The sequence below is a fragment of the Photorhabdus sp. RM323S genome (assembly GCF_042879375.1).
GTDB lineage: Bacteria > Pseudomonadota > Gammaproteobacteria > Enterobacterales > Enterobacteriaceae > Photorhabdus > Photorhabdus tasmaniensis.
Genome location: NZ_JBHFKZ010000027.1, coordinates 1 through 57,671, shown reverse-complemented (window position 1 = coordinate 57,671; position 57,671 = coordinate 1). Strand labels below are relative to the sequence as shown.

Below are 57,671 nucleotides of genomic sequence, written 5' to 3'. Positions count from 1 at the left end.
GGGAACTCTATCGGCTCAGGCATTTAGTTGAAAATGCTTTTCTGCATCTTAAACGCTGGCGTGGTATAGCGACCCGTTATGCCAAAAATAGTGGCTCATTTCTTACTAGTGTTCAGATCCGCTGTCTTGCTCTTTGGTTAAGCATTTTATGACGATATTATCTAGGCACTAACACAAAGTTGAATTAAAATCTATAGCCATAAATTCAATGAATTACATAACCAATTCAGACTCCGCCAGCCCGACAGTCACCGTTAAACCCACAGGTGCCAATCTTCCACAAATGGGATACCAGCCAGACTAACCCAGCAACGTAAAAAAACTACACCGTTTTTTGTATAGCCTGATTATAGGACACACTAGTCAGTATCACTCTCCGTGTCAGCGTTACAGGTAAATGCAGGATGACAAATGCTCCCCCTTCCTCGACAATAATGACAATATGATTGGAGTATCCTCCGACCATCCCCCATGTCTCTCGTTCCGAAATCATTATCCTCATAACAAACATGATATCCTCTGTCTTTTGAACATTTAGGACATGATTTATAGCCATTTATCCGTTTAGATCTTTTCAGTGAGTCATCGCATTCAGAACAGTTACACATAGATATTCCCCTTAGTTAATTGGAGAATGATCAATAACACGTATATTTTTAATCCACTTTGATAGCAATCTCATTTTTTATATAAATAAAGTCATGACACTCATTTTCCCAATAATTCCAGTCAATGATGTTTGCATATAAAAATAATTCCATACGAAAAATATCACCTAACAAATACCAGAAGATTTTGTTGAATAGAGATTATATTTGCCGATTTTATATTTACCTTATTATTTCTACGTCACTGATAGATTTCAATATTTAGCTGTTAGGATTAAATGTTAAGTTAAACCTACACTATATGATGTAGTCAAGTAACTATAATAAGGAAAAAATAATATACTCACAGGAGCTATAAATCCTCATTAAGTCGTGACAAATGCAACTAATGACTGGTTTCAATGTTAATAATTAAGCCAGAGTTGATTCCGGCTTACTCATGACTTATTCCATTGTTTTTATTAACCAATCGCAATTCAATATATTACTATTAGATTGCCGTCGTAACCCCATCGTCTTAAACGAATCATTTGGTTTTACCTAAATATAACAATATGATTGAATTCTGAATTCGGTAGAGTGCAGTCTTTAATTACCTCATTGATGTTAATAATATTAACCCGTTTTTGTGTTTCAAATGCGGTTAATGCAAGAGAAAACAAAGCTTTTCCTGCGTCTTTATTTACAGTGACTAAATCATCAGATACAAAATTTGTTGTCTTACTTGGATAAGTTTCTGGAGCCACTTGAATACCCCAGCTTCCTGTTGCACCTGTTACATAGATTTGAGAAATGTAACCTTGCGCACATGAGTTAGACTGTAATGCAGCAACTTCACCTTTATTAGGAAGCTTCTCTGCTATAACTGGCGTGGCAATCAATCCAGCCATTAAGGCAATATAGGATAAGCTTTTTTTCATTTTTATCTCCTATCTTGGGTTTATTAGAGTGATATTTTTATCATGGATGTAATGATATAAATGACAAATTTTAATTATTATTTTAGTGGTTATAAGTGGAGGCCGATATATCATTATACAATCAAAGCCATATAAAACATGACGTTATTAAATATAATATTGCAGTAGCCAATCTGCACTTATTCCTTATTCTTAATTATTAACAACCATTCCTATAAGTGAGTAAAAATGTCAGATTGATTTTTATGTGAATTATCCTTTCACTCACTCAAATAATGTAGATTTGTAGATTGTATAGACCAGTAATTTGAGTGAATAGAGATATCTCTGGCTCAACAATATATGTTTGATTTAGTTAAACAAATAAATTGAAAGCTTGGTAACTTCAACAGATTTTCAACAAGACAGCAAAAATAATAGCGTAAAATTAACTCAATATTAATTATTGAACGATAATTAGTAACTAAGATAAATTATATGACTCCAATCAACACCTGATGAGGTACCAACCATGAAAAAGTTATCAGCCTGTCTTTTAGTATTGAGTATTACTTCTTTCACACCTAACTTTGCGTCTGCAAATATATGTTTTCAAGCCGAACATTCCCTGAGTAAATGTGCTAAAGTATGTGCACCGGTAATTCTCCTTAGTCCTTTTCTAGCAACAATTTGTCTTTAATGCAATTAATAATACGATATTTAATAAACAAAGTGATAAGGATAATCTTTTTCTTGTCACTTTACTGTAACACAGAAAGATATATGTCAATCTGACCAGAAACAACAGAAAATATTATCAAAAATGCCAGAAAAAATACAGTGGGATTTAGTTAGTTTAACTAGCCTCTCATTCTAAATAAAATTAATTCAACTTAAGTTGGAGAATTAATCGCCAAACCTGTCGGGCTAAATTATATTAATAACAGCACAAATAAATAACCCATAACGAGTTATCTTAGATGAAAAAATCTATTTATAAAACCTATTCTTTGATACTTAATATAAGTGCACAATTAAAACTATTTTTCTGCCTATAAATAACAAAATGTCAGAAAATTATTGACTATTATATAATTTCCATTTTGTGTAATTCAATAAATACAATTTCTGAAAATTTTCATTAATGGCCGATAATTATATTGATAAGCAGAAATATTAGCCTCAATCCATTTTTTAGCATCCACAGACTCAAAGGAAATGTTATATTCACAATTTATAACTATATATTCAAATAACAGGCGTTGTGTTCGCCCATTTCCTTCTCTGAAAGGATGAATCACATTTAATTCTGCATAATATTCAGCAAGTTTTTTGATAAATTCTGAATAATTCAACCCTACGAGATAATTTTCACTCTCTAACATATTGAATATTCTATTTCCTTCTATTTCAATACGTTCAGTATGACAGAAACGGGTATTACCTTTTGATATATCAATGGTTCTCAGTTGACCAGCCCAATTATACAAGTCAGAAAATATTTGTTTATGAAGTTGACACCAAAAAGCCAAATTGTAAGGCGGCTCCCAAAATGAAATATTCAATATAGCAAGCTCAGTCAGTTCCTTCTCTGCCTGTTCCAAAATGGCTGAGTCGCGAATGCCTAATTTATTGATGAGAGTATCTGTGCCTAAGTATGTGTAGGGATCTTGTCCCGTTCCATATTTATCTACCATAATCTCCTCACTGTTCACTGTATTTTCTAATTAATTTATTTCTTAGATTTTCTTGCTCTTCTTTAGTTGCAGGCAGGTTGCTCATAACAACACTCATTCCTTCAAGGCGCATACTATCTCTGTAGTTTTTTAGTTTTACCCGATCGAAATAATGTTTTTTTTCATTATAAGTTGTCATTATTGTTTTTTTATTCTTTTGGTTTCTGATATCTTTCTCTTGCTGACGGGAATATTTAAACTTATCCAGATCTAAATCGCTCAGTTTATAGTTAATCGCTTTACCGCTTTCAAATATTCCCCAAGAAATAACTTCAAAATAACTGACTTTGCCGTTTCTAATGCGGTTAATCTTTACTTCTAAGTCTTGTTGTAATATTTGCAAAACCTGTTGCACTTTACGCTCAGATATCCCTGTCGCTTCCACAATTGAACGTGTGTTGGGATGTTCTAATTTAGCCAGAGCCGCCATAACAGCTAATTCATATTTCATTTGAATTCCAAAAATACATATATATGCAACAGTAGTATAAAACACCAAGGTCACTAAAACCAGAAAAGAGAATATAGAATTATGACTGGCGAATTCTGTAAAGCACATGCTCATGAAGCGGGTGCCCATCCGGTAATAAAGGGTGCAAGAAAGTATTTTCATCTTTCACCATTCCAAGTTTCTCCATGACTTTTTGAGAACGCAGATTAGCAACAGTGGTAAATGCAACTACTTCCTCAAGTTTTAATTCAGTGAAAGCAAAATCCAATGCCTTGTATGCAGCTTCACTGGCATAACCTTTACCCCAAAATGGTTTATCAAGACGCCACCCAATTTCAGTACAAGGTGAAAATGGCAATTCTGCTACAGGAATATTTAAACCGACAAAACCAATAAAATCCCCCGTTTCTTTCAGCTCCACAGCCCATAATCCCCAACCACCCTGCTGTTCAAATCTCTGGGTAATTCTATCCACCATTGTATTGCTTTGTTCAACCGTCAAAGCGGCAGGAAAGTATTCCATAACTTCTGCGTTACTATTTAAATGAAAGAACGGCCCTCTATCTTCCTCTTTCCAGGCGCGCATTATTAATCTCTTTGTTTCTAGTGTCACCATCATATTTTCCTTAATATCAGCTACATAGCAGCCAAGCAAAGTGCCTATATGTGCGAAAAGCACATACTCTAACCAGGAGAATTAAAACAATTAAACAGATAAATTGCTATAGTGAATAAAACTAAAGAGGAATAAAACAACGTAATTTAAAAATCAAAAAAGGGTGGCCCGTGCCGAAAACCATCGGAATCACATATCACACGGGCCTGGTTTATCAGGCACTTGTTTTTACCGTAGCCTTATCTTTGGATTTATCATTATTGGTATCTTTTATTGGTACAACACGTTCAGATGTTAATTTTGCTTTATTTTCAATCTGTTCTGATTGCCCGAAGAATAAACCACCACGCTTGATAGACATACTGCCACAGCGACTGATACCACGTAGTTCACCATGTTCAAGAATATCCAATGTTGCTGCACAACAAGTCCCTTCAACATCACCGTCAATTATGATTTCTGGAGCATTAAGTTCACCTTCAACCCGCCCGTCATGCATAATGCGGATTGCGCCTTCCTTCACTCGGATATTCCCAATCACTTTACCCCAGATCTGTATATCACCTTCTACATCAATATCGCCCTTAAAGACTGAGCTTTTAGCAACAATAGTGCAACGGCGGGCTTCTGCGCTGGCATTCTTTTTATCATCACCCGCCAGAGACTCCGGTTCTACAGCCACTGTTTCTGTTTTTTTTCCAAACATAGTTTTTGATCTCGATCTCATGTTAATAAAGCAAAATATTAAAGCCAGAAAAGATAGAATCGCTGTCACTGTACAGCTAAACAGATTACCAGCCAGATAGAGCCCCAGAGCAATGCTCCACATGACCCATATACAGCTTAGAAAAATATTGTTCGAAAAACGATGTTTTGCCATGTTCTTTCACATTCTTATTGTTTTTCATACTTTTTTCATTAGAAAATACAAATCAAATCACTATCTTAACAGAACAAATAGCAATCAATGCTGAAGGTAAGCCGATATTTGTAACGCTATTAAACGGTTAAAACCATCATTCATTCTTACTGCCTATCCGATGAGATCCTAAGATAACGATCAGTAAAAAAAATTAATATTAAAATATAAATCTTAGCTTCATATTTAATAACATTATTTAATAATAGAGTCACGTTATTAATGTTTAATTTTATTTACAAATAATCTGATAATGAAAAACTAAGAATCTCCCTTAAAAGGAAAATACGATGTTTTCATTGGCTTTATATTAATCTGAAAGTTTTATAAGACTGATATGACAATAACTAAAAATGGAACATGAAGAATCTATAGGAAGGATAATTTAAACACCAGGTTATTCTTAACAATCACCAATTTTTTCTATTTTGTGATCAGAGCCCATGATTAAAAGATAACGACTAAAAAATAAAACTTACCATTAATCTGAACATGTGTAGTTTCTCCCGCTGGCATGGCTTCGGTGGTTTATCTGGCTTATTGGTAATCCGAGGTAGAGCCAGTAACACTTTTAACGTTACCCGAGACAATAACCGTTGAACCACCGGTTCCAAACTGCAATTTTCCAAACGAATTTTGGTATTTTTCAGGATTTGTTTTCCCTCACCTTTTAACGCCAAGTTGGAGGTTTTCCCAAGATTCACCGTTTGATCGAAAGTGTTAAAATTGATGAAATACGGTATATCAATGATAGAACCGCTGACAATGACAGATATTAATATGGTTGCCATTATAATTTTATTTAGTTTCATTTCTAACCCTTAATATTTTGATAAAAATAAAACACAGAAATACTTAATAGAATCACATAATACAAATCAACCTTAATTTCAGATTGAATTTCTAAATGAATTATATTGTGATTATTAGTATCTTCTGATTTTTATGAATGGAATACATTAACTAAAATAGTTGAGATGCCAAAATACATTGACATAGATATGGCTGTTAAAAAAACCATAGACAATTCACGATATATAAAAAATCCATTAAGCTCAGAGAAATAAAAACGATATCATTGATGGCTCTCCACTGGATTTATCATGATTAGAAAATAAGTTAATGAAAACATGGCTCATCCATAAACATTTATACGTAAGCAATATCCTTACTGACACTCAAAGTATTACAGAATAATTCAACAAATAAAAACAAAAAATACAAATTCAAGTAACTTCACAACAAAATACTTAGATAACATTTCAATACTATCATTTGCGATCTATAGTGTCGCAAATTACATCTATATAAGAATAAAATTCTTTATTGTGTTTGTTTATCAAATTAAAAGATCTAAAATTTTAATTTTTCGATATAATCAATCTGCATCGTATAAAAACCAACCTTTGGAAAACAGAATATACACAGCAATTCTTTATGAACAGACATTTAGATAGTTCGCCTATGTTGAAATTAACCGTTGGATTACCCCAGATAACTCAAGGTATCTAACTGGATTCAATAAAGCCTGGAGTTAATATGGAAAACCGGAAAGATTCGACTCAATTTTCCCAAATAGATCAAATACTTAATGTCATGTCCAAATTATGCACCGTCCGGGAAATGCAAATGGCTCCACCACCAGAATCGTGGCCCAGCACACGTGATGTCGCAGAGCAATGTAATTTTACTATCTATAAGGCTCGTTATCTGCTATTGAAACTGGCTGATAAAGGATTAGTTATGGTAACGCCATCTCCCGTTAAGAATTCTCTTCGATGGTATATATTGGAAGATAAAATTAAATCCATCTAACGACTTATCTTTCAAACAAATCTGAAAAAATAGGTTCCTGCTCTACACAGCAGGAACGTAAATTCAAATGCAGAGACGCAATAGCCAATTAATATTATTTAATCTCAGAGGAGGCCAAGATAGAAAAATTGCATTGTTGGGAAAAGTATGAATATACCATTAGTACAGATAAAAATAGGCCAGATATTTATGAATGCTCCAAAATGTAAGGTTTTAATGTTAATTTATTGATAATGACAAATTGTCAGAAAATGCCCGATCTCATTTTATCGGGCATTATCACTTAATTTTTTAACCACTCACGATTAGAAACTTGCATTCACACCCAAACTGAAAGTATAGGTGTGATTCTGAACATCACCATCATTGCGTGATATTGATGCAAAAGTGCCCCAATCCTTTGTAATAACAGCATTCGTACCGATGGTGTATTCACGCCAATGGGTATCCTGCTTTTGACTTTTGCTAACGAAAGAGGTCTGGGTTGAATTGATAGCACCACTAATCTGATAACGTTTATCACCAAACTGGTGGTTAAACCGAACCTCAGCATAGGGGTTAAAACGACCAAAATTTGTGTCAACACGCCAGCCTAGCGTACCAACCTGAGAGTCGTAGCGCTGATCACCAAAATGCATGGCAGTGCTGTGATTACCCGATTCACGATAACCTTTTACATAGCTCTTATCCCAGGCGTATTGGATAACTGGGCTGGTCGTAACGGTAGATGCCAATGGAATATCCCAACCCGCAGTAATGCGTCCTCCCCACTGATGACCGGAAGTCGAGGCCTTTTCACGGCGCAGCCATTCATTGAGGACGACACCACGAGTAATGTCTTCATATTTCATATCCAAATAGTGGAGATCACCGCTAATCCAACCTTTATCGTAGTAACGCCACAAGCCGTAAGCGGTGAGCACATTGCCGCGGCCATCATAGCGGAATTGATCAATTGAGCGATTATCTTGATAACGTGAGATCATACCACCCAACAGAATATTATCCGTAATCTGATAGTCACTACCCAATGTCAGCGTGTGGTTGTGATTACCACTATAACCACCGAATACACCTAGTTTACCCTGCGCGTTACCCACATTACGTGATTGCTGTAAACGGCTATCAAGAGAAGCAAGTGCCCCTTTCACGGGCACATTGTTGGCGTTCGTCAGTAACATAACCTGATACGGAGCATTGATGACTGAAACAGTGTATTCACCAACCATATGCTGCGCGGCTGGCGTTGGATGAAAATCATCAGCGAATAAAAAGGACTTGCTGGCGTCAAAACCGGTATCTTTAGAGCGACAGGAACTCGCATTAACACCCTGAGCACAGGCATAACCTATGGTATTGAGAAAACCATAATGTAGAGGATTAGCAATGACTTCATGTAAGAGGGCATTAACATCAACGCGAACAATATTGCCATTTTCTTGGCTAAGGGCGATATCTTCTAATTGATTATAGCTGTCAACCAATTTTGAAGCGTTACTACTTAATTCTTTATAACCATCAATCAATCGTTTAGTGGTCTCTTCAGCTTTTTTGGCGTCACCTCCTGAAACATCGGATCCGATCTTTTTGAAAACACCATGGATAACTTGAAGACGGGTGTCTTTATCAATTGTGGGATACGTGTTGACTGCTACATGAATTTTAGCCAGATCCTCAGAAGTAGCTCCCCCTTTAGAGATAACAAACTCCATAATCTTCGGAGTCATACCCACATCAGGAACCGTAGGCACGATCACCAACCCGGCACCCGCTTTGAGAAGCGCATGTACTTGTGATGAAGCAGCAATCGCACTCTCAGTAATAATCTTTTGCGCATCAGCCGGGTTTCGTAATGCAGCGTCAACATCATTGCCACCAATCCAATGAACATACATGCCATTAGGAGCAGCATATCCGCCGTGACTTGCCAAATAACGAGTTACCTGATCATGAGTGTTGTCTTGATTATTCAAACTGGCAACAGCAGTCGCGCCACCGGCAGCGTAATTAGTGCCCCCTTTCTTGGAGTTGGTCAGATCAATCCCTAATTGTTGAGCGATAAAATCGTTATATAATTTACTTTCAGTACCATTAATATCATCTACTGTGTATCGACCATTATTTCCGCCATCACTTAAGCTATCGCCAAAAACATATAGGTTGTCATAAGCATGTGCGTTCGAAATTGCACTTATTGAAAGTGCTAACATACCTGGTGCAAATATAAATGACCTTTTCATGAACTATCCTCAAGAAATAATTTTATATTTATCATTGAACTAGCTGTTCAACTGAAATGATCAATCCAAATAGAAACTGCGCTCATGAGATATGACGCAATCCTACTCTTGGTTAACCAATACCTCATTATAGTTAGTAAGAGAGGATACTCTGTATTGTTTTTTTTACATCTTTAAAGTTTCGTGCTATTTGACAGTTTAACTAGCCAATTTGGTTAAAATTCAACTAGCTATAAAAAGTAATATTAGACCAAATAAACTCAACGTACTTTCTCGTTTCATGAAATAGATCACGAAACAGACAGAAGAAAACTCTGGAGAAGATAATTAGCTAGATCTGGGTAATATCTGAAGCGATTCATCACAATAAACGTGATAGAGTGAGTCCATTATTGGTTTAGAAAAATAGTTAAAATAGAATATTAAAAAAAATGAATATAAAAATTCAGCAAGCAACAAAGACTGATTTCAGTAAATTGACCGAAATATGGGAAGCTTCTGTACGGGCAACACACGATTTTTTATCTGACGAAAATATTAATGAATTACGCCCACTGATTCTGCATACCTATCTGCCAACACTGATTGTTTATAAAGCGACAAATGACCAAAACGAAATTAAAGGTTTTATGGGGGTTGATCAGAATCGGATTGAGATGCTGTTTATCTCCCCAGATTCCCGTGGTAAAGGTATCGGCAAGGCACTCCTGAATTTTGGTATTACTGAATCAGGTATCAATGAACTGGATGTTAATGAACAAAATGTTCAGGGAGTGGGTTTCTACCAGCATCAGGGGTTTAAGGTTTTCAGCCGCTCAGAAATTGACGGCCAGGGTAATCCTTTTCCGTTATTACATATGAGAAAACAAGCATGAGGAGTCACCTCCTCAATGCAAATTAAACTCTATCGCTAAGGTATGATCCCTCGGCAGGCCAGCTGGTTTTACCCCAACAGACCGGGCTTGCTGGATAGCCGCAAGTGCAGCCCGATCCAATTCATCGGTGCCAGAACTCCGCACTAATTGAGGGTTCGTCAGATCGCCGCTGTCCAGTAAACTAAAGCTTACCTGAACAATACCCTGTTGTTTCATCTTCTTTGCCCGACGTGGATAGCGTTTGTGTTTTTCAATTTCACGACGTAAAGCAGACTGATAACCTTGTAAATCATCAGAACCCAAACCCGTCATCGGTTGACTGGTCGTCACCTGACGTGCACCTGCTTGTGAATCCACAGCATCGCTTCCTGCCACCTGAGAACTGTCCGCTGCTTGCTCTGTTTCCGGTTTACGCCCACGTTCCGCCAGTTTTGGCTGGAGATCTTCTACTGGCTCTTTCTGTGGTTGAGGCTTGTTCCTCGGTTTAGCATCCGCATGTTCTTCCGGCGGTTTCCGCTGCTCTCGTTTCCGTGGCCTGTCCGCTGGCTTATTGAGCGCTATTTTTGCCTCAAGCGGCGATTCCGCTACCACCACTTCGGGTGGTAACGGAGGCGGGAGTGGTTCCTGCTCCGTCGGTTGCTCCTGCCCAGCAGGTGCCGCTGAAGCAACCATTTCTATTGACATACTGATTATTGGCGAATTCACTGATTGATTATTTGCGCTGTCATCACGTAATAAATGAGATGCCATAAACACAATGACACTTGCATGTAACAGCAAAGAAGCAAACAAGCCAATATAAATACGATTCTTCATCATAGTTCAAGCCACCTTTCTGCTCGTTATCTGCGGAGATTAACCTTATTACAGGCAGGTTAATCTCCCGTCAAGAGTCAGAACTGACTGGTGACACTAAGCTTAAACGTCCGTCCGGGTGCCGGCATCATGGAGCGGGTTAACGGGTCCAGATAATAGCGATCGGTTAAGTTAGTGCCGGATAATTCAACGACAACATTTGGCGCAACCTTATAATTAATATAAGCATCTACGGTCATTACCGAATTCCAGCGCATCGGGTTATTATTTATCCCTTTATAAGTGCCCGGCATTTTTTTCATCAACCATTTTTCATCCTTATTCTCTACACTGCTGTGATATAACACCCGGCTCCCTATTTCTAAGTTTTCATCTAATAACCGGCCACCAATATTCAGATTAAGAGAATAACGAGGAGGAATAGTCGTTCTTAAAAAACCACCGGGAAAACCGCCATCAATACATTCTGGAACACCAAATCGATTGGTCGAATCTAACATACCTGCTGAGGTTTTATCACAAACTTTATTTTTAAGATTATAAGACAGGCCAAAATGGGTAAAGAATCCCCCGTTGTCATAACGCCCTTGTACTTCTAAACCCGATAATTTCTGTTTATCTAATTGAGTAAATTTAAAGTTACTATCACGGTCAAAAACATTCTCTATGACTGTATTGTAATAAGCGAATTTGATATCCGCATTATGCTCTGCCCCTAACAACTGACTTAAATCATGAACATAACCCACTTCAACCGTTTTGCTACGTTCAGGTTTAAAAGCGCGGGCCGGTTTATCAGTAAAACCAGAGGAAAAACCGACGGTATCTTCAAAAATACTCGGCATACGTACCGCTTCCGCATAACGTGCATAAAGACGTGCGTTATCACTTACATAAGCCGTCGCGGAAAATACCGGTGCCCAAGCATAGCTCTTACGTTTCGGCTGTTTAGACCAACGCTCTTGTTTACTTTTTTCTTTATAAACCAAACCACCATCACCTACATTCAGAATTTCGCCTGAGCTATCAACATAATGGCTATTCTGTTGAGCATTACTGTATTCATATTTATATACTTTTTGGTTAGTTACAGGATCAATAACACGCTCATCCATATCAAGCTCGCCATTGAAATAAGGGTTATCTTGTTTATATAACTTACCATCGTCACGATATTGCCAAAGCACATCTACTGGTGTCATAGGACGAGAAATTGAATCTCGCTCTTTTGATTCAGAAAAAATTTTTTCGCTATATTCGTTAAATTCATCATCAGTTAAACACTCAAAGCATTCATTAAATTTTTTCAACAATTCAGCTTCGCGTTCGGTAAGTGTTCTCATATATTGCAAACCCATACCAATCTGTTTCTTATCCTTACTATACCGAAGATCACGGGCAGCTAAACGCTCATTTAAAAAATCATCCTTAGACCAATAGCTTACTCGTTTAGCGCCAGCACTTAACGCCAACCACGAGGTAGGGCGCCAGTCGAAATTAAAGGCAATATTGTTTTCCTGACGGCGCCCTTTTCTTGGTAATGAACGAAAATTAGAGAAACTTTTTGCTTCATAATCATCATGAGAACCCAAACGTTCCCGTTGCAGATTGGCCGACAATGTTAAATCCAGATTTGCAGTCAGCGCAAAAGCATTGGAAAGATCAACGCCCCAGCGATTATTATGCGCATTGGTAGCAGCGGTATCAACCAAACGGCCATCTTTACTCGGATCTCTTTTCTGTTGATTCTTATCCCAGACTTCATCCCGATCCCGCGGTTCACGTGGATATCCCCCGGCAGTATTAGTATTGCTAATAGTACGGGTAATCCAGAATTTCATATCAAAATCAACCCATTTGTTCTCATCCGGCTTCCATTTATAATCCACATTAAATGCCTGCTGATGTACATTAGCTAAAGGCCATTGTGGTACAACATTATCCTCAGCCCGAACCCAACCAAGACGCGAAGGCATAATCTCACCGTAAATTGTTTTAGTATCGCGAATACCAAACTCAATCGTCTGCTGATTAGCCAAGCGCCAGGTATTTTTAAGTAACCAAGATTCCATTTCACTGGAAGTATTCGGCACCTCATTACCAGGACGATATATACGTGCCACAAAAGGCAGATAAGGATCATACGCCCTGGTACCGCTCTCAAGGATATCTTTATCCTTATCACTGATCGGCGCATCATAGCGATGAGCACCTCCTTTGCCGGCAAAATAGTTGCCTTTACTGCGATAACTATAGGCAGCCATTAAATCAAAATATTCCTGCCGGGTACCTATCGCCATACGTATTGCATTATCTTTCAGACCAAGCAATTTATTATCTTTTGAGGTTTTTGGGGTAATTTCTAACGCGGGATCAACATAATTAAACCCCTTAGTAAAACCAGGAATGTCACGATAATCTTGTCCCAATTGCAGATTAGGTGCACGCTCCTTTACCGCATTACTACTGGTTTCTAATTTCAGGTTAATCCCGAAGCGCTCATCTGCTGGCACCACATCATCAATGCCCAACGTTTTTATTATTACTGCTCCACCTATCGAGCCTTTTACTCCGCGAGTCAGTGACGGGCCTTTTTCTATTTCAATGCTGCTAATCAAGTTAGGATCAATATAATTACGGTTATTAGCACCGTTATAACCACGCCAGGTCGTAATTGCCTGTTCAGTACCATCAATGGTAACAGGAACCCGCCCCTGCCCCTGAATGCCGCGAATATTAGGATCTAATGCGCCACTGTTTCTGGAATCACCACTGAATACTCCAACTGCACTTTTTAAAACATCCGCAGGTGAAGCACCCTTATAGCGTTCTACCAGATCCTTACCTAGGTAAATATTGGTAATATCTTTATCGTAAACTGCATCATAGCCTGCCTGATCTTTTTCGCTGTTAGCTGAAACGTTAATTTTGCCCAAATCGGACTTATCTTCAGCAGGCTGTTTCGCTGATTGAACAGGGGGTATTGGTGTATCTGCATCAACACGGTAAGGTATCATGCTGTAAGTTAATACCATCACCAATGTTATTTTACTGTATTTATTACTTAATTTATGCATAGTGATTATCTGCCATAGTACGGATTTAAATAACCTATTACTTCAATCAATATCAAAAATATTTTTCAAACTTAATTAACACTTCGTTTTTGTTATATGAGTATAGCCAATCAACATTACTATTGTTTTTTCTGTACCGATAAGTGATTACCGGAGTTAAGCCAAAAACATCAAATTTAGGCATACTGAGAATTGCCGAATAGAGTTGTTCATTGTCTTTACGGCGTGCACTTAATGGCACACTGTAATCACCAAACTGCCTCTGTCGTAATGCGGTAAATACCACCGCATTAATTCCCGGATATAACTGGGTGGAAATACCTGCTCGTATGCCTTTCTGTTGATAATCATCCGCTTTCTCAACGCTGGTTTTATTAACCCAGTCACCACCAGTAAAGGTAATTGTCTGATCAGTTAAATAATAAGATAAGGTGGCATAAACAGAGGTCATGTTACCGTCATTATTATTATAAAGTTTATGATAACGAAACTGTTTATATTCACCTTCAAGATTCAATGCCAAATTTTTTGATAGAATATTCATCCATTCAGTTTTCACTCCGGTGGTGCGATAACGGGAATGGTTACCAACATGATTAAACTCAATAATTGGACCTATCAGGAAATCATTTTTCTGTGCTTTATAGTTATACCCCAAATAAGCGGAAGTGGTATTTTCGTTTTCCTCACTATGATTACGATAACTTTCACCATAAGTCATTGAGCGCAGAGATATACCGTGGTGGCCACTTAGCTGGTATATCTTACGTAACGTAGCATCATAACTGATACCATTTGCCTTCTTTGCCAAAGGCAATTTTCGTTCAGTCTTACAATCACCATTCTCATGATAGCTAATGCAAGCAGGAGGCTTATCCGGTGACATATTAGTGTTGTCGTTAAAAATATATCCTACGGCAAAAGATCCACGCCAGGCATTGCGCAGATTAATAGCATCCTGATAACTGGTTATATTCTTAATAACTGCCGGTGGTAACTTACTTGCATTATCGTGGTTTGCCGCAGAAATCTCATTAAACAGTAAACTGGCTTCTCTATTTTTTTGATTCTCATAATAGACCCTGGCTAACTCCAATTTAGCACGGGTAAAATCAGGTTGCTGGTGCAAAATAGCCTGATAATGCTGTTCTGCCACAACTAAATCACCCTGTGAACGAGCCAGGTTTGCCCGAGCAAAATGCACCAATTGGGCATCATGCCCAGGTAATTTCTGATACATCAACAAAAAGCGCTCTACATCCTTCACTTGTTGATGATTAATAGATAAATACAGCGCTTGACCAACCTCATTCACATTATTCTCAACACTGAAAGTCTGACCATTAAGGACTATCGATAAATGATCACTATTCTCATTCGCAGTTTCATCAGTGACGAGCTCTTTTTCTTGCTCCTGCAAATTTCGCTGTACGTTATGCCACAATCTTCTACCAGCATCTTCATCTGCCAGAACCAAAGAGGGATAAATAAACAAGTAACTGATCAGTATGGTAAAACGGATAATGGAAATATTTAACATCGGAATATCACTGCTTAATAATCGGACCAGTAAATAAACAAAATAAGACAAAGCCCATATGAACTTTGCCTTATTCAATCAATACGAACTCATATCATGGATTTTTAGTCCCACCAAAGGCGGTATCTTTACTATGATCCGAATTAAATTTAGCTACACCAGCTAAACTCGACGCATTATCACCAAAGAAGTGGCCATTGTTTGTACCTGCAACATTTCCGGCTGTCGCAGTCCCAACAAATGAGCCATCTGCTCTAATTCTGGAATTAATACCAACAGTCAATACACTATTCGCTATTGAACCAGAAAGTCTTTTCTGACCGAAATCCGCAGTGAATGTGCCTTGCAGAGCATTACTACCACTATATTGGTTAATTCCTTTAACCGTATAGGTCGCTATACCACCAGTCGGTAAATTGGTTGTAATATCTTTACCGGAATAATAGGCAGTATGAGTCTTATCGTTTACCTGACCTGTTTGTGACCATTCACCAAAATAGACATCAGCATTAGCCACTTTACTAAAGTTAAACACCCCCATTCCCTTATGACTGCTCGATCCAGGCACAGAAATCTTGTGAATGCCATTCGTATCCGCCTCGACATAACGAGCAAGACTTGCAAAGCTGGTAATTTGACCTCTAGCAACAGATTGCACCCCAATTCCAGGATCTCCACCTGGGGTCGGATGACCACCACCACGCGGTTCAGTTACACCGACTGTAATACTTTGATTCTCAGGATTAAAATTTTGAGTTTGCCCAAAACCAGCGGTAGCTATTGCTTGTGTTACTAATCCACATGTACCTAATACTGCAATTAACACTTTAACTTTGTTCATAGCATACTTCCTTATGTGACTAATTAAATGTTAGAGATTGCTTATTACATAGTTTTAGTACCGTCCAAAGACTGACGCGCATATTAACGTACTTTTAATAAAAAATGAAATGATAATCATTATCATAAAATGATTATGTGAACTTGTATAAAATGGCAATAAATACACCTAACTATTTAATTATTAAATCAATATTTACCATAACCTTAGTATAATAATGGAAATAATCTTAGAGATAAAACCAATAATAAGTGTAAAAAAATCAATACACATAAATATATACATAAGTTACTATTACATTATTAAATTAATACATAAGTTATTATATGGCTAATATGTTATTCATCGCCACCGCATATTAGTTAAATAACACTTAACAATGAAAACAAAAATAAATAAAAAAATAATTTATATTGTTGATTTTAAAATAATAAAATTATTATGCAAATTAAATTAGTGTTGTCTTTAATGATTGACCTAATGAATCACTTAATAGAACCACTAAAGTAGATATATTATGAGAACAATATAAAACCCAATAAAATACAATCCCCTAGTGTGAGGTAGGTTAAATAACCATGGATTTAAAAAGTAAATTTTTATTCACAGTAAAAATTTTCATAAAATCCCCTACCTTTTGGCAGGGAATTTACGCAAGCGCAATAGTTTTCAGGCGGATATAAACATCATTCAGGTTCTTTATATCCTTGCTGTATCAGAATAATTTCCCAAGGCTCTACAATAAACTGAGATTCTTTATCCCCCATATCAGCCATTTTTTGGAAATATATTTTTGCTTTCTCCAAAATAATATATTTCATAATATTTCCCTAAATTATTTCCCAAGATATTTCGTAACTAAATTAATAAGTTAACTGAGAAACTATCGTTTTTGTCCTCACCTTTAATATAATAGACAGTAAAATAGAGTTGACAAAAAGACCTAAAACCAAACCATACCAAAATCCTACAATCCCCATGCTATCGGTTACCCAGTTTGTTAAAGCCAAAACAAACCCTAATGGTAAACCAACTAACCAATAGCCAAATAAAGGTGCGTAGAATACCGAGCGGGTATCATGAAAACCACGCAGAATACCTGCTAAAGAGGCCTGAAAGGAGTCGAAGAATTGGAAAAAACAGAATAGAAACGCCAGGCTAAGTGCAATTATTATAACTGAATCATCGTTAGTGTAGAGTGCAATCAATGGCGCGGCGAAAAAATATATTATAAAACCAAAAATTGCAGAGACAGATAATATCAAATAAATCGAAACTCTGATAACACCCATTAATGATGTTCTATCTTTTAGCCCAATATAGGAGCCCACTCTCACCGTCGTCGCGGTCGAAAATCCTGTGATGACGGTATAAATGATAGTCACGATATTAAGCATAATATTATGTGCGGCAACAGTTTGAGTGCCTAAAGGCGCAACGGATACAGCAACCACATCGAGAAAAACCATTTCAACAAAAAAAGCCAATCCACTAGGAATACTAATATAAAAAGTCCTCAGTAGATCTTGATATTTTGGGAATTTTAAACGAAACCGATATCGCCGGTATTCATCTTTCAGTAAAAAATAGATAACTAAACATACAGCACTTAGGTTATTAATAATTGCTGTTGTAATACCCGCACCAACGCCACCCATTTCTGGCAAACCAAATTTCCCGTAAATAAGCATGTAATTTAATGGTATATTCAGTAATAAGGCACCAGAAGATAGGTACATCGCGATTTTCGTATCTTCTAAGCCTTGCAGAAATGAACGAAAAACATTAAATATCATCACCCCAGGAACACTAAATGCCATAGCAAGAACATAGCCCCGTGTGATATCTAAAATATCATCATCTAAGCCTATAAACGAAAATAGTTTGCTAATTAACATTAACAATAAAATTATTGGTATTGAAAGTATCATCGATAGAAATAAATAATTTCTAAGACTCTCTTTGACCCCTTCTTCATTACCTTGCGCTTTGTGCTTTGCGACATCTGCCGCAAGCATGATAATAGTCCCGTATCCCAACACAAATATAGGGAACCAAATACTACTTCCTAATGTTACTGCCGCTAAATCAGCGGTAGAATAGTGACCAGACATCACTATATCAACAACACCCATTGCGGTACGTGCTATCTGCGCAATAATGATGGGAAAAGAAAGTAAGAATAGTTGTCTTAATTCCTGCCAGTTTGAAAATTTAGACATAAAAATACCGTTAATTTATTGATTAGCTCCAATGTCGATCATACTAACAATAAATTATAACCAAAATCATGCAGAAAAATTTTTAAAAATTTAAAATTATGGACATACCCTCCATTTTTGTTCAGGAAATAGAGAGAAATAAATCAGGCAACCTAACGAAAACTAACTACTTCACAAGAAATTTTGTGATCTTTCTAAAAGATTAGATATTTATTTAAGTCTTTTGTTCTCATTTTCCATTTTAATAGTTAATGTTACTCGACTTAAGTAGCTTCTGCTTTTTGTGATAATGTCCACATAATTAAAAAATAGCGACACCCGATATATCACTGAATTAGTAACATTTTTAAATTATTTATTTGATTAATAAATAATTAGCGGAAATATAATGTCTAATAATAAAATCTTTATTGTTTTAGCGATATTGGCGATAGAGCTTTACAAAAGACAGAAATCATCAAGATATCTTCTGGGGATAACGATAAGATGGCGTATATGCACTACATTCGACCCAGTGATAATTCCCTATGGAAAATTAAATGTCGCTTAAATGGCGATCGTGTCGAATGGGCTTTCAGTAATGTCGATAACATTGGTCGTTGGAGAATTGAAGAAAATGACAAAAAAATCACATTTTCTATCAGCGGAAACTCCCTTAAGCTGATAGATATCTATTCAGACGGTTCATCAATCAAACAAATGTACAAGTTAAATTCCTTGTGAACGGCAGTAAGTGGAGCTGTAGTTTTGATAAAAGCCGCTTACATCTATTCATCAAAGATACATGTAATCTTACCGATATAGAGAAGAGACCGAAAATGAAACCAGAAACTCTTGCGATCCACGGCGGATATTCACCCGATCCAACCACCAAAGCCGTTGCTGTCCCTATTTATCAAACAACATCCTATGCATTTGATAGTACCCAACATGGTGCCGATCTGTTTGATTTAAAGGTCGAGGGAAATATCTATTCCCGCATTATGAACCCGACTAATGACGTACTGGAAAAACGGGTTGCTTTACTTGAAGGTGGGATCGCTGCATTGTCGGTCGCATCCGGTATGGCGGCTGTCACCTACGCTATTCAATCCATTGCTGGAGCCGGGGATAATATTATATCTGTTGCCAAGTTATATGGCGGCACTTATAACCTGCTGGCTCACACATTGCCCCGGTTCGGTATTGAAACACGCTTTGCCGACCATGATGATATTGCAGCATTGGAATCACTGATTGATGACCGGACCAAAGCGGTATTCTGTGAATCCATTGGTAACCCGGCTGGTAATGTTGTTGACCTGAAAAAGTTTGCAGAAGTGGCTCATCGTCATGGCGTTCCTTTAATCGTTGACAATACCGTTGCCACGCCTGCGCTTTGCCGTCCCTTTGAGCATGGTGCCGATATTATTATTCACTCTCTGACCAAATACATGGGAGGCCACGGCTCCACTATTGGCGGCATTATTGTTGATTCCGGTAACTTCCCTTGGGAAAAACATAAGCAACGCTTTGCTATCCTGAATAATCCTGATCCCTCTTATCACAACGTCATCTATACCGAACAGTTTGGTAAAGCTGCATTTATCGGTCATTGCCGTGTTGTACCATTACGTAACATGGGCGCGGCGCTATCGCCTTTTAATGCTTTCCTTATTTTGCAAGGGTTGGAAACTCTGGCGCTAAGAATGGAGCGTCATACTGAAAATGCCCTGAAAGTAGCTCATTACCTGCAAAATCACCCTCAAGTTAGTTGGGTGAAATATGCAGGATTGCCAGACCATCCGGAACATGAACTGGCACAACAGTATATGGGTGGGAAACCATCAGCTATTCTTTCCTTTGGTATTAAAGGCGGACAGGAATCTGGTGCCCGATTTATTGACGCATTAAAGCTGATTGTGCGCTTGGTCAATATTGGTGATGTAAAATCACTCGCCTGCCACCCAGCTTCAACCACTCATAGCCAATTAAATGACGAGGAGTTAGTTAAAGCAGGTGTACCACACGACATGATCCGCCTGTCAATCGGTATTGAACATATTGATGATATTATTACTGATCTTGCCCAAGCCCTGGATGCATCGAAATAGTTTAACGTTGCCATACACCCCGTTCTGATGAACGGGGTTCTATTTATCTGCTATAACTGCTTCTTTTACTGTCTCTATTTTAATTATTTTCCCTTAATCAACATCACTGATTTTTATTTCCTTTATTTTTACCAACTAAAACAAAAAGCAGGGGATAACAAATTAAATCGGTCACCCTGTCGCTAATATTCGATAAAGTGACTTATCCCTAATCCCTACGAAAACGTGTAAGAACGTTCAAGTGGCGACTATTTACATCAAAAAATACAAGGAAAACAGATGAAAGTTCAGCTAACCTATATATTGCTATTAAGCTCATTGTGTTGCGGGTATGCTTCGGCAAAAATCCCAAATGGATTCAGCCCCACACCATCATTCGAGGATAATTTCAATGGCACAACACTCAATACCCAAAAATGGGATTACCGTGGTTTGGGTGTCAGAAATAATTGTATTAATACTCAATCAGCCGTTATTGTGCGGAATGGATATTTAACTATAAAAACTTATTCTGAGAGTTCTTCTGGCAAGCTACAAAATTATTGCGGCATGATTTCAACACAAAAAAGTTTCCTACAGTCATATGGCTATTGGGAAGCCGCTGTCAGATTTAATCGTGCCGAAGGTAATCAGGTCGCATTCTGGGTACAGTCACCAACAATGGGTAAAGATCTGACGGATCCAGAAAAATCAGGCGTCGAAATTGATGTATTTGAACATTTAGCTGAAGCTACACAAGATCAATATGATCATGCTATTCACTGGAATGGTTATGGCAGCGCTCATAAACAATGGTCAAAGAAATTGTCTATGGGTAATCTCGCTGATGGTAAATTCCATAAATTTGCGGTGGCATGGACACCAAATGGTTACACATTTTATGTTGATGGTGTTCTTCAACATTTATCTGGTCTGGAGCAAGTTCCTATTTCAATCGCAAATCAATACATTATTTTAAGCTCGGAAGTACCGCGCAGTTATCCGACCCAAGGTTATGGTCCGATAAATGAAACAACCGCCACATTCGATGTTGATTATGTGAAAGTTTATCCGTATATCGGTAATAAGAAATAATAATTCCTATTGTATTATTCGCCTTGTGGATATTAAACAAGTATTGGCGTCCAATCATTGGACGCCATTTTCTCATTAGAATGTTACATTAACTTTAGCCCATATCGTTCGGCCTGGTTCATTTACTGAGGTGTTTGCTGAATAACCAAAGGTGCTATTACCTGCAAGGTTGAGGTGTTCGCTGTATTCTTTATTCAGAATGTTGTCGATACCTGTGCTGACTTTGACATTTTTGTTGATCTTATAAGCAACGTTTGCAGAAAGCACGCCGAAACCCGGACTGTCTTTAAAATCTTTGCCGACAACATTTCCCTGATTTACAGTAATCCGATGCTGGCTGCTAACCAATCGCCACAAACCGGTACTGCTCCAATCACCATGTTCATAAGTCAATCCGAAACGGGCTTCCAGAGGTGGGATCTGAGGCAGTGGCTTGTTATCCGTGGTATTTTCACCCCAGGAATAGGCAAGGCTGGCATCCGTTTTCCAATGGTCTGTCAGTTGATAGCCAAAGCCCATCTCTCCACCCATAACATTGGCATTGACGTTATCAGCCTGGCTGAGGCGGGCATTGGTTGGGCTATATCTAAACAAAATAAAATCATTCACACGTCCTACATAGGCTGACACCCAGCTATTAAAGCGCTCTCCTGTATATTGCGCCCCAATATCAAGCTGGGTAGTTTTTTCGCTTTTCACGCCATCAAAAGCACTCGCGCTGCCTGCTGGACCAAGTTTAGGCGAAAATAGCTCCCAGTAGTCTGGGAAGCGCTCGGTATAACCAATACCGGCATAAAACATCAGCGGAACATCAGTAAGAGTATGCTCTAAACGCATAAAACCACTTGGCAAAGTATCATTTCGTTCTTTCTCGCTATTGCTGGCAAATTTTTTCACCAGACTGCGATCAAGTCGGGCACCGGTTATCAACTCGCTTTGCTCTGTGGCGTACCAGGTCAGCTCGCCAAACAAACCATAATTACGGAATTGAGCATCCTTTTGCCACACGCTGCCTGATTTATTACGATGGGTATTAGTTTGAGTATCCGCACCACTTTCCAGCTTGAAATCTTGCCATAGCCAGGTGCCCATTGCCCGTCCTCCCACAATCCGGCGATCCAATTGCATGGACATACCACTGTTCATATTCATGTGCATGCCACACATATGCTTACAGGTCGCAGAAGGCATGCCCATCGATCCCATAGACATAGGGCTGTTCGGAGAACGCAAGGTTATATTGTCCATAATATGGTTGGTATAGTTGTAGTAAACTTGGGCTTCAACCTTATCAAGAACCTCGCCGAGGTTAGATTTCTCAAAACGCACGCCGAGGCTTTCACGTTTAAATTGTGAACCATCCATGTTACGCCCCGCATAGCGGGCTTCTCCATCACCTTTCCCGGCGGTCAATTCGAGCAGCGTATCTTTATCCGGCGTCCACCCCAGTGCCAAATCACTATTCCACTTATCCCAGCGTGAAGGGACACGATACCCACCACCATCTTTATAATCATGTGAACGGGAGGTATTTCCCATTAAACGTAAATATCCCAATTCATTGCCGACACTGGCATCAACGTTGCCATCCCAACGACCATTTGAACCCGTCAACCCGCTGGCATTGACCTTCACCCTCGGCTCATTAAATTTAGGATGTTCACGCTCAAACCTGATGGTCCCAGCGGAAGCACCGGGGCCCCACAACACGGTTTGAGGCCCTTTAATCAGTGTCAGCAAATCATAACTTTCCGGTGAAATATAAGATGAAGGCGCATCCATCCTGCCGGGGCAAGCCCCTTGCATTTCTGCACCATCAGTTAGGATCTTAAGCCTTGAACCAAACATTCCTCGAAATACTGGATCACCATTAGTCCCACCATTACGGATTTGTGAAAAGCCGGGTATGGTTTTTAAGTAGTCAGAACCGTCACTTGCCGGAACGGGCTGGCGAGGCGTTTTTGGCGAAGTGACAATCGTCAAAGGAGAATACAAAGGTGCTGTTACTGTGATTACGTCGCCATCATTGGTTTTTGGGCCATTCGCATGATCGTGCGAATCCGGTGTGGTTTCAACCGCATATCCATTAAAAGCAGCCAGCAAAAAAAGCGGCATTGCCGAGCTAATACAACGGGCCAGCGTATTTTTTTTATCAGAAGAATTTTTTTCAAACATCATCTTTCCTTAATGTGTATCCGCGCTCCGAAGCGATATGGCTATCAAAAGCGGAATACGTTATAGAATCCAACCAAACAGTTTTTGGTATAAGCAAACTTCCCCTGGCTAAGAAGTTAGCAGGGCAAAGTGTTTCATTATGTTTAAACCGATGAGATTAGATCTGTTCAGGCGGAGCGCGAGGCAACGAATCAGAAAAGATGAAATGCGCAAGGAAGAGAGTTACAGGTTGAACCGGTGATGACCGTGAAGTCAGCGAAGTTGACCAGAATAACGGTGTATTCGCCAAGTCCAGCATCGGTATATGGATAAGAAAGACGCAGTATCCACAGGCAATATCATCCAGCATCGACATGTCACCACCAGCATGCATACCCATCTGCATTCCATCATGATGGTTAGTGCCCTGTGATGCGGAAGAAATGTCAGAATGAGATTCACCAATGCGCGCATGTTCCAGTGACTGGGAAATCACGGGTGCAATGAACAGCATCAATATCGCGAATATACCAAGCCAGGTTGACAAGCGGTTCCGCGATGTGTAAATCTGGATCAGTGACAAACTAAGCCTATTCTGTAGAGAACACATTCAGGGAGGGGATTGTACGTATTTAACAGTCAAATGTTAAAACACTTTATGCAGGAATGTCGCTTTGGCGACAAAATTTGATGTTTTTCTAAGGCCAACGGAATTATTTTCCTTAATTCGCCTCAAAATACCGAAAATCCAGCCTGTCACAATAACTGCATTCTTAGCAAGATAAATACAGCAATAAAAGCAACGGTACCTAGTGCGAAACTAATTGCCCATCCCTCACCATTAAACCACTATGAGAAGTTAACCACATAATCCCTAAATCAATGACAATAATGCCTACAATCTAAGTGAATTCCAAATGGAACACCGAACAAAATCACAGAGATTAACGTCACAAGCAAAGGCATTTTCCCATGTGCAATAAGGCAGACTGGAATCAGCATGTCTACACAATACCGTTTCCACATCAACCCTTATCCACATAACCCATAGGCTTTCATATTACAGTCGCATTTTTTTATCCTCCACAAAAAAACATTCATTAGAAAAGCCTTAAGTTACGCAACTTTTTACGGTTATGAGCATCAGAAAAAACGCAGACTACGTTTTCCATAGCTGAAATACAACACACGATAAAACGGAATAAGAGGGCCAGTCCCTAGCCGGAATTTTTTGATTGATTAATTAGGAATAGTCTTAAAAATAAACTCATTGATATTTTTTTGTGATTTATGTAACATTTTTTGTCATGAACAGATATTCACCACAAAACAAACAATGACCGTTTGATTTTTTATACTGATTTATTTAGCTCTAATGGTTTGATACTGGCAGGATAAAAATACAAAAAATTTATCTTTATAACTACTGATGACAGCAGGTTACTGTACTACATCAGCGCTGATAGACAGTGTTTTGTCACAGCGACATTGATAAGAAGATGCCTATCAAGGCACACCAGAAAATCAGCACAAATACTGTTCGAATAAACCAGTACTAATTTATGTAACGTACTAACAAAGCACAGTTGCATAGCAGGTTAAGTTACCAATCACCGACTGAATTTACGACGAATGCTGGTTACCAGCCATTGCATCTTTTTTAGGAGCATATTTGAGGGAGGTTTTGCTAAGAATTTTTCTCGCTCCGTTATTTAAACTTAAACACTGGAGAAAATTGTGACTTTGTGTATCAAAAAAGCCCCTAAAATTTGGGGCATCATCAAGCAATTAAACATCAATAATTATGCGCTTAAAATGTCAGATCTGGCAAATAATCGCAGACCCACATTAAATGATGCTTTAGTTTGCTCCTTGCATTATTGTGGATTGCTGTTTCGCCATTTGCGTGTAATTTATCGAAATGTTTTATTGGTCACCTTAAGCTTGGCTATTCTCTGCGGATTATTATGGGTCCCCCCATCATTAGCACAAACAGAGATACCTTTAACAACATCAGATATTCGAACTTCTATCGGTCCAGTGGTAAAGGGGGGGGTGTACAACTATGCACCTTCCGTGATGTTGGACGGGATATATCGGATGTGGTGGTGTGGCTCCGATCCCACTCATCCCGGTGATTATATTTTTTATGCCGAATCTTCATCTCTTGATGGCCCTTTCCACGCTCGTGGAAGTAAGGATCCCTACCAGATTGTTTTTTCCCCTAACAAGGCAGCAAACGCATTCGATAAAGTCCATACCTGCGACCCCTCTGTCATACGGGTTAACGGTACATACTATATGTATTATGGTGGATGGGACAGCGTTCGCGTTGGTGCTGAAGGTATAACAAAAATTGGCCTCGCAACAAGTACTGACGGAATTAACTGGACACGTGCAAATAATGGTAATCCGATAATCTTACCCGCTAACAAGAAGCTAGATGGAAATCCTTATGGAGCAGGGCAACCATCCGTGTCCTATCTCAATGGCATGTTTTACCTTATGTACACCGATACGACCGGAGCAAATTCCCTAGATAAAATTTACGGCGGCGGTGGACAATATGTCTTAAGATCTCCCGATCCAACCTTTCAAAGTGAAGTAGAAGAACTTACTCCTGATGGATTCGCCACAAAGACGGAAGAGAACCACACCGAATACCGTCAAAACTATTGGGTAAGCGTCGATATGCAGTTCTCAGATGCACTCAATGCATGGATCGTGGCTCACAATGATGGTTCCAGGCTATCTTTAAGTTTTTATCCTCCAGACTTCTCTACGAAAATCTACAACGATGTCCAATTAAGCACCTCCACTGTAGAAGGTCCCGGTATTGTATCAAGACCGGATAAGCACTCAGTTGTCTCAAGTACCGGACAGTGCAGTACACTGCCAATTGATGTTATCAATGCGACTGCGCGTAATTTCCCTCGTATGGCACCTACAAACTTGGCGCACATTGGTATCGATGTCAGTGCTGGAATAAGCTGTGAAAGTATGCACCCCAACCAAGTCGCGAGTATCTATGAAGGTTATGGGATTAAAGCAGCCGGTTTACCTTTAACATTTGTTGTATCTGGTACGCGTTTTCAAGCTGAGTCAATTCGGCCAATTCAGTTCTTAACTAAGAACTTCGTTGAAGTTACACCTGAGATTTTCCATGCTATTCCATATGGCGCTTCATTAAAAGTTGGCGCTCCTGTTATTGGTGCCGTTGGACAACCAGCAGCGTTTCTTCTTGATTCTGCTAAATGGCCGGTGAATGGATTGGAGATTATCAGAGATAATAAATCATCCATTAAGATGATACCGTTAGCTGAATATTACGCCTATCCAACAAAACACTCACTCCATCTGGTGAAATGATCATCTCACTAGCTGAGTCAAGCACAACAAATCTTTAATATGCAAAGTTTCTGATGCTGCACCATGGTCGTAGACGCAACATTGTAGCGTCTACGACCATGTACTGGTACTCTATGACGAAAGAAGGGTATCTATGTACGCAATTGTATTCATATCTTAAATTTATGAAAGCGGTATCCTGGCTTACGTCCTTCACATATTGCCTGCATGATTAGACGCAACATTGTCAGTTTTACTGGTCCTATCTTCTCTTTAAGAATCCACGCATTGAAAATAACACCAAAAATTACACTGGTTTCTCTCAGGGCCGAAACCAACGCAGCAGGACTTCGTGAAAGAGCCAAAATAACCAAGCCGTGTGCAATAGACATAACTACACCGTTGACCATGCAAGTTCGCCCATTACGACTGATATAATCCAATAATCGGTTTCTATCTTTACAAAAAGATTCCAACCTACATGCATGATCGCAGCGACCATGACTAATCCAAGTGAAAGAGGATCCATATATATTTTTACTCCTCTGCGCTTCTCGCAAATTCAGGGCACAATACTTCACATAAGCTTCAACACTATGAATACTAACTGCTCACCTGCATTCTTATAACCCATAACACCAGGTTGTGTAGATTAAATTTCCTTTTTATTCGCGTAGAGCGTAGAAAGTGCTTTAAAAACATAAGTAAACCGAAATATCGCTTCGATATTACAAACTTCTCAATAAAGTATTAATTACTCTGCCTGAAAAATGATATAAATAAAGCCGCTACCGCTGTTAACATTATTGAGCCAAAAACAACAAAATCAAGCCAGTTACAATCTAGCCCAATGGAACAACGAGACCTAATATTATAAACGATCTGACTCGTACTTCCTGCGAAGATTATTATACTAACAATTATAATTGATTCATTACGCTGTCTCAGTTTACTTAATTTACTAATTAAAAACACACAAACAAATAAAACCAGCACAGTGACAATTACATCAGGTAACATTTTGAATCTCAATTATCTAATATATAAATTCATTATTATCATATCCAGATAAATTTCACAACCTAGATATTTCAATCCACTTCTTTTATAAAATTAAAATGTTTCATAAATGGGTCGAAAAATAGAGAAAACCACAACAATTCCATTACAGATATTAGTAACCAATATAGCACATTCAATTTATAAGAAATCAACAAGGAAAAAATAAAAGCATCTCAGTACTATGGAAAACTATTCACCGAAATACAGCTTCTCGAATAACCTCCAGTGAAGCCGGGTTTTCAATCAGAGAAATATCACCCGGCTCACGCCCTTCACATATTGCTTGCATAGTTCGGCGCAGCATTTTTCCTGAACGAGTCTTGGGAAGCTGGGACACGAAATACACCCGTGCCGGACGGCCCACACTGCCAATTTGTTTGTTCACCAAGCCCATCAAGGCCTTTTCCAGAGAAGAAAAATGTTCAGCATTCTGGATTTCCCTTCCATCCTTGAGAACGGCAAAGGCAACTGCGGTTTGCCCCTTGATGGCATCCTTGATGCCAATAACGGCTACTTCGGCCACGTCTTCATGACCAGCAATACACTCTTCTATCTCCCGTGTTCCCAATCGGTGTCCCGCAACATTAATCACATCATCTGAACGTCCCAAAATAAAATAATAGCCATCACTGTCACGGATACCCCAATCGAATGTGGAATAAACAGGATGGTCGAAATGACGCCAATAGGTATTGATGAAACGTGTATCATCACCATAGATGGTTTGAATGCAACCCGGAGGTAAAGGCCCCTCAACAACGAGCAAACCTTTTTCGTTATCGCTACACTCCTCGCCAGTCAGTTCATTGATGAGCTTGACATGAAAGCCATACATCGGGAAGCCAGTACTACCAAACCGGCTCGGCCTATCATCCAAACTGCGGGCAATAGCCATAATCGGCCAGCCTGTCTCAGTCTGCCAGTAATTATCAATAACAGGGACGTTGATAGCCTCGGCAATCCAGCGGGCAGTGTGTTCATCAAGCGGTTCGCCGGCCAAATACAACGATTTAAGTGATGAAATATCGTATTGAGTAATACATTCAACCGGATATTTTTTCAGTACCCGAATAGCCGTAGGTGCCGAAAACATTCGTGTTACCCGATATTTTTTCACTATCTGCCACCAGATACCTGCATCCGGCCGTATCGGCAACCCTTCATACATGATTGTCGCCATTCCCGCGATCAAAGGAGCATAAGCAATATAAGAATGTCCGACGACCCAACCAATATCTGACGTACAAAAAAACACCTCACCCGCTTTGCCGCCAAAAATGATATCCATAGAGGTTGCCAGTGCAACAGCATAACCGCCAACATCACGCTGTACGCCCTTTGGCGTACCCGTTGTGCCGGAGGTATAGAGCACGCAGGAGGTTTCATTTGATTCAAGCCAGGTCACAGGCACGTCAGCATCAAGGTACTGCTGCCGCAATGTCGCGAAATCGATATCTCTTTCAGCCACCCAAGCCATTTCAGCCAGTCCACGATTAACTATCAGTACATGATGGGGTTTGCAGTTTGCCAGTTCTATGGCTTCATCCAGCAACGGTTTGTAAGGAATAACTTTTCCACCCCGAGATCCCGCATCCGCAGACACCACCAGCACAGGTTCAGCATTATCCAGCCGTGTAGCAAGGCTCTGGGAAGCAAAACCACCGAAGACAACAGAGTGAATAGCACCGATACGAGCACAGGCAAGCAAAACAAATAGCGCTTCGGCAATCATCGGCATATAAACCAAAACTTTGTCACCTTTTTTAACGCCCAAAGAAAGCATCATGGCCGCCGTTCTGTTCACTTCTTGATGTAATTCCCTGAAAGTGAAAACCTTCTCACTATTCGTTTCGGTTGAAACCGTGATAAGCGCTTTGGCGTCAGGCTGGCTTTCCAGCCAGCGATCCAGCGCGTTGTAACATAGGTTGGTTTTCCCTCCGCAAAACCAGCGAGCAAAAGGAGGGTTGCTGTGATCCAAAACCTGCTCAAAAGGTTGTTGCCAGAAAATGCGTCTAGCCTGTTCAGCCCAGAAGGAGTTTGGATCATCAATGGACTGCTGATAAAAAGTGTTGAATAACATAATCTCTCCTAGTGCTGCATAGATTAGAGGCAGCACTCTGGGAGAGTAGCCGCTGATAGTATTTCAGATCATATAACGTATAAATCGAGGTATTCGTTTACAGGCATGTTTTCCAGTAACAGACGGTCAAGGGAAACAGACAGAATTCTCTTTTGCTGGGTTTCAGGGAACTGACGTGCTAGGTTAGTTTTGAATTTTTTCAGCAATAACGGCATACCTTCTTTGCGACGACGAGCGTGGCCGATAGGGAATTCGACTTTGACTTCATCAAGCTGGCTGCCATCTGCAAATGTAACGGTTAATGCGTTAGCAATAGAGCGTTTTTCCGGATCGTGGTAATCACGGGTAAAATCAACATCTTCAACACACACCATTTTTTCCCGCAGTGCATCAATACGGGGATCGGCCGCGACACTATCTTCATAATCCGCCGCAGTGAGACGGCCAAAGATCAAAGGAACCGCAACCATATACTGAATACAGTGGTCTCTGTCCGCAGGGTTGTTTAACGGACCTTGCTTATCAATAATCCGAATACAGGCTTCATGGGTACGAATGGTGATTTTCGTGATGTCATTGATGGTCTTGCCAGCGTCTTTCAGTTGCTGATGCAAGCTCATTGCCACCTCTACAGCAGTTTGTGCATGAAATTCCGCCGGGAAAGCGATCTTAAACAACACGTTTTCCATCACATAAGAGCCATATGCGCGCTGGAATTTGAAAGGCTGCCCATTGAACAAGACATCATAGAATCCCCAGGTTTTTGCGGTTAATACAGAGGGATATCCCATCTCACCCTTTTGTGCCATAAGGGCCAGACGAACAGCACGGGATGTCGCATCACCCGCCGCCCAGGATTTACGTGAGCCAGTATTGGGGGAATGGCGATAAGTTCTCAGCGACTGCCCATCAACCCAAGCGAGCGATACCGCATTCAGGATCTCTTCCCGGTTCAACCCCAGCATTTCAGCTACGACAGCGGTCGAAGCCACTTTTACCAGAACGACGTGATCCAACCCGACTTTATTGAACGCATTCTCCAGTGCAAGGCATCCCTGAATTTCATGCGCTTTGATCATGCCCATTAAAACAGCTTTGATTGTGAGCGGCTTTTTGCCACAAGCCACGGCATTTCTTGATAGCCAGTCAGCCACCGCCAGTATGCCACCAAGGTTATCGGACGGATGTCCCCATTCAGCCGCCAGCCATGTGTCATTAAAATCCAGCCACCGGATCATCGTACCAATGTTAAACGCCGCCTGTACGGGATCAAGCTGGAATTGTGTTCCCGGTACACGTACACCATTAGGCACAACCGTACCCGGCACAACAGGCCCCAGTAATTTCTTGCAGGCCGGGTATTCCAACGCCTCTAGCCCACAGCCCAACGTATCCAGAAAACAGTAATAGGCCGTTTCATGGGCAATGGATGATGTGATGGGGTATTCCATTACATAATCCACGATATCCACAATCACCTGATCATATTCAGGACAGTTGTTTACAACAGAGGTAGACATAATAATTCCTTGTTAAAAAAACATGAATGCAGGAAACACTGCACCAAAAATAACGTTATCCACGCTCACCAATTGGCGTAAGTATCCGATTTCCCGGCCCGGTATAATTGGCCGAGGGACGGATAATTTTGTTATCAATACGTTGTTCAATGATGTGAGCCGCCCATCCCGATGTACGAGCAATCACAAACAACGGTGTAAACATCGCCGTCGGTACGCCCATCATGTGATAGGAAACCGCAGAGAACCAATCAAGGTTCGGGAACATTTTTTTGTTAGTCCACATTACGGATTCTAGTCGATCCGCAATATCAAACATTTTGGTTGTTCCTGCCTCTTTGGAAAGTTGCAGAGCTACATTTTTAATCACTTTGTGACGGGGATCTGAGATGGTGTAAACCGGATGACCAAAGCCGATAATGACCTCTTTTCTTGCCAGACGCGCCAGGATATCTGCTTCTGCTTCATCAGGATTTTCATAACGTTGTTGAATTTCAAAAGAGACTTCGTTTGCTCCACCGTGCTTTGGCCCTCGCAATGCGCCAATTGCCCCAATGATGGCAGAGTAGATATCCGTGCCGGTTCCTGCGATCACTCGACTGGTAAATGTCGAAGCATTAAACTCGTGTTCTGCATAAAGGCTCAGGGATGTATGCATGACTTTTTCCCATGATTCACTGGGTTTTTTACCATGCAGAAGGTGAAGAAGATGCCCACCTATCGACTCATCATCGGTTTCTACCTCAATACGGCGTCCATTGTGACTATAGTGATACCAATAGAGCAGCATGGAGCCGAGAGAAGCCAGCAATCTGTCAGCAATATCACGCGCACCGGCAAGATTGTGATCGTCTTTTTCAGGCAATGTGCAGCCAAGAACGGAAACACCTGTACGCATGACATCCATCGGATGAGCGGCGGCGGGCAATGCTTCCAATGCTGCCTTGACGCTACCCGGCAAGCCTCTCAGGGCTTTTAATTTCGTTTTATAAGCAGCCAGTTCAGCACGGGCAGGCAATTTTTCATGGATTAACAGATATGCGACTTCTTCAAATTCACACTGAGTTGCAAGATCAAGAATATCGTAACCACGGTAGTGCAAATCGTTGCCATTTTTTCCAACGGTACAAAGCGCGGTGTTACCCGCACTCACTCCTGAAAGGGCGACAGATTTTTTAGGCTTGAAAGTGGTTGACTCAGTAACCGTGTTTTGTTCACTCATTGGTCTCACCTCTACTGTTTTATGCCATATAAAATGATGAAATTGGGTAGAACTGTCCGTTATTGAGATTTTTTCTGGGAGAAAAGCGCATCCAGTTTTTGTTCAAAATCGTAGTAATTGATGCTTTCGTATAACTCGTTGCGAGTCTGCATCATATTTATTACATTCTTCTGTGTCCCTTCATGACGAAGAGTGGTGTAAACCTGCTGGGCTGCCTTATTCATTGCCCGAAAGGCAGAAAGCGGGTAAAGCGCGATAGAGACATTCACCCTTTTCAACTCTTCGGTCGTGAAAAGTGGAGTCGCCCCAAATTCAGTGATGTTAGCCAACACGGGAACCCTGGTTATTGACGCAAAAGTTTTATACATGTGCAATTCAGTGATCGCTTCAGGAAATAACATATCCGCACCGGCTTCGATATAGGCTTTGGCCCTGTCAAGCGCCGCTTCCAAACCTTCAACCGCCAACGCATCAGTACGGGCCATAATGACGAAATTCTCATCAGTACGGGCATCGACTGCGGACTTGATGCGATCAACCATCTCCTCTTTAGACACAATCTCTTTATTCGGACGATGACCGCAGCGCTTCGCACCGACTTGATCCTCAATATGCATCCCGGCAGCGCCAGCTTTAATCATTGAACGCACGGTGCGAGCCACATTAAAGGCAGAAGAACCAAAACCGATGTCGGCATCCACCAGCAATGGCAAGTCACATACGTCCGTAATACGGCGGATATCGATCAACACATCGTCCAGCGTTGAAATTCCCAGATCAGGCATACCCAATGACCCCGCCGATACCCCGCCACCAGAAAGATAAATGGCTTTATAACCCGCTTGTTGCGCTAACAGCGCATGGTTCGCATTGATGGTGCCAACAACCTGTAATGGCGATTCAGTTTCTATAGCCTGACGAAATGCTAAACCGGCAGAGGAAAGCGGCATACATAACCTCATTGTTATTATAATGAAATGTATTTGTTAACAAGCAATGTGTATGCCAATAAAGTAAAAAATGACTAATAGATCTAAAAAACAAGACAGATTCTATATCAAGGTATTGTTTTTAAATTAAAAAACAAAGTTTAAAAAATTGACTACCCTGTAGAAAAGCATCATTGATACAGCAGCGTCTTTGTTTCATAATGAATCAATTATGTTTCATGAAACATAATTAAAACAATTACGAAACATTGAATTATCGTGGTGGGGAAACGGGATGGCAGAAACACAATCAGTAGAACGTGATAGCAGTGACAAACCGATCATTTGGACGGTGTCCATTTCCCGTCTTTTTGATCTATTCCGAGATATCACACCGGAGTTCGACCATCAGGCAGATATCACACCCATCCAACTTGGTTTTGAAAATGCGGTTCAGCATATTCGTAAACGGCTAACAACCGAACGTTGTGATGCCGTGCTCTGTGCCGGTTCTAATGGGGCCTATCTAAAAAGTCGTTTATCAGTGCCTGTTATCATTGCCAACGCTAGCGGGTTTGATTTTATGCTGGCATTAGCCCGTGCACGACAAATCAGCTCTCGCATTGGCGTAATCACCTATCAAAATACATTGCCTGCTCTGGAAGAATTTCAGCAACGGTTCAACTTGCGTATTGAACAACGCAGCTACGTAACAGAAGAAGATGCGCGGGCCCAGATCAATGCATTAAAAGCCATCGGTATCAAAGTCATTGTTGGTGCCGGGCTGATTACCGATCTTGCTGATGAAGCTGATCTTGTCGGTGTTTTTGTCTATTCCGCAGATTCTATTCGCCGGGCATTCCATGATGCACTGGATATTGCCAGAATGACCAAGCTCAATCAGGCTTCAATTTCTGTCTATCCAACAGAGCAAACTTTGCGTACCCGCCACACTCTCAATGATATCCGGGGGGATTCTGCTGTGATGGAACATGTTCGCAACACCGTCATGCTATATGCTCGTTCGCCGGCTACTGTCCTGATACAAGGGGAAAGCGGTACAGGGAAGGAACTGGTGGCACAAGCCATTCACCATGAATATGCTCTCCGGCATGGTCAAGTTGCCGGTAAACATCAGCATCCATTTGTTGCTGTTAACTGTGGTGCCATTGCGGAATCTCTGCTGGAAGCTGAATTATTTGGTTATGAAGAAGGGGCGTTCACGGGTTCACGGCGTGGAGGGCGAGCCGGTCTTTTTGAAGCCGCTCATAGGGGCACACTATTTCTGGATGAAATTGGTGAAATGCCCCTGCTTCTTCAAACACGGCTATTAAGGGTACTGGAAGAAAAATCCGTTGTCAGGGTTGGAGGGCACCGCCCCATTGCTGTTGATGTTCGGATCATTTGCGCCACACATGGCGATTTGGATACCTGGGTTCAGGAAAGGCGTTTTCGGACCGATCTATTCTATCGTCTGAGTGTATTACGGATCAATATTCCCGCTCTCAGAGAAAGGGGCAACGATATTGGTATATTAGCGCTGGAATATCTGCGACGGGCATTTGCCGCATTGAATTTGCCGGTATCACAGTCAAGAGTACAAGAACTTTCTACCTGTCAGGAGGCATTGCAAGCCTATCATTGGCCCGGTAATGTCCGGGAATTACGTAATCTCATGGAACGAATCGCGTTATACCTCAGCGCCCATACTGAGCATGCATTGACACCTGAATTGATATTGGCTCTTTCACCGGAGCGCCAACCTGCTCTCAGACTGACCGAAAAAAGTATAAAGCCCTTGTTAACTGAGCAATCTTCACTTGTTGCGCCACTCTCAGCCCATGAAACTATGGAACGGTTTTCTGGCAATCGTCAGGCAGCGGCAGAATATTTGGGGATTAGCCGTACTACGTTGTGGCGACGGTTGAAACAAGAGATGACAGGGAATAAGGGAAAGGGAATCGATTGAATGCAGTTATCAGGTAAAGCTACTTTTTCGACATGGGAGCAACGTTGTTCGCTTCTATTTACTTACTTATAAAATAACGGCGATATGAAACGAGAACTCAACGTTTTTATCAAAACGCTATTTATAATATGCTTCTACCATACCTGACTGTTGTCTATTGAGTCGGTTGGTCAAAGCAAATCTCATGGTTTGAATAGCATCAGGGAACCGAGTTGTTTAAGACGCCTTACTCATAGCAAAGTAACGAAACACCTATCATCATTACAGTTGGGATAGTCAATTCATTTAATTACGGAGCTAACGAAGCATGTCCCCAATGTCATTTTACATCGCGATTTTCATCGCACTCGTATCAATCTTTACGCTTATATTCTTTGCCAGGAAATTAAAAACGGCAAGACAAAGACTGTCCGCAAAAGATGCCATTATTGAAGAATATAAAATCCGCTTTAGTGACTATTTTGATGTTGATGCGGAGTGCAAAAAGCTCATTTCCGATACTGAAGATGAGAAAAACCGCATTGAATTTGACGCAGCTCAACGGCTCACCAAGATCAATGATGATGCATTTAAAGCTGAACACACCAAATCTGAAATTGAGGCTGATATTCAGTCACTTCGTGATAGTTATCGCAGCAAGAAAGAAATCTATGATGGCTTGGTGCGTCAGCTAGCTATCTACAATGAAGATTTTGAACTGGCTGAACTGGGCTTTTATCAACCCCATTTTGACTTCAATGCAAGTGAAAAATTTAAAGAAAAAATTCTCCGTAACCGAGAAAAACAAAAAAGGATCTTGAAAGATAAGGGCATTGCCAATGCAATTTACTGTTCAACCGAATGGACTGTTGGCGGTTCACGAGCAGAAGGCAAGAAACTCGCTACCCGCGCAATAAATATTACCGCCCGAGCCTTTAACAATGAATGTGACGCCGCGATTGCCAACTGTACCTGGAAAAATGCCACAGCAATGGAGGAGCGCATACGTAAAGCGTTTGATGCTATTAATAAGCTGAACGAAACCAATCAGGTCCATATCAGCCGTAACTATTTGGCTCTCAAACTTGAAGAACTTCGCCTGACACATGAGTTCCGTGACAAAAAACAGCAAGAAAAAGAAGAGCAACGTGAATTACGTGCTCAGATGGCTGAAGAAAAGCGGGTTCAAATGGAGATCGAACGTGCGATTCGGGAAGCAGAGGCGGAGGAAGAACGATACGAACGAGCTCTCGACAAAGCACGTAAAGATCTGGCTAAAGCCAGCGCTGAACAGCGAGCCAAATACGAAGAGCAAATTTCTAAATTGGAGGCTGAAATTAAAGAGGCCGAAGAAAAAAGCCAAAGGGCACTCTCAATGGCACAACAAACTCGCCGAGGCCACGTATATATCATATCTAACATAGGTTCTTTTGGTGAGGATGTTTATAAAATAGGCATGACTCGCCGCTTAGATCCACAAGACCGTATTGATGAGCTGGGTAGTGCTTCAGTGCCGTTCTTATTTGATATCCACGCCATGATTCGTTCTGAGGATGCTCCTACCTTAGAAAAAGCGTTGCATGATCGCTTTGATAGTCACCGCGTTAACGCTGTTAACCGCCGTAAAGAGTTTTTCAATGCAAGCCTGAATGAGATCAAAGCTGCTGTGACAGAATTTGCCGGCAACGATGTAGATTTCGTCGAAACTGCTGTAGCGAAAGATTATTACGAGACAAAAGTAATGCGTGAACAAGAGTTGATAACATCGGGATCGCAGGATGGAAAGAAAGTGACTAACACTAAAATCCCTGCATTCGCAGATGCTATTTGACCCATACTATCAAGGGCTATGCTGGTGGTTCTAACCTCTTATCGACGATAGAAACACCAGCTTGAACGTTACTTACAAAACCTGGCGTGAGAAATCATTAATATGCAATCTAAGCTTCCGATTGATTCTATAATAATGATGTAATGTATGTTATATTAGTAACTTAAATCATATAAATTTCATTAGGTGGTTTGACTAGTGGCTAAAGGTGTATCAGGTAGGATCGTTCTAGAAGTAGATCCCGAACTAAAAAAAACGCTTTATTCAGTGTTAGCAATGGAACAACAAACACTTAAAAACTGGTTTGTCGATAAAGCACAAAAGCATATTGATGAAAAAAAACCCGAACTAATTAAAAGCTTTTCAAAGGTAGATAATGAAGTTTAAAGCAGATCAAACCATCCAGAAGTTAAGAGGTGGCTACTATACACCGCAAAACTTAGCTGATTACGTTACTAAGTGGGTTCTAAGTAAAAACCCAGATCATGTATTAGAGCCTAGTTGTGGTGATGGTGTTTTCGTTCAATCACTTAGTAACAATAACTGTGACAAGAACATCAATTTATCTTGTTTTGAACTCATTGATACCGAAGCAAAAAAAGCATCAGAACGTTGCAAAAATCTTAACTTCAAGAATTCTTTTGTAACAGAAGGAGATTTTTTGGGTTGGGCTAATGAACAAATCCGAGCTGGTGAATCTCTTTTTGATGGTGTTCTTGGTAACCCTCCTTTTATTCGATACCAATTCTTAGAAAAAGGCTTTCAGGAGCAAGCCGAACTTATTTTTAATCAGTTAGAGCAGAAGTTTACAAAACATACTAACGCTTGGGTTCCATTCCTTTTTGCATCATTAGCATTGCTTAAAAATGGTGGTCGTATGGGTATGGTTATACCCTCTGAAATCATTCATGTGATGCACGCTCAGTCACTGCGTAACTTTATGGGTAAGACTTGTTCAAAGATTGTAATTATCGACCCGAAAGAGATTTGGTTTGAAGATACTCTTCAAGGAGCAGTAATAATTCTCACAGAGAAGAAAGAAGTTCCTGAACAACTATCCAAAGGGGTAGGGATTATTAGTGTCAATGGTTTTGACTTTTTGCAAGATGACCCGAATGTGTTATTTGACAATACCATTGGCATCAATGGTGAAACAGTCGCAGGGAAGTGGACAAAAGCAACGTTAGAACCAAATGAACTATCGCTTATTAATTCATTGATAAAACATAAATCTGTTCATCAGTTTAATGAAATTGCAAAGGTTGATGTTGGGATTGTGACGGGAGCTAACAAGTTCTTTTTAGTGGATAACAACACTGTTAATCGTTATGGATTATCTGAATACTCTCATCCTATGTTTGGTAGAAGTCAGCATTGCCCTGGTATTTTGTATGACAAAGCACAGCATGAAGAAAACCAAGGACAAGGCTTACCTACAAATTTCTTGTACATAGAAAATGAGTTTGAAACGTTATCGAGCAGTATTCAAGAGTATATCGAACTTGGTGAAACCGAAAAATATCACGAGCGTTACAAATGCCGTATTCGCCGGCCTTGGTATAAAGTTCCATCGGTGTATAGTACTGAGATTGGTATGTTAAAGCGTTGTCATGAAGCCCCAAGACTCATCCTAAATGATGTAGGCGCATACACAACAGATACTGCTTACCGAGTTACTTCGACATTCACTACTACTGAAAATTTAGTATGTAGCTTCCTAAACCCTCTGACGGCGATTACTGCTGAATTAGAAGGGCGTTATTATGGAGGCGGTGTATTAGAACTGGTTCCTTCTGAGATTGAAAAGCTGTATATACCTATAATCGAAAGCTTTGAGCACGATATCATAGAGATAAACAAGAAAATCAAAGAAGGTAATATTGAAGAAGTCATCAGAATGCAAGGTGAAACCATATTAACCAAATTAGGTTTTTCTAGACAAAATAATGAAACACTAATGTCAATTTGGCGAAAACTAAGAGATCGTCGACTTAGAAAGTAACTACCAATAATAAAGCAGCTCACTGTAAAGATAAAATGAGCTGCTTTGAGCACCTGTAGTTTATTGACTGTTTTTGGCAGGTTTCTCCTGACAACAGAGACAAGTAAATTTTGGCAATTACACAAAATCATGTACAGGGCCCTTTGACTCTATAAAGATTTATATAAGTCTTCTACTGAAGGAATTTTTCTGTCCAAGTCTCCTAAGTTGAAAAGCTCCTTAATCATGTTATCCATTTCTGCTTGTTTAACTTCAAGTTGGCGTTCTAATACAATTTTCTTACGAACACCTGATTTTAAAATTTCACTATATAGGCCATTCATTTCTTTTTGCTGATTAGCGATTTTGTCATGTTTTGAAATTTGAACATGATCAGCAAAGTCAATAGTTGGGATTGGCATTCTGGTTTGAACTTTTGTTCCACGAGCAACAAAACCACCACGAAAAATTTCACCGTAAATTGAAGCAAACCACTCCAAGTAGCGAGATGACAAGACCGCCTGGATATAATAAATAGAATAGTTACACTCTTCTGGCACGTTGATAATGCTATAACCAGCTGTGCCACCAGAAGAAACGAAAGTCTTTTGATTATCGATTGAATATTTATAACCATTTGATAATACACCAACAATCAATTTCTGAGCTACGTCGCAGTTCTCTAATGCTTGACTTCGACCGTATCTATACCACTCATTAGGTGTTGCCGGATCAGGTTTGATTGAGCGTTTACCATCATCAAGTTTATCTTTTACAACATGAAGGAAATTGAACATACAGGGATAATGGTTCTTTAAATTGTCATATTCGATAAACTTAACTTTACTCTCAACTTTATTGTATGGATAAAGAACAAAAGAGTTTGGTTCGACATCTTTGTAAGTATAAAAATGATCAGAACGATCAGTCTCAAAATAAGGTCTAGTTAATTCCTTTTCAACTTTATATTCTTTACCATGAAACTCAAAATAAATAAATCCATTTTCTGACTTAATTTCCTTGTGTATATAATAGTTATTTGCGCTGGTTTGAATACCATTAGCAATTGAGTTTTTTCCTAATATATCACCCAGCGTTTCAGAACACTTAAACATACGTTCTAAAATCTCATTGGTTTCCTTTTCCAGAACCCATGTGTCAGAGTTTAATTTATCAACTTCATAAGTACTTAATAATAGTGTTTTATTTTCTCGTGTGAGCCATTTTTTAAAGTCACTTACTTCATAGAAAGAAAACTCTTCTTGCTTTGATTTTTTTAGGAATAATAAACAAGTGTAAGTAGTCTTGTTCTTAAATACTTGATTAGACCCAAACGAGATTAACTTACACAAGTATTTATTATCTGAAAGTAACTTTCTTAGGTTTTTACCAGCACCAACCTTAGTAAACTTAGAAGGTAGTATATAACCTAAATAACCACCATCTTTTAATAATTGCATTGATCGCTCAACAAATAGAAAGTATTTGTCAAATTGTTTAAATGCTGATTTATATTTTTTCTTATATATAGCCAGTTCAGTAGGCGTAATCTGATTCATATGTTCAGTTGCCATATATGGGGGATTACCAACAATGACATCAAACTCAAATTCGTTGATATTGAATGGATTTACAGAAACAATATCTTGTGGTTTTATTGCGTCCATTTGATCGATTAAACTATTGCCGAAAAGAATATTCCGGTCTAAATCAGGTAGGATAGGTTTTTCCGTTCCTATCGTTTCTTTTGATTCTCCTTCTAATAGTTTTAATAAAAGACCAAATGAACACGCCTTAACTGCGTTATAGTCTTTATCTACACCATAAATACATTTACGAAGGATTTCTTTTTTAATAGACAACTTTAACGTGAATGTATGCTCAGTGAGTTGTCTCAGCTTAGACCTATCATGAACCAAATAGTAGTCAATCAGAATATCTTGAAGCGTTTGGAAAACTTCAAGAATAAATGCACCAGAACCACAAGCAATATCAGCAAACTTAGAGCTTAATATTTCATAATCTGATTTTCCTCCACAGTATTCAATAACTGTGTTTCTGATAATGTCTTTAACGATATGGTTGGGAGTAGTGACTACATCACGATCAATATGCTCTTCTTTTAGCTGTACATCTACACTTCCATCCTCTAAAATACGAACCTTTTCCCCAAAAAAGACCTCATAGATATTACCTAAAATATCTGACGAAAAGACGGAAAAAGAGTATGTGCTTTGTGGAAAATAAAGCTGTTTAATGATAGTCCAAATAGATGATTCTTTATTATTGATTAATTCATCTATATGTTCAAGCGCAAATAAACCAGAATTGTATTTCTTATCAGCATCGTGGAGCTTAGATACAAGTGACTTATAATCTTTTTTCTCTGCATAATGATAAAGTGTCTCATAGTCTTCAAGATCACGATCTTCACATACTCGTAAGAAAACAATACTGTTGATATATTTTTGAATTAAATCATTTAATTTTTCTTCATTTAATTCTTTCTTGATACAAAGAAACTCTTCTGCTAACAATAAACGCCAATCGTTTATTTGTTTCAGGAATAAGTCATCGATACTGAACTTAGAAATATTATTTTCGATCTCTGACCATTCATTGTCAAATTGTCCAGAATAAACACTTTCTCGACCAATTAGGGACTTGATTTCATCAAAATTATCCACTAATTCAGTATAGTGATAACATTTCACCCGCGAATTAGATGCTTGCTCATATTCTTTTACTGGTGTTGAACAGTCATAAATTACAGTATATTCAAAGTTAGATAAAACAGAAATCTTTAACTTTGCAGTAAATCCGTATCTCCTGACTTGCTTTGCAGGCTCCGGGTCTTTAAAAATGTCAACGCTTGGCTTTTTAGCTTCAACAAAAAATTTTCTTTCGGAGAAAAGTCTGAATGTATAGTCTGGTTTTTTTGTGTTTTCTCCTGCCTTACCTTTTAATCCTTCTTCGACAAGTACCTCTCTTTCATTTGTTATTTTGCCCGAAGAGTTATTGATATCCCATCCAAGTATTGTAAAAAACGGATCAAGGAAATCTGTTCTGAGTTGTGTTTCGTTATATTTCTTTGACTGATAATACTGTTTGTCTTGTTTATATTTTTTTACTAACTCTATTAGTTTTCCCTTACTATTCATCTTAATTTCTCTTAATAAAATCAATAGGTTGATTCACATAACCATCTTGCAATCCAATAAAAATCAGTAATTTTTCTACATTTATTTTAATATAAGCAGTCGTTTTCCTTATACTTTAAGTGTAATCATCTACTTCATGATAACCAAAAATCTGCATTTATTCTGATTCTCTCAACTCTGAAAAACCACATGAATTAAGCTTTCCTATGAGTATTTCTTCCGTTGAAGAAAGTGAAGTTCGGTTGTAGTACTAGGTTATAGATGGTTAGACATCTGATCCAACGACAGATAAATTCTGCTGGGCAATTATTTATACAGCTTTCACCGCAGAGAGTAGAATCAATTATTGGAACTACCTATTTCCATGCTATTTTTCTCATTTTTTATTTATTAAAGGTAATGAGAAAGTTAGCTACCTTCACAACTCTCAGGTCGTAGGCTTGGGAAGCCCCTGCTCTGCTATTGAGCTACGCCCGCACTTGGATAGGATATAATACATTTTATTATAGCAACTCTATAGACACCAGCAAGCCATTACCTGTTTAAATTGCCTATATTTCAGGCAGTTGAAAATAAAAACTCCCCTGGCAGTTATGCTACAGGGGAGTTGAAATTTGAAACTTAATTAAAGCGGTTATTTCTGTGGGCGCATTGCCGGGAACAGAATAACGTCACGGATGGTATGGCTGTTAGTCAACAGCATGACCATACGGTCAATACCAATACCCAAACCTGCGGTTGGTGGCATACCGTGTTCCAGAGCCGTGACATAATCTTCATCGTAGAACATGGCTTCGTCATCACCTTCGTCTTTCTGACGAACCTGTTCAGCAAAGCGTTCTGCCTGATCTTCAGCGTCGTTCAATTCTGAGAAGCCGTTACCAATCTCACGTCCACCAATGAAGAATTCAAAACGGTCGGTGATAAACGGATTTTCATCGTTACGACGAGCCAAAGGAGAAACTTCTGCCGGATATTCCGTGATAAATGTTGGTTGAATCAGGTGGCTTTCAGCCGTTTCTTCGAAGATTTCACACTGAACGCGACCAAGGCCCCAACTTTTTTCCACTTCAATACCAAGTGATTCAGCGATAGCCACTGCTTTATCCATATCATCCAAATCCGTCATGTTGGTTTCAGGACGATATTTGCAAATCGCTTCTTTCATGGTCATTTGGGCAAATGGTTTACCAAAATCAAATTCCTGCTCGCCATATTTAACCAGCGTGCTACCCAAAACATTCTCAGTCAGGGTACGGAACAGCTCTTCGATCAAAACAATCAGATCTTGGTAATCCGCGTAAGCCATATAGAGTTCCATCATGGTGAACTCAGGGTTATGACGCGGAGAGACGCCTTCGTTACGGAAGTTACGGTTAATTTCAAATACACGTTCAAAACCACCGACAACCAGACGTTTCAGGTAAAGTTCCGGCGCAATACGCAGGTACATGTCAATATCCAGCGCATTGTGGTGAGTGATAAACGGACGGGCCGACGCACCACCCGGGATCACCTGCATCATTGGTGTTTCGACTTCCATAAAGCCTTTATTCACCATAAAGCTGCGCAGGACGGATAAAACCTGAGAGCGGATTTGGAAAGTTTTGCGCGATTCTTCGTTAGCGATCAGATCCAGATAACGCTGGCGGTAACGGGTTTCTTGATCAGCCAGCCCGTGGAATTTATCCGGCAATGGGCGCAGCGCTTTTGTCAGCAGACGCAGTTCAGTACAGTGAATGGAAAGTTCGCCGGTTTTGGTTTTAAACAGTTTGCCGCGAGCGCCCAGAATGTCTCCCAGGTCCCATTTTTTAAACTGTTCGTTATAAATACCTTCCGGCAGATCGTCACGGGCAACGTATAACTGAATACGACCGCCCATATCTTGTAGTGTTACGAAAGAAGCCTTCCCCATGATACGACGGGTCATCATACGACCACCAACCGTCACTTCAATATTCAGTGCTTCTAACTCTTCCTGAGTTTTGTCGTCGTATTGCGCGTGCAAATCTCCTGAAATGTTTTCACGACGGAAATCATTCGGGAAAGTCATCCCTTTCTCCCGTAAAGCCGCCAGTTTCTCGCGGCGGGTTTGCAGTTCATTATTTAAATCGGGAGCCTGTTCTGCCCCCTGTTGTTGTTGTGACATATTAGTTCCTCATAAGCCAGCTTTAAGGCTTGCTTCAATGAATTTGTCCAGATCACCATCCAGCACAGATTGTGTATTGCGGGTTTCAACGCCTGTGCGCAAGTCTTTGATCCGTGAGTCATCCAGAACATAAGAGCGGATTTGGCTGCCCCAGCCGATATCCGATTTATTCTCTTCCATAACCTGTTTATCAGCATTTTTCTTCTGCATTTCCAGCTCATACAGCTTTGCTTTCAACTGTTTCATGGCTTGGTCTTTGTTTTTATGCTGAGAGCGATCATTCTGACACTGAGTCACAATGTTGGTTGGAATATGGGTAATACGCACCGCAGATTCGGTTTTGTTAACGTGCTGACCACCCGCGCCTGATGCGCGATACACGTCGATACGTAAGTCTGCCGGGTTGATTTCAATATCAATATCATCATCCACTTCAGGATAGATGAATGCAGAACTGAATGAAGTGTGGCGACGACCACCGGAATCAAATGGGCTTTTACGTACCAAACGGTGAACTCCGGTTTCAGTACGCAGCCAACCATAAGCATAATCGCCCATGATCTTGATGGTTGCTGATTTCAGGCCGGCAACTTCACCATCGGATTCTTCGATGATCTCAGTTTTAAAACCTTTGGATTCAGCCCAGCGCAGGTACATACGCATCAGCATACTTGCCCAATCCTGCGCTTCGGTACCACCAGAACCTGCCTGTAAATCAAGGTAGCAGTTAGCACTGTCATACTCACCAGAGAACATACGGCGAAATTCTAACTGGCCCAGTTTGCCTTCAAGCTGTTCCAGTTCTGCTACAGCTTCATTAAACGTCTCTTCATCGTCAGCTTCTACCGCCAGTTCTAACAAGCCTTGTACATCTTCCAAACCTTGTTCAAGCTGAACGATAGTCTCAACAATCTCTTCCAGTGAGGAGCGTTCCTTACCCAAAGCCTGTGCCCGCTCCGGCTCACTCCAGACACCAGGCTGTTCCAGTTCGGCGTTAACTTCTTCTAAACGTTCTTTCTTGGCATCGTAGTCAAAGATACCCCCTCAGAACCATTGTCCGTTCAGACATGTCCTGAATGTGGTTTTTTACCGGATTAATTTCAAACATATTTTAGTGTCTTACGTTGTGTAGTCGTAGATAAATGGGATATTTTTCGAACCGCGCATTGTAACGGATTTGGCAAAGGGTTTATAGCATTTCAATAGATTTGTCACGTATTCAAACGAGAATACGTGACTATTTTTTAATAGGGCCAAAGATGCTGGATCAAAAGTTGTACATTACGGTTGCCCCGGAATTCATTAACATCCAGTTTATAGGCAAGTTCTACTTCACGGACGCTGTTGTCCGGCCAACGAGCAGGATCGATATTGAACGCGATACCATCCAGCATCGGCCCACCATTTAATGGTTCTACCATCACTTTTAAATGACGTTCTCCCACAATGCGTTGTTGCAGCAACCTGAATTTACCGTCAAAAACCGGTTCCGGGAAAGCTTGCCCCCAAGGGCCGCCATCACGCAATATTTCAGCAACGTCCAATGACAGTTCATTCATTGCCAACTCGCCATCACTCCAGATGACACCTTCAAGTTGCGAAATATCCAGCCAGTCCGCCATCAGCGTGGAAAAGTGATGCTGGAATTGTTCAAATTTATCCTGTTCAAGTGACAGGCCGGCAGCCATTGCATGACCACCAAATTTCAGTATCAGCCCCGGATTTAACGTATCAAGTCGTTCAAGGGCATCACGCATATGCAGTCCCTGAACTGAACGGCCTGAACCTTTCAAAATGCCATTACCTGCCGGTGCAAAGGCGATAACAGGCCGATGAAAACGTTCTTTAATTCGGGAAGCCAAAATTCCCACCACCCCCTGATGCCATTCAGGATGATAGAGCGCCAGACCATAAGGCAATTCAGTGCGGGTACGTTCAAGTTTGTCGCAGATTTGTAATGCTTCCTGCTGCATTCCCTGCTCTATTTCACGACGGGTGTGGTTAAGGCTGTCCAGTTCGCAAGCTATCTGACGGGCCTTTGCCATATCGTCAGTGAGCAATAAAGCGACGCCAATGGACATATCATCCAAACGGCCGGCGGCATTCAACCTTGGTCCAAGAAAGAAACCCAAATCGCTGGCGGCCAGCTTATAAGCATCACGTTTAGAAACTTCCAGTAATGCGCGGATCCCCGCACAGCAGCGCCCTGCGCGAATACGGTTTAATCCCTGATAAACCAGAATCCGGTTATTGGTATCCAAAGGGACAACATCAGCAACAGTGCCCAATGCAACCAGATCCAGCATTTCTGCCAGATTCGGCAGCGCCATTCCCTGTTTTTCAAACCATTGTTCTTTTCTCAGCGCAGCTCTTAGAGCAGACATCAGATAAAAGGTGACGCCAACCCCCGCCAATGATTTAGACGGGAAGGAACAATCGGACAAATTGGGGTTAATAATGGCCTCTGCGGCGGGCAGAATTTCACCCGGCAGGTGATGGTCAGTCACAATCACTTTCATATGATGCTGATGTGCAGCCACAACGCCTTCATGGGAAGAGATACCGTTATCCACCGTAATAATCAAGTCAGCGCCTTTTTTGACAACCTCTTCTACCACCTGTGGGCTTAAACCATAACCATCTTCGAAACGATTTGGCACCAGATAATCAAGATTACGGTAGCCCATCGCCCATAGCGAGCGGATCGCCAGTGCCGTACTGGTTGCACCATCAGCATCAAAATCACCGACAATAACAATGCGCCAGTGTTCATGAAGTGCGGTCAACAATAGTGTTACCGCCTGTTCCACACCACTCAGATGCTGGTAATTCAGTAATCCCTGAACACTGCGTTCCAATTCATTAGCTTGCTGGATGCCACGGATGGCATATAAACGGCGCAATAATGGATGAATCTGTGGTGGAAGATGACTATCATCCACCGCCGGGCGGCGGCGGAGTTGTGTTTCAATATTCACTAAACTTATTTACCACGCTGATCTAATGCTTTTGCCAGCGCTTCCGGCGGCATATATCCACCTAACAGGCTGCCATCTTTAAGAATAATTGCCGGTGTTCCCTGTACACCAAACTGGACTCCCAATTTATAATGGTTAGCGATATCCACCTTACAATCCTTGATTGGCGAAATGCTCTCATTTTTAAACGCAGCATCCAGTGACTTTTGTGGTGTTGCACTGCACCAGATAGATTGCATATCTTTAGCGGACTGATGCTGCATCCCCTGACGTGGGAATGCCAGATAGCGAACAGTAATGCCAAGTTTATTGTACTCTTTCATCTCTCCATGCAATTTATGGCAGTAACCACAGGTAATATCAGTGAAAACAGTCACAACATGCTTCTCTTTCGGCGCTTTGTAAACAATCATTTGGTCTTTCATCGCCTCCAGCTTTTTCATCAACAATTGATTACTGACATTCACCGGAGTGCTGCCACTGACGTCGTAAATCGGCCCTTGTAATAAATATTTGCCGTCATCAGACAGATAAATGATACCTTGCTCGGTCACTATCGTATTTAAGCCCGCAATCGGTGATGGCTGGATATTTTCTGCTTTGATCCCCAGCTTTTGCATCGTCCTATGAACTTCACCATCATCAGCAAACGCATTTCCACTTAAAAAGGCCAGCAAAAGAGGGAAACATAACACGCTTTTTTTCATTTTCAGTTCCTTTAAATCCATGCTCACCCACGCGGATGATGTTGTTGATGTAACAATCTAAGCCGCTCGGTTGCGACATGTGTATATATTTGTGTTGTGGATAGATCGCTATGTCCCAGCAACATCTGCACAACCCGTAAATCAGCACCATGATTAAGCAAATGCGTTGCAAATGCATGGCGCAAAACATGAGGAGATAACCGTTCAGTATCAATCCCGGCCAATACAGCATAGTGTTTAATGCGATGCCAAAAAGTCTGGCGGGTCATTTGCCGCCCCCGGTTGCTGGGAAAAAGCACATCCAGTGTTGCACCATTCAACAACCCAGCTCTCCCATACTCTAGGTAATTCTCTAGCCAGTAAACAGCCTCTTCTCCTAAAGGTACCAATCGTTCTTTATTCCCTTTACCGATGACTCTCACCGCGCCTTGGCGCAAACTGACATCAGACAGTGTTAACCCCACTAGCTCAGATACCCGCAAGCCACAAGCATAAAGCACTTCAAGCATCGCCTTATCCCTTAACTCCACAGGCTGATCTGTGCAAGGTGCATTAAGCAAATTTTCTACCTGCTTTTCACTTAAATCTTTCGGCAACCGCTTGGGTAATTTCGGTGCAGATAAAAGCGCTGTCGGATCATCTTCCCGCATTTTTTCCCGGTAAAAATAGAGAAACAACTGACGCATGGCGCTCAATAAACGTGCTGAGCTACTGGCTTTATACCCTCCATCCACCCGTTCTGCCAGAAAAGACTGCAAATCAATCGCCTGGACAGATAATAAATCATGACCATGATGTATCAACCAATTATCCAGCGCCTGTAAATCCAACCGGTAAGAAACCAATGTATTTTCCGCCAGATCATGTTCCAGCCAAATAGCATCAAGAAATTGTTCTATCAGTGGATCTGTCAACTGAGTTTGTTGTTTTGACACGAAACTCTTCCCTTAAATCTGCACATCTCTGCTGGCTATTATGCCTGAAAAAGCAATTATTCTGTTACAATGCCCTCCAGATATTCAAAAACCATAATGATTAATGATGAAGATTGGTCTTTTTTACGGCTCCAGCACCTGCTACACCGAAATGGTAGCAGAGAAAATCCGCGATATCCTCGGCGAAGATTTGGTTGATCTCCACGACATTAAAGAGGCAACACCGGAATTAATGGAAACGTATTCGGTGCTGATTCTCGGCATCCCAACATGGGATTTTGGCGAATTGCAGGAAGATTGGCTGGTTATCTGGGATCAACTTCCTTCTCTTAATTTACAGGGAAAAATCGTCGCCATGTACGGTATGGGTGATCAAATTGATTACGGCGAATGGTTCCTTGATGCTCTTGGTATGCTATATCACCATTTACTTCCTTCTGGTGTACATTTCATTGGCTTTTGGCCCACAGAAGGTTATGAATTTACCAGCCCGAAGCCATTAACTGATAATGGTTCACAATTTGTCGGGCTGGCTCTGGATGACGTAAACCAATTTGAGCAAACTGATGATCGTTTATCACAATGGTGTATGCAAATCCTGCAAGAAATGGAACCTTTACTTTAATCAGGGCAATTTCAGCTCAATCAGGTATCAGGATATTGCAATAATAGTTGGTTGATACTCCTCCACTCATCCTGTGGCATGCTATCAGATGTTATCCATAAACGGATTTTTTTCCGGTTATAACCAGATTGCGCAGTGATTAGCACGCCATAGCGGCACATCCACGGCTGCCGGATAATTTGCCATTCATGTTTTTTCCATTGCAACTTATTATTATTGAGCAGAACCAAAGGCCCTTGTAATTTACGGATATTTTTCTGACTACGTCCCCAACTGGCAATAATCAACAGTACCAAAGGAAGCCAGAAAATGGAGTCATCCGCCGGCCACGGAGCCAACAATACGATAAGCGCTATTGCACCATGAATGCAGGTGGAAATAAGCTGGGTATTCCAGGATACCCTGAGATCACATTTCCACAGGACCACGAGCTTTATTTCTATTCTGAATAAGTTTAATCATGCGGAATAGCGCCTCATCTTCCGGACGTCCATGATTCATCAACCAGTTGAACAGATCAGGATCAGCGCATTCAAGTAAGCGAATAAAAAGTTGTTTATCATCATCACTCAGTGAGTCATATTCATGCTTAAAAAACGGCATAATTGAAATATCCAACTCACGCATTCCACGCCGACATGCCCAATGTATACGTGCTTTATTATCAATATCCATGTTCAAAAAATCCCCTTTTTAATTCTCATTGTTTATCTTAAAACCATCAGCCATTAAATCGCCCGGCAAACTCATGCATCATGCCAGCTAATAGCAATAATAACTACTTGCATTGTGCTTCAGCTCTTTTACCATTATGCATCATTGGCTCAAATATCTGACTGGCAGGATGTGTCATGACTTATAAAACTCCGTTTTCTTCACAATCTCCATTGTCTTCATCAACTCTTCCCCTGACGTTAATCTCTCTGGATGACTGGGGTCTGGTAACCGCAACCGGACCGGATGCCGAAAAATATCTGCAAGGTCAGGTGACAGCAGATATTTCTGCTCTTGCAGCGAATCAACATGTGCTCAGTGCACATTGTGACGCAAAAGGCAAAATGTGGAGCAATCTGCGTCTCTTTCATCGTGGTGAAAGCCTTGCTTATATTGAACGCCGCAGTGTGCTGGAAAACCAGCTTAAGGAGCTGAAAAAATATGCAATATTCGCTAAAGTTACACTAGTTCAGGATGAAAATGCGGTACTGCTAGGTGTCGCAGGTAAAGGCTGCCGTGAAGCTCTAAGCAACATTTTCCCTGCACTGCCGGGTGCGGATAATGCTGTAGTTCAACATGAAGCCACTACTTTGCTCCATTTTGCCTTGCCGTCTGAGCGGTTCCTTCTGGTTACAGACACTGCCACTGTTGAACAGCTAATAGAAAAACTTCAAGCCCAACTTAATAGCAGCGAACAGTGGTTGGCGCTGGATATTGAAGCCGGTTTCCCGGTCATTGATACCGCCAACAGCGCGCAGTTTATTCCACAGGCAACTAACCTCCAGGCATTCGTGGGGGGTATCTGTTTTAAAAAAGGTTGTTATACCGGTCAGGAAATGGTGGCTCGTGCTAAATATCGCGGCGCAAATAAACGCGCAATGTACTGGCTGGTGGGTAGTGCTGCCAAAATGCCGGCGGCTGGTGATGATCTGGAATGGCAACTGGGAGATAAATGGCGGAGAACGGGTACCGTTTTAACTGCTGTTAGATTGAATGACAATAGTATTTGGGTGCAGGTCGTCATGAATAATGATATGGAAAGTCATAGCGTGTTCCGAGTCCGTGGCGATGAAGAACATTCACTGGCCATTCAGCCACTGCCTTATTCCCTTGTTGAAGAAAAATAGTTTATGAGGTTTGTATGTCGTTAGCAGTGCCTGCCGTTGATTTTGGCCCTTTTACGGATGTGATCGGTTTTTTGATGGAGCTGGATAAACTGAAAAGAGTTCAGCGACGCACTAAGTTATTGGATAACCACCGTCAGGAAAATTCAGCAGAACATAGCTGGCATTTTGCTATCGCTGCGATGAGTTTTGCGCCGTATGTGAAAGAAGTCGATATTCAGCGGGTTATCCAGATGGCATTGATTCACGATATCGTTGAAATCGATGCTGGTGATGTGATGGTTTATGATTTAGCTGCCCGTGAAGCCATTCACGATCAGGAAGTTAAAGCCGCTAACCGTCTTTTTGGCTTGCTACCCGAAACTCAAAAAAATCACTTTATGTCACTTTGGCAAGAATACGAAGCAGGAGAAAGTCAGGATGCCCGTTTTGCTATTACGCTGGATAGATTAATGCCGATTCTGATGAATCTGCATAATAAGGGCCAAAGCTGGGTGGAAAACGATATTCGTCTTGAGCAGGTGCTGAATCGCAATCAATTTATTGCCGATGTCTATCCTGAATTCTGGCAATATCTGCTGCCACAATTAGAATCTGCTCAAAAGAAAGGCTGGTTGAAGTAACTTTTTTCCAATAATTTTATACTACAAATTCAGTGCGCCATATAAAGAATATGGCGCGCAAAATCAGACTTATCTCATTCCTGCACCACTCAGGATTCACTTTGGCTGGCCGTTGATAATTATCTTACCAGATATACCTTCATCTCCTGGTTTTCCCTCAGAGCCATCTTGACCCGATGCGCCTGGTTGGCCATTGTTCTCGAATCCGCTATTATTTACTCCACCTTCTCCGCCGTTCCCGCCTTTTCCGCCACTCCCCCCCTTCCCACCATCACCTCTATATGACAGAGCATTAATTATTGGCTGACCGTCGGAGAAACCAATATATATGTTACCACTGTCTCCACCTTTACCCCCATCTCCTCCATCCCCTCCATCTCCGCCATTCCCCCCGTTTCCTCCAGATCCGGAACGACACTTGCTTGTTTTATTGTTAGCATCACTCCCATTTCCGCCATTTCCGCCATTCCCCCCGTTCCCCCCATTTCCGCCATTTCCGCCGTTTCCACCACGACCACCCAGTGATAGCGCATTGACTAACCCTGTAATAGATTGAACCGTAACAGTTACGTCATTTGCATCTCCAGCGCGTCCGCCATTCCCCCCTGATACTCCCGCAGAACTGCTGGTTCCATCTGTACCTGATGTGGATTGAACTGCGCAGCTGTTTTTACCCTCTTTACCCGCACTACCATTGCTGCCATTAATCCCATTATTTCCTGGTGCCCCCGCTGAATTATCGATTCCATCAGTACCTTTATTGACAATGCCCTGCTTTCTATCAGTTCCATGTCCTATAACACAGTTCGCTTCGATGCTACCGTTAGTGCGGTAAATAATTTGACCTCCTTGCTCAAAGATTATCTGGTCATACACCAAAGTAACCGGCTCACCATAGTCATCGTTATCTTCAACAATCACTGGATTATCTGCGGTAACAGTAATACTTTCGCCACTGTATAGCGCAATCTTCATCGGGAAGCGTTTAGCATTAAGTATTTCTTCATAATCTTTGACCAAAGCAGAATCACTATAGATATAGGCCCGAAAAGCTTTGCACAAGTCAATATGATTACCCGGGACATTTGCCAGCCGTTCAGCAGAAAACGGTTCGGGCAACGGATGGTGGGGTTCCATTCTGCCAGGACCATACTGACTGTCAGGCACACCGCCGAGTTCCTTCAACTCTTGTATGGTTTGTACCGTAAAGAATGCCGGGGGCACAGTCGCTGTCTTCGGATCGTTAGAAAATACTACTTTGCCGTCAAAATCCGAGGTCTTAAGTTGCTTTGGCTGCCGCTCTATACCAACCAGATGATGATACTGATGTAATACGGCTAAAGTTTCAGTAAAAGTCTTCATTTTACTCATGGGAATTCTCCTGAGTTTAAGTTTATACATTTAGGATAGTTTCATATATCAGTTGTCCATCTGACCAAATTCCAAAGTATCTACCGCTATTACTACCGGTTGTGACACTAAATTGCTCATAGTCAAAATCTTGCCCTTGGCTAATCACCAGATTAGCCATAGCGAAAACTTCGATTTTTTCTGGTAAAGGATATAGGCACTTCAACAACAGGTATGCCAGAAAAATAATTCCTATGGGAATTAATTAGGTAAGTATTTATTCACTTTACAGAAAGCGATTGGATGCAATATTTGAATTATACAATTTAATCTTCCACTTTTTCCATTAGTTATAGAGAGTATTTACGTGATATATCACTACCTTTTAATGCGTGCTGATTAAGAATTTCAATTTTATATTTATCTCATTAGGTATTATTAGGAAATACAAATAAAAACAACAAGTATGATTTTTTTCAAAAATCACAACAAGATAGAAACCTATAAATATTATTGAATAATTAAATTATGAATGTGATTTAAATTAATGGTGAAAAATAATTCCTCTTTGCGAAAATAAGACTTTTTTACGAACAAGACTGATTAAAGCAGTGTAAAACAAGTTTAATCTGACGTATTTACGGTTTTACATAATAACACTGCAAGTAACCCGATTCGTATTCTATTAAATCATTCATTTGAGAGTTTTCTATGATCAATGATTTAACTGGTTTATGACAAAGTTTATTGTCAGTTGAAAACATTATTAAAGTCGGTTCCTTTGGAAAAATAAATTGTCTGATTAAACCATTCATGTTTTTATTTATCCTTTTTTCCGGGGTATGTAAGCATTAATAAAACCAATTATTTTTCTCATCTTTCACTGATAATTTTATGATGGGCAGATTTTAAGTTGTTATTAAAAGCCATTTTTTTAACCTCGGGTTTTAATCGGTATAATCAGGTTTTAACCATTGTTTTTACTACTTTTAACACCTGTTTTTTCTTAAGTTTAATCATCATAGTATATTGTGTTTTACTTTTAACCAACTTTAATCATACCCATTTTTTATCTTTACTGACGTTGTTTTGCTGGCAATTTTTAGTAGTTTTCATAAGTCATACTCATTTGTTTTATCTTCATAAATCAACCTGTAAATAGTCTGATGGTATAAAGATGCTATTTTATATTTTATCGGATAATATTCTTTTTCTCACTGATTTTTTAACTCTCTTTTAATGGTTAATGAGCTTCAATTAAATATAATTAATAATCATTTTAAAAAGTTTTACTTATAGTTAAATCCGTCTTTTATATAAAACCTTTAATATCTCTGTTTTAGTGCTTTTAAATGGTTATGGCAGGTTAGGTAAATGTAAAATAAGCGGAGGGTAGCATTGTTGATAAATACATTAAACATGACAGGGAATAAGCCGTTTTTAGTCACTCTGTACCTTTTAAAAATCTGGCATTAATGGATGTCTGTTTTTTTTACCCTTAGTTAACTAATTGCCCAAAAAGAGAAAATAAGCAGAAAGAGAAAATAGACCATATTAAAAATATGAAATCTTGTCCCAGTTATTAGGATTGAGATAATTATTTGAAACTTATAAAAAAGAACTCCAATTCTGGCCGGGGTAAATTGAGTTTATTTACTGTCAACTTCTCCAAAAAGTGCACCTATACAACAGCCCTAAATCGTTCTGGTTTTCTGTGGTCACAAATTGGCTGGGCTGAGATGGTTGGAATCTTTAATCCTAACTCTGCATCAGACTGATAAATAGAAAATATTCATCCTTATTTGATTGATAAGTAAATATTAACATAAAGTTAAAGTAATCCCAGCCGTAGCTGACTGGGATTAGCGTTTTATCTAGACTTACTAGTCACCAGTAAATATTTTGGTTAGCGGACATTGTGACATTTTTTGAATTACAGAATGAACTGTACCGGCAGGTAATAAAGTCTCTTTTATTGTACTCCCATCATCAACACTCCAAATTAGGCGATCATTTTGGCTTGTTTTCATAAAGTAAATATAATAGCCATTATCCCCCATTGCAGTACAAGTCATATCAAACAAGCTATCAATAAGATCTTCTCCTTCTCCTGTAAAATAACTTTCTGCATTTTTGTATAAAGTAATAGGATCAAAGGGAATATCATTACATGCCAACTCATCTATTTTCATATTTGAGTAAAAGCCAATTGTTGTCCTTAATTCGAAAACATCAACAATGTCAAATAATCTATTTCCTTCTAAATAGAAAGAAAATACTCCATTTTTCCAAAAGCTATCTGGAGAGTTCCATGACTCAACAATGTCAAATTGAAGAGAAAAGTAAAATGGATCACCATAAATCACTTTAGTTTCACTCCTAGTTTTTTCTGAATATCACTTGGCACCTGTTTGCTTGTTAAGGAATTGTTAATATCTCCGGAGCTGCCATTCCAATGATATTCTCCGTTAGTTCCTTCGAATCGGTGAACGTTACCGTTCTTATCTACTGAGAACCGAACCTCTTTATTGTTATAGTTTTTTGAGCTTGGTATAGAGTTTTCAAAAAGAATTAGAGAGTCTCTAGGTTCTATTCCTGCATTTTTGCGATTTCCATCCCTCCGGGAGTATGTTTAGGATTTGATTTGTAAGTTAGCCCATTAGAAGCGACTATTGGCTCCGGTACCGGTATTGCGCTTCCTCGGTGTTTCCCAACAATCGAAGCAATTGAAACCTTACTACCAATAGCACCACCAATACCGGCAGATTCTACCGCTTCTTTGGCTATCAGGGCACCTTTTTCCCTGGCGGGCAGGGCGTTATATAACCAAGATTGAGAGTAAGTGCTAAAGAGTTCCCTATCTTGTGATAGGGAATCTGTATTAGGAAGATAGGCACTATAATAGCGGTCACTCAATAGCAATTGAGTGACCGGCTAGTCCTTAATACATCAGGCTATTACACTTAATCTTAATAAAAATCTTCGCGTTTAAATTTCTTTCCTGTTGGTTCAAGTTCATCAGGCTCAAAACATACAACATATTCGTAGCCATCAACTCTGGCAGCATAACCATAAAGTATACCGTCTTCTTCGCTTATTCCAACAATAACACCATTCCTACCAATGAATTCTGGGCGACCTTTAGAAGATACTATTTTAACTTCTTGAAAAAAATCTATTTTATTTATCATTTATGTGTAATTTTCCCATCAAGTGAAACATTTAAGTGTTTACCATCTCTACTCGCCCAGCCTAGTTGAGCTTTACCTTGTGATGAAAGTTGGACATCCCATTCAAAAGGTTGTCCTTGAGTTCTGGAAGGCCCTTTTGTCCATTCGTTACCAAACTTATCTATATAGCCTTTATTTATACCTCTACGTAAAGGCGAATTAGGAATATAATCTTCTG

General features: G+C 40.2%; 45 protein-coding genes and 1 pseudogene (1 of these 46 running past the window's edge). 13 read left to right on the top strand and 33 right to left on the bottom strand.

The features are described 5' to 3' along the window. Positions 1-152 (top strand): annotated as a pseudogene (locus ACGF7G_RS12660) (IS5 family transposase) (it extends 588 nt beyond the left edge of the window). Between the two features lie 170 nt (positions 153-322). On the opposite strand, the gene ACGF7G_RS12655 reads toward ACGF7G_RS12660, so the two are convergent. From ACGF7G_RS12655 to ACGF7G_RS12630, 6 genes are all read right to left on the bottom strand, one after another. Next, entirely contained in the window at positions 323-493 is a 171-nt protein-coding gene (locus ACGF7G_RS12655) for a hypothetical protein (protein WP_166296314.1), read from the bottom strand. Between the two features lie 651 nt (positions 494-1,144). Then, positions 1,145-1,528 (bottom strand): hypothetical protein, encoded by a 384-nt coding sequence (locus ACGF7G_RS12650; protein WP_387465911.1) that lies wholly within the window; start codon positions 1,526-1,528, stop codon positions 1,145-1,147. A 1,091-nt stretch (positions 1,529-2,619) separates the two neighbouring features. Next, positions 2,620-3,204: a putative adenosine monophosphate-protein transferase Fic gene (locus tag ACGF7G_RS12645; protein WP_387465909.1), complete on the bottom strand. Its 585-nt coding sequence runs from the start codon at positions 3,202-3,204 to the stop codon at positions 2,620-2,622. 7 nt (positions 3,205-3,211) lie between these two features. Then, complete coding sequence (locus tag ACGF7G_RS12640) at positions 3,212-3,694, bottom strand: YhfG family protein (protein ID WP_387465907.1); 483 nt, start codon at positions 3,692-3,694, stop codon at positions 3,212-3,214. A gap of 79 nt (positions 3,695-3,773) precedes the next feature. Next, complete coding sequence (locus tag ACGF7G_RS12635) at positions 3,774-4,310, bottom strand: GNAT family N-acetyltransferase (RefSeq protein ID WP_387465905.1); 537 nt, start codon at positions 4,308-4,310, stop codon at positions 3,774-3,776. 214 nt (positions 4,311-4,524) lie between these two features. Continuing rightward, positions 4,525-5,016 carry a polymer-forming cytoskeletal protein gene (locus ACGF7G_RS12630; RefSeq protein WP_242688792.1) on the bottom strand — a complete coding sequence of 164 codons (492 nt, stop codon included), beginning with the start codon at positions 5,014-5,016 and terminating at the stop codon, positions 4,525-4,527. A gap of 1,752 nt (positions 5,017-6,768) precedes the next feature. On the opposite strand from ACGF7G_RS12630, the gene ACGF7G_RS12625 reads away from it, so the two are divergent. Beyond that, positions 6,769-7,044 carry a FaeA/PapI family transcriptional regulator gene (locus ACGF7G_RS12625; protein ID WP_387465903.1) on the top strand — a complete coding sequence of 92 codons (276 nt, stop codon included), beginning with the start codon at positions 6,769-6,771 and terminating at the stop codon, positions 7,042-7,044. A gap of 305 nt (positions 7,045-7,349) precedes the next feature. Here ACGF7G_RS12625 and ACGF7G_RS12620 read toward each other — a convergent pair whose 3' ends face one another. Continuing rightward, on the bottom strand, positions 7,350-9,284 hold the full coding sequence (locus ACGF7G_RS12620; protein ID WP_387465901.1) for an autotransporter outer membrane beta-barrel domain-containing protein: 1,935 nt from the start codon (positions 9,282-9,284) through the stop codon (positions 7,350-7,352). Between the two features lie 431 nt (positions 9,285-9,715). On the opposite strand from ACGF7G_RS12620, the gene ACGF7G_RS12615 reads away from it, so the two are divergent. Further along, complete coding sequence (locus ACGF7G_RS12615) at positions 9,716-10,159, top strand: acetyltransferase (RefSeq protein WP_387465899.1); 444 nt, start codon at positions 9,716-9,718, stop codon at positions 10,157-10,159. 12 nt (positions 10,160-10,171) lie between these two features. Here the strand turns inward: ACGF7G_RS12615 and ACGF7G_RS12610 are convergent, their stop codons facing one another. The 6 genes from ACGF7G_RS12610 to ACGF7G_RS12585 form a co-directional block, all read right to left on the bottom strand. Then, positions 10,172-10,978, bottom strand: coding sequence for a TonB family protein (locus ACGF7G_RS12610; protein WP_387465897.1), 807 nt, complete (start codon positions 10,976-10,978; stop codon positions 10,172-10,174). A 74-nt stretch (positions 10,979-11,052) separates the two neighbouring features. After that, positions 11,053-14,052 (bottom strand): TonB-dependent receptor domain-containing protein, encoded by a 3,000-nt coding sequence (locus ACGF7G_RS12605; RefSeq protein ID WP_387465895.1) that lies wholly within the window; start codon positions 14,050-14,052, stop codon positions 11,053-11,055. A gap of 52 nt (positions 14,053-14,104) precedes the next feature. Further along, positions 14,105-15,592, bottom strand: a complete 1,488-nt coding sequence (locus ACGF7G_RS12600; protein ID WP_387465893.1) for a surface lipoprotein assembly modifier — start codon at positions 15,590-15,592, stop codon at positions 14,105-14,107. 94 nt (positions 15,593-15,686) lie between these two features. Beyond that, positions 15,687-16,433 (bottom strand): Slam-dependent surface lipoprotein, encoded by a 747-nt coding sequence (locus ACGF7G_RS12595; protein ID WP_387465892.1) that lies wholly within the window; start codon positions 16,431-16,433, stop codon positions 15,687-15,689. Positions 16,434-17,119: 686 nt separating this feature from the next. Continuing rightward, a complete protein-coding gene (locus tag ACGF7G_RS12590) occupies positions 17,120-17,254 on the bottom strand; it encodes a hypothetical protein (protein WP_387465890.1) in 135 nt (44 codons plus the stop codon). Positions 17,255-17,296: 42 nt separating this feature from the next. Further along, positions 17,297-18,655: an MATE family efflux transporter gene (locus tag ACGF7G_RS12585; protein WP_387465888.1), complete on the bottom strand. Its 1,359-nt coding sequence runs from the start codon at positions 18,653-18,655 to the stop codon at positions 17,297-17,299. A gap of 818 nt (positions 18,656-19,473) precedes the next feature. Here ACGF7G_RS12585 and ACGF7G_RS12580 point away from each other — a divergent pair. Both ACGF7G_RS12580 and ACGF7G_RS12575 read left to right on the top strand, forming a co-directional pair. After that, a complete protein-coding gene (locus ACGF7G_RS12580) occupies positions 19,474-20,748 on the top strand; it encodes a bifunctional O-acetylhomoserine aminocarboxypropyltransferase/cysteine synthase (protein WP_387465886.1) in 1,275 nt (424 codons plus the stop codon). Between the two features lie 279 nt (positions 20,749-21,027). Then, entirely contained in the window at positions 21,028-21,822 is a 795-nt protein-coding gene (locus ACGF7G_RS12575) for a family 16 glycosylhydrolase (protein WP_387465884.1), read from the top strand. Positions 21,823-21,897: 75 nt separating this feature from the next. Here the strand turns inward: ACGF7G_RS12575 and ACGF7G_RS12570 are convergent, their stop codons facing one another. Further along, on the bottom strand, positions 21,898-24,000 hold the full coding sequence (locus ACGF7G_RS12570) for a TonB-dependent copper receptor (RefSeq protein WP_387465882.1): 2,103 nt from the start codon (positions 23,998-24,000) through the stop codon (positions 21,898-21,900). A 154-nt stretch (positions 24,001-24,154) separates the two neighbouring features. After that, complete coding sequence (locus ACGF7G_RS12565) at positions 24,155-24,523, bottom strand: DUF2946 domain-containing protein (protein ID WP_387465880.1); 369 nt, start codon at positions 24,521-24,523, stop codon at positions 24,155-24,157. 1,190 nt (positions 24,524-25,713) lie between these two features. Here ACGF7G_RS12565 and ACGF7G_RS12560 point away from each other — a divergent pair. Further along, complete coding sequence (locus ACGF7G_RS12560; RefSeq protein WP_387465878.1) at positions 25,714-27,345, top strand: hypothetical protein; 1,632 nt, start codon at positions 25,714-25,716, stop codon at positions 27,343-27,345. Between the two features lie 149 nt (positions 27,346-27,494). Here ACGF7G_RS12560 and ACGF7G_RS12555 read toward each other — a convergent pair whose 3' ends face one another. The 5 genes from ACGF7G_RS12555 to prpB all read right to left on the bottom strand — a co-directional run bounded on the left by ACGF7G_RS12555 (position 27,495) and on the right by prpB (position 34,158). Beyond that, positions 27,495-27,716 (bottom strand): hypothetical protein, encoded by a 222-nt coding sequence (locus ACGF7G_RS12555; protein WP_387465876.1) that lies wholly within the window; start codon positions 27,714-27,716, stop codon positions 27,495-27,497. Positions 27,717-28,579: 863 nt separating this feature from the next. Beyond that, a complete protein-coding gene (locus tag ACGF7G_RS12550; protein WP_387465874.1) occupies positions 28,580-30,466 on the bottom strand; it encodes a propionate--CoA ligase in 1,887 nt (628 codons plus the stop codon). 68 nt (positions 30,467-30,534) lie between these two features. Beyond that, positions 30,535-31,986, bottom strand: coding sequence for a bifunctional 2-methylcitrate dehydratase/aconitate hydratase (locus ACGF7G_RS12545; protein WP_387465872.1), 1,452 nt, complete (start codon positions 31,984-31,986; stop codon positions 30,535-30,537). Positions 31,987-32,041: 55 nt separating this feature from the next. Next, on the bottom strand, positions 32,042-33,208 hold the full coding sequence (prpC, locus tag ACGF7G_RS12540; protein ID WP_387465870.1) for a 2-methylcitrate synthase: 1,167 nt from the start codon (positions 33,206-33,208) through the stop codon (positions 32,042-32,044). Between the two features lie 59 nt (positions 33,209-33,267). Then, positions 33,268-34,158, bottom strand: coding sequence for a methylisocitrate lyase (prpB, locus tag ACGF7G_RS12535; protein ID WP_387465868.1), 891 nt, complete (start codon positions 34,156-34,158; stop codon positions 33,268-33,270). A 274-nt stretch (positions 34,159-34,432) separates the two neighbouring features. Here prpB and prpR point away from each other — a divergent pair, with 274 nt between their 5' ends. From prpR to ACGF7G_RS12515, 4 genes are all read left to right on the top strand, one after another. Next, positions 34,433-36,106, top strand: a complete 1,674-nt coding sequence (prpR, locus tag ACGF7G_RS12530; RefSeq protein ID WP_387465866.1) for a propionate catabolism operon regulatory protein PrpR — start codon at positions 34,433-34,435, stop codon at positions 36,104-36,106. Between the two features lie 307 nt (positions 36,107-36,413). Further along, entirely contained in the window at positions 36,414-37,916 is a 1,503-nt protein-coding gene (locus tag ACGF7G_RS12525) for a DUF4041 domain-containing protein (protein WP_387465865.1), read from the top strand. Between the two features lie 198 nt (positions 37,917-38,114). Beyond that, positions 38,115-38,303 (top strand): hypothetical protein, encoded by a 189-nt coding sequence (locus tag ACGF7G_RS12520; protein ID WP_387465863.1) that lies wholly within the window; start codon positions 38,115-38,117, stop codon positions 38,301-38,303. Then, positions 38,293-39,918: a class I SAM-dependent methyltransferase gene (locus ACGF7G_RS12515; protein ID WP_133815184.1), complete on the top strand. Its 1,626-nt coding sequence runs from the start codon at positions 38,293-38,295 to the stop codon at positions 39,916-39,918. The genes ACGF7G_RS12520 and ACGF7G_RS12515 overlap by 11 nt, the downstream gene beginning before the upstream one ends. Positions 39,919-40,067: 149 nt before the next feature. Here ACGF7G_RS12515 and ACGF7G_RS12510 read toward each other — a convergent pair whose 3' ends face one another. From ACGF7G_RS12510 to xerD, 6 genes are all read right to left on the bottom strand, one after another. Continuing rightward, a complete protein-coding gene (locus tag ACGF7G_RS12510; protein ID WP_387465861.1) occupies positions 40,068-43,058 on the bottom strand; it encodes an Eco57I restriction-modification methylase domain-containing protein in 2,991 nt (996 codons plus the stop codon). Between the two features lie 634 nt (positions 43,059-43,692). Further along, positions 43,693-45,207: a lysine--tRNA ligase gene (lysS, locus tag ACGF7G_RS12505; RefSeq protein WP_133815186.1), complete on the bottom strand. Its 1,515-nt coding sequence runs from the start codon at positions 45,205-45,207 to the stop codon at positions 43,693-43,695. Between the two features lie 9 nt (positions 45,208-45,216). Then, positions 45,217-46,315 (bottom strand): peptide chain release factor 2 gene (gene prfB, locus ACGF7G_RS12500; protein ID WP_133815187.1). Its coding sequence is split into 2 segments (ribosomal slippage): positions 45,217-46,239 and positions 46,241-46,315, totalling 1,098 coding nucleotides; the frame shifts between segments, so codons are not numbered across the junction. A gap of 136 nt (positions 46,316-46,451) precedes the next feature. Then, on the bottom strand, positions 46,452-48,185 hold the full coding sequence (gene recJ, locus ACGF7G_RS12495) for a single-stranded-DNA-specific exonuclease RecJ (protein ID WP_133815188.1): 1,734 nt from the start codon (positions 48,183-48,185) through the stop codon (positions 46,452-46,454). 5 nt (positions 48,186-48,190) lie between these two features. After that, positions 48,191-48,892 carry a bifunctional protein-disulfide isomerase/oxidoreductase DsbC gene (gene dsbC, locus ACGF7G_RS12490; RefSeq protein WP_133815189.1) on the bottom strand — a complete coding sequence of 234 codons (702 nt, stop codon included), beginning with the start codon at positions 48,890-48,892 and terminating at the stop codon, positions 48,191-48,193. 23 nt (positions 48,893-48,915) lie between these two features. After that, positions 48,916-49,827: a site-specific tyrosine recombinase XerD gene (gene xerD, locus ACGF7G_RS12485; protein ID WP_339959302.1), complete on the bottom strand. Its 912-nt coding sequence runs from the start codon at positions 49,825-49,827 to the stop codon at positions 48,916-48,918. 106 nt (positions 49,828-49,933) lie between these two features. On the opposite strand from xerD, the gene fldB reads away from it, so the two are divergent. Further along, positions 49,934-50,452, top strand: coding sequence for a flavodoxin FldB (gene fldB, locus ACGF7G_RS12480; protein WP_133815386.1), 519 nt, complete (start codon positions 49,934-49,936; stop codon positions 50,450-50,452). A 20-nt stretch (positions 50,453-50,472) separates the two neighbouring features. On the opposite strand, the gene ACGF7G_RS12475 is transcribed toward fldB, so the two are convergent. Together ACGF7G_RS12475 and sdhE are read right to left on the bottom strand one after the other, a co-directional pair. Continuing rightward, positions 50,473-50,880: a protein YgfX gene (locus ACGF7G_RS12475; RefSeq protein WP_133815190.1), complete on the bottom strand. Its 408-nt coding sequence runs from the start codon at positions 50,878-50,880 to the stop codon at positions 50,473-50,475. Then, positions 50,861-51,127 carry an FAD assembly factor SdhE gene (gene sdhE / locus ACGF7G_RS12470; RefSeq protein ID WP_133815191.1) on the bottom strand — a complete coding sequence of 89 codons (267 nt, stop codon included), beginning with the start codon at positions 51,125-51,127 and terminating at the stop codon, positions 50,861-50,863. The genes ACGF7G_RS12475 and sdhE overlap by 20 nt, the downstream gene beginning before the upstream one ends. Positions 51,128-51,303: 176 nt before the next feature. On the opposite strand from sdhE, the gene ygfZ reads away from it, so the two are divergent. Beyond that, the gene (ygfZ, locus tag ACGF7G_RS12465) at positions 51,304-52,293 is read left to right on the top strand and encodes a tRNA-modifying protein YgfZ (RefSeq protein WP_133815192.1); all 990 of its coding nucleotides are present in this window, start codon (positions 51,304-51,306) and stop codon (positions 52,291-52,293) included. A 14-nt stretch (positions 52,294-52,307) separates the two neighbouring features. Then, positions 52,308-52,913 carry an HD domain-containing protein gene (locus tag ACGF7G_RS12460; RefSeq protein WP_133815193.1) on the top strand — a complete coding sequence of 202 codons (606 nt, stop codon included), beginning with the start codon at positions 52,308-52,310 and terminating at the stop codon, positions 52,911-52,913. Between the two features lie 96 nt (positions 52,914-53,009). Here ACGF7G_RS12460 and ACGF7G_RS12455 read toward each other — a convergent pair whose 3' ends face one another. The 5 genes from ACGF7G_RS12455 to ACGF7G_RS12435 form a co-directional block, all read right to left on the bottom strand. Next, entirely contained in the window at positions 53,010-54,284 is a 1,275-nt protein-coding gene (locus ACGF7G_RS12455) for a hypothetical protein (RefSeq protein ID WP_387465856.1), read from the bottom strand. 1,862 nt (positions 54,285-56,146) lie between these two features. Further along, complete coding sequence (locus ACGF7G_RS12450) at positions 56,147-56,629, bottom strand: immunity 42 family protein (RefSeq protein WP_133815195.1); 483 nt, start codon at positions 56,627-56,629, stop codon at positions 56,147-56,149. Between the two features lie 223 nt (positions 56,630-56,852). Then, positions 56,853-57,179, bottom strand: a complete 327-nt coding sequence (locus ACGF7G_RS12445) for a hypothetical protein (RefSeq protein WP_387465854.1) — start codon at positions 57,177-57,179, stop codon at positions 56,853-56,855. Between the two features lie 53 nt (positions 57,180-57,232). Further along, positions 57,233-57,454 carry an Imm31 family immunity protein gene (locus ACGF7G_RS12440; RefSeq protein ID WP_133814853.1) on the bottom strand — a complete coding sequence of 74 codons (222 nt, stop codon included), beginning with the start codon at positions 57,452-57,454 and terminating at the stop codon, positions 57,233-57,235. Continuing rightward, positions 57,451-57,671, bottom strand: a 221-nt coding sequence (locus tag ACGF7G_RS12435; RefSeq protein ID WP_387465852.1) for a polymorphic toxin type 17 domain-containing protein, incomplete at its 5' end; no start/stop codon positions are given. The genes ACGF7G_RS12440 and ACGF7G_RS12435, both read right to left, overlap by 4 nt.

Bases quoted from the DNA above. Each gene is read 5' to 3' on its own strand.
- ACGF7G_RS12655 (WP_166296314.1), bottom strand. From the start codon at position 493: ATGATTTCGGAACGAGAGACATGGGGGATGGTCGGAGGATACTCCAAT.
- ACGF7G_RS12650 (WP_387465911.1), bottom strand. From the start codon at position 1,528: ATGAAAAAAAGCTTATCCTATATTGCCTTAATGGCTGGATTGATTGCC.
- ACGF7G_RS12645 (WP_387465909.1), bottom strand. From the start codon at position 3,204: ATGGTAGATAAATATGGAACGGGACAAGATCCCTACACATACTTAGGC.
- ACGF7G_RS12640 (WP_387465907.1), bottom strand. From the start codon at position 3,694: ATGAAATATGAATTAGCTGTTATGGCGGCTCTGGCTAAATTAGAACAT.
- ACGF7G_RS12635 (WP_387465905.1), bottom strand. From the start codon at position 4,310: ATGGTGACACTAGAAACAAAGAGATTAATAATGCGCGCCTGGAAAGAG.
- ACGF7G_RS12630 (WP_242688792.1), bottom strand. From the start codon at position 5,016: ATGTTTGGAAAAAAAACAGAAACAGTGGCTGTAGAACCGGAGTCTCTG.
- ACGF7G_RS12625 (WP_387465903.1), top strand. From the start codon at position 6,769: ATGGAAAACCGGAAAGATTCGACTCAATTTTCCCAAATAGATCAAATA.
- ACGF7G_RS12620 (WP_387465901.1), bottom strand. From the start codon at position 9,284: ATGAAAAGGTCATTTATATTTGCACCAGGTATGTTAGCACTTTCAATA.
- ACGF7G_RS12615 (WP_387465899.1), top strand. From the start codon at position 9,716: ATGAATATAAAAATTCAGCAAGCAACAAAGACTGATTTCAGTAAATTG.
- ACGF7G_RS12610 (WP_387465897.1), bottom strand. From the start codon at position 10,978: ATGATGAAGAATCGTATTTATATTGGCTTGTTTGCTTCTTTGCTGTTA.
- ACGF7G_RS12605 (WP_387465895.1), bottom strand. From the start codon at position 14,052: ATGCATAAATTAAGTAATAAATACAGTAAAATAACATTGGTGATGGTA.
- ACGF7G_RS12600 (WP_387465893.1), bottom strand. From the start codon at position 15,592: ATGTTAAATATTTCCATTATCCGTTTTACCATACTGATCAGTTACTTG.
- ACGF7G_RS12595 (WP_387465892.1), bottom strand. From the start codon at position 16,433: ATGAACAAAGTTAAAGTGTTAATTGCAGTATTAGGTACATGTGGATTA.
- ACGF7G_RS12590 (WP_387465890.1), bottom strand. From the start codon at position 17,254: ATGAAATATATTATTTTGGAGAAAGCAAAAATATATTTCCAAAAAATG.
- ACGF7G_RS12585 (WP_387465888.1), bottom strand. From the start codon at position 18,655: ATGTCTAAATTTTCAAACTGGCAGGAATTAAGACAACTATTCTTACTT.
- ACGF7G_RS12580 (WP_387465886.1), top strand. From the start codon at position 19,474: ATGAAACCAGAAACTCTTGCGATCCACGGCGGATATTCACCCGATCCA.
- ACGF7G_RS12575 (WP_387465884.1), top strand. From the start codon at position 21,028: ATGAAAGTTCAGCTAACCTATATATTGCTATTAAGCTCATTGTGTTGC.
- ACGF7G_RS12570 (WP_387465882.1), bottom strand. From the start codon at position 24,000: ATGATGTTTGAAAAAAATTCTTCTGATAAAAAAAATACGCTGGCCCGT.
- ACGF7G_RS12555 (WP_387465876.1), bottom strand. From the start codon at position 27,716: ATGTCTATTGCACACGGCTTGGTTATTTTGGCTCTTTCACGAAGTCCT.
- ACGF7G_RS12550 (WP_387465874.1), bottom strand. From the start codon at position 30,466: ATGTTATTCAACACTTTTTATCAGCAGTCCATTGATGATCCAAACTCC.
- ACGF7G_RS12545 (WP_387465872.1), bottom strand. From the start codon at position 31,986: ATGTCTACCTCTGTTGTAAACAACTGTCCTGAATATGATCAGGTGATT.
- prpC (WP_387465870.1), bottom strand. From the start codon at position 33,208: ATGAGTGAACAAAACACGGTTACTGAGTCAACCACTTTCAAGCCTAAA.
- prpB (WP_387465868.1), bottom strand. From the start codon at position 34,158: ATGCCGCTTTCCTCTGCCGGTTTAGCATTTCGTCAGGCTATAGAAACT.
- prpR (WP_387465866.1), top strand. From the start codon at position 34,433: ATGGCAGAAACACAATCAGTAGAACGTGATAGCAGTGACAAACCGATC.
- ACGF7G_RS12525 (WP_387465865.1), top strand. From the start codon at position 36,414: ATGTCCCCAATGTCATTTTACATCGCGATTTTCATCGCACTCGTATCA.
- ACGF7G_RS12515 (WP_133815184.1), top strand. From the start codon at position 38,293: ATGAAGTTTAAAGCAGATCAAACCATCCAGAAGTTAAGAGGTGGCTAC.
- ACGF7G_RS12510 (WP_387465861.1), bottom strand. From the start codon at position 43,058: ATGAATAGTAAGGGAAAACTAATAGAGTTAGTAAAAAAATATAAACAA.
- lysS (WP_133815186.1), bottom strand. From the start codon at position 45,207: ATGTCACAACAACAACAGGGGGCAGAACAGGCTCCCGATTTAAATAAT.
- dsbC (WP_133815189.1), bottom strand. From the start codon at position 48,892: ATGAAAAAAAGCGTGTTATGTTTCCCTCTTTTGCTGGCCTTTTTAAGT.
- fldB (WP_133815386.1), top strand. From the start codon at position 49,934: ATGAAGATTGGTCTTTTTTACGGCTCCAGCACCTGCTACACCGAAATG.
- sdhE (WP_133815191.1), bottom strand. From the start codon at position 51,127: ATGGATATTGATAATAAAGCACGTATACATTGGGCATGTCGGCGTGGA.
- ygfZ (WP_133815192.1), top strand. From the start codon at position 51,304: ATGACTTATAAAACTCCGTTTTCTTCACAATCTCCATTGTCTTCATCA.
- ACGF7G_RS12460 (WP_133815193.1), top strand. From the start codon at position 52,308: ATGTCGTTAGCAGTGCCTGCCGTTGATTTTGGCCCTTTTACGGATGTG.
- ACGF7G_RS12455 (WP_387465856.1), bottom strand. From the start codon at position 54,284: ATGAGTAAAATGAAGACTTTTACTGAAACTTTAGCCGTATTACATCAG.
- ACGF7G_RS12440 (WP_133814853.1), bottom strand. From the start codon at position 57,454: ATGATAAATAAAATAGATTTTTTTCAAGAAGTTAAAATAGTATCTTCT.